47 protein-coding genes, 1 other RNA gene and 1 pseudogene (2 of these 49 cut by a window edge) are annotated in these 57671 nt (G+C 57.4%); 27 read left to right on the top strand and 22 right to left on the bottom strand.

All coding sequences use genetic code 11. The features are described 5' to 3' along the window. From AC0IYH_RS15780 to yjiA, 3 genes are all read left to right on the top strand, one after another. Positions 1–523, top strand: partial view of a carbon starvation CstA family protein gene (locus AC0IYH_RS15780; protein ID WP_471835044.1) — the final stretch only. Its footprint begins 1544 nt before the window's first position; the window shows 523 of its 2067 coding nt (coding positions 1545–2067); the start codon falls outside the window, past its left edge; the stop codon is at positions 521–523. Between the two features lie 15 nt (positions 524–538). Beyond that, a complete protein-coding gene (locus AC0IYH_RS15775; protein WP_003194308.1) occupies positions 539–736 on the top strand; it encodes a YbdD/YjiX family protein in 198 nt (65 codons plus the stop codon). A 134-nt stretch (positions 737–870) separates the two neighbouring features. After that, entirely contained in the window at positions 871–1830 is a 960-nt protein-coding gene (gene yjiA, locus AC0IYH_RS15770) for a GTPase (protein ID WP_471835043.1), read from the top strand. A gap of 205 nt (positions 1831–2035) precedes the next feature. Here yjiA and glyA read toward each other — a convergent pair whose 3' ends face one another. Then, complete coding sequence (gene glyA, locus AC0IYH_RS15765) at positions 2036–3289, bottom strand: serine hydroxymethyltransferase (RefSeq protein ID WP_053137906.1); 1254 nt, start codon at positions 3287–3289, stop codon at positions 2036–2038. Positions 3290–3535: 246 nt separating this feature from the next. Next, positions 3536–7387 (bottom strand): EAL domain-containing protein, encoded by a 3852-nt coding sequence (locus AC0IYH_RS15760; RefSeq protein ID WP_122774114.1) that lies wholly within the window; start codon positions 7385–7387, stop codon positions 3536–3538. A 285-nt stretch (positions 7388–7672) separates the two neighbouring features. On the opposite strand from AC0IYH_RS15760, the gene ettA reads away from it, so the two are divergent. Together ettA and gdhA are read left to right on the top strand one after the other, a co-directional pair. After that, on the top strand, positions 7673–9337 hold the full coding sequence (gene ettA / locus AC0IYH_RS15755; protein ID WP_116629325.1) for an energy-dependent translational throttle protein EttA: 1665 nt from the start codon (positions 7673–7675) through the stop codon (positions 9335–9337). 277 nt (positions 9338–9614) lie between these two features. Continuing rightward, on the top strand, positions 9615–10952 hold the full coding sequence (gene gdhA / locus AC0IYH_RS15750; RefSeq protein ID WP_122774115.1) for an NADP-specific glutamate dehydrogenase: 1338 nt from the start codon (positions 9615–9617) through the stop codon (positions 10950–10952). On the opposite strand, the gene AC0IYH_RS15745 is transcribed toward gdhA, so the two are convergent. The 4 genes from AC0IYH_RS15745 to AC0IYH_RS15730 all read right to left on the bottom strand — a co-directional run bounded on the left by AC0IYH_RS15745 (position 10949) and on the right by AC0IYH_RS15730 (position 14544). Next, positions 10949–11437: a GreA/GreB family elongation factor gene (locus tag AC0IYH_RS15745; protein WP_471835040.1), complete on the bottom strand. Its 489-nt coding sequence runs from the start codon at positions 11435–11437 to the stop codon at positions 10949–10951. The genes gdhA and AC0IYH_RS15745 overlap by 4 nt on opposite strands. 69 nt (positions 11438–11506) lie before the next feature. After that, positions 11507–11863, bottom strand: a complete 357-nt coding sequence (locus tag AC0IYH_RS15740) for a hypothetical protein (RefSeq protein WP_116629322.1) — start codon at positions 11861–11863, stop codon at positions 11507–11509. A gap of 242 nt (positions 11864–12105) precedes the next feature. Further along, positions 12106–13959: an Lnb N-terminal periplasmic domain-containing protein gene (locus tag AC0IYH_RS15735; RefSeq protein ID WP_122774117.1), complete on the bottom strand. Its 1854-nt coding sequence runs from the start codon at positions 13957–13959 to the stop codon at positions 12106–12108. 93 nt (positions 13960–14052) lie between these two features. After that, positions 14053–14544: a DUF3015 domain-containing protein gene (locus AC0IYH_RS15730; protein WP_101273075.1), complete on the bottom strand. Its 492-nt coding sequence runs from the start codon at positions 14542–14544 to the stop codon at positions 14053–14055. A 267-nt stretch (positions 14545–14811) separates the two neighbouring features. On the opposite strand from AC0IYH_RS15730, the gene AC0IYH_RS15725 reads away from it, so the two are divergent. Both AC0IYH_RS15725 and AC0IYH_RS15720 read left to right on the top strand, forming a co-directional pair. Continuing rightward, positions 14812–17250, top strand: coding sequence for an ATP-binding protein (locus AC0IYH_RS15725; protein ID WP_116629320.1), 2439 nt, complete (start codon positions 14812–14814; stop codon positions 17248–17250). Positions 17251–17474: 224 nt separating this feature from the next. Beyond that, positions 17475–17792, top strand: coding sequence for a PA4575 family protein (locus AC0IYH_RS15720; protein ID WP_116629319.1), 318 nt, complete (start codon positions 17475–17477; stop codon positions 17790–17792). Between the two features lie 6 nt (positions 17793–17798). Here the strand turns inward: AC0IYH_RS15720 and AC0IYH_RS15715 are convergent, their stop codons facing one another. Then, on the bottom strand, positions 17799–19622 hold the full coding sequence (locus tag AC0IYH_RS15715) for a hypothetical protein (RefSeq protein ID WP_471835038.1): 1824 nt from the start codon (positions 19620–19622) through the stop codon (positions 17799–17801). A 163-nt stretch (positions 19623–19785) separates the two neighbouring features. Here AC0IYH_RS15715 and AC0IYH_RS15710 point away from each other — a divergent pair, with 163 nt between their 5' ends. Next, positions 19786–20274, top strand: a complete 489-nt coding sequence (locus tag AC0IYH_RS15710; protein WP_005791582.1) for a TIGR00645 family protein — start codon at positions 19786–19788, stop codon at positions 20272–20274. A gap of 15 nt (positions 20275–20289) precedes the next feature. On the opposite strand, the gene AC0IYH_RS15705 is transcribed toward AC0IYH_RS15710, so the two are convergent. From AC0IYH_RS15705 to AC0IYH_RS15695, 3 genes are all read right to left on the bottom strand, one after another. Then, the gene (locus AC0IYH_RS15705) at positions 20290–21723 is read right to left on the bottom strand and encodes a glycosyltransferase family 39 protein (protein WP_116629317.1); all 1434 of its coding nucleotides are present in this window, start codon (positions 21721–21723) and stop codon (positions 20290–20292) included. 373 nt (positions 21724–22096) lie between these two features. Then, positions 22097–22357: a DUF6124 family protein gene (locus tag AC0IYH_RS15700; protein ID WP_471835036.1), complete on the bottom strand. Its 261-nt coding sequence runs from the start codon at positions 22355–22357 to the stop codon at positions 22097–22099. A 335-nt stretch (positions 22358–22692) separates the two neighbouring features. Continuing rightward, positions 22693–23490 carry an NYN domain-containing protein gene (locus AC0IYH_RS15695; RefSeq protein ID WP_471835034.1) on the bottom strand — a complete coding sequence of 266 codons (798 nt, stop codon included), beginning with the start codon at positions 23488–23490 and terminating at the stop codon, positions 22693–22695. A gap of 1104 nt (positions 23491–24594) precedes the next feature. Here AC0IYH_RS15695 and AC0IYH_RS15690 point away from each other — a divergent pair. From AC0IYH_RS15690 to AC0IYH_RS15675, 4 genes are all read left to right on the top strand, one after another. Then, positions 24595–25203, top strand: a complete 609-nt coding sequence (locus tag AC0IYH_RS15690; RefSeq protein WP_471835032.1) for a hypothetical protein — start codon at positions 24595–24597, stop codon at positions 25201–25203. Positions 25204–25273: 70 nt separating this feature from the next. Continuing rightward, positions 25274–26716, top strand: a complete 1443-nt coding sequence (locus AC0IYH_RS15685; RefSeq protein WP_471835031.1) for a hypothetical protein — start codon at positions 25274–25276, stop codon at positions 26714–26716. A 798-nt stretch (positions 26717–27514) separates the two neighbouring features. Then, on the top strand, positions 27515–28513 hold the full coding sequence (locus tag AC0IYH_RS15680; RefSeq protein ID WP_454249638.1) for a DUF4238 domain-containing protein: 999 nt from the start codon (positions 27515–27517) through the stop codon (positions 28511–28513). 441 nt (positions 28514–28954) lie between these two features. Then, positions 28955–29128 (top strand): hypothetical protein, encoded by a 174-nt coding sequence (locus tag AC0IYH_RS15675; protein ID WP_471835118.1) that lies wholly within the window; start codon positions 28955–28957, stop codon positions 29126–29128. Between the two features lie 408 nt (positions 29129–29536). On the opposite strand, the gene AC0IYH_RS15670 is transcribed toward AC0IYH_RS15675, so the two are convergent. From AC0IYH_RS15670 to AC0IYH_RS15660, 3 genes are all read right to left on the bottom strand, one after another. Beyond that, complete coding sequence (locus AC0IYH_RS15670) at positions 29537–30130, bottom strand: hypothetical protein (RefSeq protein ID WP_471835029.1); 594 nt, start codon at positions 30128–30130, stop codon at positions 29537–29539. A 1016-nt stretch (positions 30131–31146) separates the two neighbouring features. Then, complete coding sequence (locus AC0IYH_RS15665) at positions 31147–31644, bottom strand: hypothetical protein (protein WP_471835027.1); 498 nt, start codon at positions 31642–31644, stop codon at positions 31147–31149. A gap of 9 nt (positions 31645–31653) precedes the next feature. Continuing rightward, positions 31654–32109 (bottom strand): hypothetical protein, encoded by a 456-nt coding sequence (locus tag AC0IYH_RS15660; RefSeq protein WP_471835025.1) that lies wholly within the window; start codon positions 32107–32109, stop codon positions 31654–31656. A 458-nt stretch (positions 32110–32567) separates the two neighbouring features. On the opposite strand from AC0IYH_RS15660, the pseudogene AC0IYH_RS15655 reads away from it, so the two are divergent. Next, a pseudogene (locus AC0IYH_RS15655) lies at positions 32568–32825 on the top strand (LasR-specific antiactivator QslA); the annotation flags it as partial. Here AC0IYH_RS15655 and AC0IYH_RS15650 read toward each other — a convergent pair. Then, positions 32793–32957, bottom strand: coding sequence for a hypothetical protein (locus AC0IYH_RS15650; protein ID WP_471835023.1), 165 nt, complete (start codon positions 32955–32957; stop codon positions 32793–32795). The pseudogene AC0IYH_RS15655 and the gene AC0IYH_RS15650 sit on opposite strands and share 33 nt — an antisense overlap. Positions 32958–33879: 922 nt before the next feature. Here AC0IYH_RS15650 and AC0IYH_RS15645 point away from each other — a divergent pair. From AC0IYH_RS15645 to AC0IYH_RS15630, 4 genes are read left to right on the top strand one after another with little or no spacing between them, the layout of a single operon-like run. Continuing rightward, positions 33880–35280, top strand: coding sequence for a YfjI family protein (locus AC0IYH_RS15645; protein ID WP_471835021.1), 1401 nt, complete (start codon positions 33880–33882; stop codon positions 35278–35280). Then, positions 35273–35626 (top strand): hypothetical protein, encoded by a 354-nt coding sequence (locus AC0IYH_RS15640; protein WP_471835020.1) that lies wholly within the window; start codon positions 35273–35275, stop codon positions 35624–35626. The genes AC0IYH_RS15645 and AC0IYH_RS15640 overlap by 8 nt, the downstream gene beginning before the upstream one ends. After that, the gene (locus AC0IYH_RS15635; protein ID WP_471835018.1) at positions 35610–36590 is read left to right on the top strand and encodes an integrase domain-containing protein; all 981 of its coding nucleotides are present in this window, start codon (positions 35610–35612) and stop codon (positions 36588–36590) included. The genes AC0IYH_RS15640 and AC0IYH_RS15635 overlap by 17 nt, the downstream gene beginning before the upstream one ends. Then, positions 36587–36856 carry a hypothetical protein gene (locus AC0IYH_RS15630; RefSeq protein ID WP_471835017.1) on the top strand — a complete coding sequence of 90 codons (270 nt, stop codon included), beginning with the start codon at positions 36587–36589 and terminating at the stop codon, positions 36854–36856. Before AC0IYH_RS15635 ends, AC0IYH_RS15630 begins: the two co-directional genes overlap by 4 nt. 164 nt (positions 36857–37020) lie before the next feature. On the opposite strand, the gene AC0IYH_RS15625 is transcribed toward AC0IYH_RS15630, so the two are convergent. The 5 genes from AC0IYH_RS15625 to AC0IYH_RS15605 form a co-directional block, all read right to left on the bottom strand. Continuing rightward, the gene (locus AC0IYH_RS15625; protein ID WP_122557476.1) at positions 37021–38277 is read right to left on the bottom strand and encodes an integrase domain-containing protein; all 1257 of its coding nucleotides are present in this window, start codon (positions 38275–38277) and stop codon (positions 37021–37023) included. A gap of 185 nt (positions 38278–38462) precedes the next feature. Beyond that, positions 38463–38859: a transfer-messenger RNA gene (ssrA, locus tag AC0IYH_RS15620) on the bottom strand. Positions 38860–38962: 103 nt separating this feature from the next. Next, the gene (locus tag AC0IYH_RS15615) at positions 38963–39241 is read right to left on the bottom strand and encodes a hypothetical protein (RefSeq protein WP_153872617.1); all 279 of its coding nucleotides are present in this window, start codon (positions 39239–39241) and stop codon (positions 38963–38965) included. Positions 39242–39375: 134 nt separating this feature from the next. Continuing rightward, the gene (locus AC0IYH_RS15610) at positions 39376–42186 is read right to left on the bottom strand and encodes an FAD-binding and (Fe-S)-binding domain-containing protein (RefSeq protein WP_471835015.1); all 2811 of its coding nucleotides are present in this window, start codon (positions 42184–42186) and stop codon (positions 39376–39378) included. 70 nt (positions 42187–42256) lie between these two features. After that, positions 42257–43951 (bottom strand): lactate permease LctP family transporter, encoded by a 1695-nt coding sequence (locus AC0IYH_RS15605; protein WP_471835013.1) that lies wholly within the window; start codon positions 43949–43951, stop codon positions 42257–42259. A gap of 252 nt (positions 43952–44203) precedes the next feature. Here AC0IYH_RS15605 and AC0IYH_RS15600 point away from each other — a divergent pair, with 252 nt between their 5' ends. Beyond that, positions 44204–44971, top strand: coding sequence for a GntR family transcriptional regulator (locus tag AC0IYH_RS15600; RefSeq protein ID WP_101273047.1), 768 nt, complete (start codon positions 44204–44206; stop codon positions 44969–44971). Between the two features lie 34 nt (positions 44972–45005). Here the strand turns inward: AC0IYH_RS15600 and smpB are convergent, their stop codons facing one another. Next, complete coding sequence (smpB, locus tag AC0IYH_RS15595; RefSeq protein WP_116629313.1) at positions 45006–45488, bottom strand: SsrA-binding protein SmpB; 483 nt, start codon at positions 45486–45488, stop codon at positions 45006–45008. A gap of 168 nt (positions 45489–45656) precedes the next feature. On the opposite strand from smpB, the gene AC0IYH_RS15590 reads away from it, so the two are divergent. Together AC0IYH_RS15590 and AC0IYH_RS15585 are read left to right on the top strand one after the other, a co-directional pair. Beyond that, positions 45657–46091: a type II toxin-antitoxin system RatA family toxin gene (locus AC0IYH_RS15590; protein ID WP_116629312.1), complete on the top strand. Its 435-nt coding sequence runs from the start codon at positions 45657–45659 to the stop codon at positions 46089–46091. Further along, positions 46084–46386, top strand: coding sequence for an RnfH family protein (locus tag AC0IYH_RS15585; protein WP_471835010.1), 303 nt, complete (start codon positions 46084–46086; stop codon positions 46384–46386). Before AC0IYH_RS15590 ends, AC0IYH_RS15585 begins: the two co-directional genes overlap by 8 nt. An 88-nt stretch (positions 46387–46474) precedes the next feature. On the opposite strand, the gene AC0IYH_RS15580 is transcribed toward AC0IYH_RS15585, so the two are convergent. Beyond that, positions 46475–47002, bottom strand: coding sequence for an outer membrane protein assembly factor BamE (locus AC0IYH_RS15580; RefSeq protein WP_116629310.1), 528 nt, complete (start codon positions 47000–47002; stop codon positions 46475–46477). A 98-nt stretch (positions 47003–47100) separates the two neighbouring features. Here AC0IYH_RS15580 and fur point away from each other — a divergent pair, with 98 nt between their 5' ends. Next, positions 47101–47505: a ferric iron uptake transcriptional regulator gene (fur, locus tag AC0IYH_RS15575; protein WP_003194220.1), complete on the top strand. Its 405-nt coding sequence runs from the start codon at positions 47101–47103 to the stop codon at positions 47503–47505. 85 nt (positions 47506–47590) lie between these two features. Here fur and recN read toward each other — a convergent pair whose 3' ends face one another. After that, the gene (recN, locus tag AC0IYH_RS15570; protein ID WP_116629309.1) at positions 47591–49264 is read right to left on the bottom strand and encodes a DNA repair protein RecN; all 1674 of its coding nucleotides are present in this window, start codon (positions 49262–49264) and stop codon (positions 47591–47593) included. Positions 49265–49517: 253 nt separating this feature from the next. On the opposite strand from recN, the gene grpE reads away from it, so the two are divergent. The 6 genes from grpE to carB all read left to right on the top strand — a co-directional run. Further along, the gene (grpE, locus tag AC0IYH_RS15565; RefSeq protein ID WP_101273041.1) at positions 49518–50078 is read left to right on the top strand and encodes a nucleotide exchange factor GrpE; all 561 of its coding nucleotides are present in this window, start codon (positions 49518–49520) and stop codon (positions 50076–50078) included. Between the two features lie 102 nt (positions 50079–50180). Continuing rightward, entirely contained in the window at positions 50181–52097 is a 1917-nt protein-coding gene (dnaK, locus tag AC0IYH_RS15560) for a molecular chaperone DnaK (RefSeq protein ID WP_116629308.1), read from the top strand. A gap of 318 nt (positions 52098–52415) precedes the next feature. Next, the gene (gene dnaJ / locus AC0IYH_RS15555; RefSeq protein WP_116629307.1) at positions 52416–53540 is read left to right on the top strand and encodes a molecular chaperone DnaJ; all 1125 of its coding nucleotides are present in this window, start codon (positions 52416–52418) and stop codon (positions 53538–53540) included. 9 nt (positions 53541–53549) lie between these two features. Next, entirely contained in the window at positions 53550–54356 is an 807-nt protein-coding gene (gene dapB / locus AC0IYH_RS15550) for a 4-hydroxy-tetrahydrodipicolinate reductase (protein WP_471835008.1), read from the top strand. 259 nt (positions 54357–54615) lie between these two features. Then, positions 54616–55752 (top strand): glutamine-hydrolyzing carbamoyl-phosphate synthase small subunit, encoded by a 1137-nt coding sequence (gene carA / locus AC0IYH_RS15545; RefSeq protein WP_122774187.1) that lies wholly within the window; start codon positions 54616–54618, stop codon positions 55750–55752. Between the two features lie 105 nt (positions 55753–55857). Continuing rightward, positions 55858–57671, top strand: the 5' portion of a protein-coding gene (gene carB, locus AC0IYH_RS15540) for a carbamoyl-phosphate synthase large subunit (protein WP_116629304.1). 1408 nt of this gene lie beyond the right edge of the window; the window shows 1814 of its 3222 coding nt (coding positions 1–1814); its start codon is at positions 55858–55860; its stop codon lies beyond the right edge, outside the window.

The following is a 57671-nucleotide window of genomic DNA, read 5'->3' as shown; positions in this document are numbered from 1 at the left end:
CAACCTGATCGCGACCGCAGGCTGCGTGGCGATGTGGGGTTACTTGTTGTACCAAGGTGTAATCGACCCACTGGGCGGCATCAACACCTTGTGGCCGCTGTTCGGCATCTCCAACCAGATGCTGGCCGGTATCGCGCTGATGCTCGCCACGGTTGTGCTGATCAAAATGAAACGCCAGCGCTACATTTGGGTGACCATGCTGCCGGCGGTCTGGCTGTTGATCTGCACCGTGACCGCAGGCTTCATCAAATTGTTCGACGCGAACCCGGCGATTGGCTTCCTGTCGCTGGCCAAGAAGTACAGCGATGCATTGGCCAACGGGCAGATCCTTGCGCCGGCGAAGAGCATCGACCAGATGCAGCACGTCATCTGGAACGCCTACACCAACGCGACATTGACCGTACTGTTCCTGTTCGTGGTCTTCAGCATCCTGTTCTATGCGCTCAAAGTCGGCGTCGCCGCCTGGGGCAACAAAGAGCGTACGGATAAAGAAGCCCCATTCCAGGCGGTACCGGACGCTTAATCGAGGGTTGCAACCATGTTCAATGACATCAGTCGCCTCGGTAAATACCTCGGTCAGGCCGCGCGCCTGATGGTCGGCATGCCCGACTACGACACCTACGTCGAGCATATGCAAACCAAACACCCGGACAAGCCGGTGATGGACTACAAGGCGTTCTTCCGCGAACGCCAGGAAGCCCGTTACGGCGGCAAGGGTGGGCCCAAGTGCTGTTGATTTAATGTAACTCCCCTGTGGGAGGGGGCTTGCTCCCGATAGCGGTGTATCAGTGACACATCAGTGCCTGACACACTGCTATCGGGGCAAGCCCCCTCCCACATTTGTTTTTGTGTTCCTTCAAGGAGAATATTTTGTCCTCTCCCATTCCGGTAACCGTCCTCAGCGGCTTCCTCGGCGCCGGCAAGACCACCTTGCTGCGCCACCTGCTCAAGGCCGAGCACGGTCTTAAAATCGCGGTGATCGAAAACGAATTCAGCGACGCCGGTATCGACACCCAGCTGTTGGGCGCCGAGCCGGTGCAAGTCATGACTCTCTCCAACGGCTGCGTGTGCTGCACCATCCACACCGACCTGACCAAGGCCCTCTACCTGCTGCTCGAACGCCTGGACAGCGGCGAGATCGCCTTCGACCGCCTGGTGATCGAGTGCACCGGCCTGGCCGACCCGGCGCCCGTGGCTCAGACCTTTTTCATCGATGAAGACCTGCGCGAGCGCTACATCCTCGACGGCATCATCACCCTGGTGGACGCCGCCCACGCCGAGCACCACCTGACCCAGACCATCGCCCAGGCCCAGATCGGCTTTGCCGACCGCCTGCTGGTGAGCAAGCGCGACCTGGTCGACGACGCCACCTTCGACGCCCTCAGCGAGCGCCTCACGCGCATCAACCGGCGCGCGCCGATTCGCGTGGTGGACCACGGCAACATCGACCTGGCCGAACTGCTCGATGTGCGCGGCTTCAACCTCAACGCCGGCATGAGCCTGCGCCCGGTCAGCGCCGCGCCGTCCATCGACCGCATCTCCAGCCTGGTGCTGCGCACCGACCAGCCGCTGGATATCGACCGCCTCAGCGAGTTCATGAACGAACTGCTCGAGGACCATGGCAAGCAACTGCTGCGCTACAAGGGCGTGCTGAACATTACCGGCGAAGACCGGCGCATGGTGTTCCAGGGCGTGCTGAAACTTTACGGCTTCGACTGGGACACCGAATGGGCCGAGGGCGAAGCGCGGGAAAGTGTGATCGTGTTTATTGCCGATGAGTTGCCGGAAGACAAGATTCGCGAAGGCTTTGCCAAGGTCTACCAACCCTGACCTGACCTGACCTGACTGACTTGAAATGCAATCAAATGTGGGAGGGGGCTTGCCCCCGATGAGGGTGTGTCAGTGGCCTATAAGTGCCTGACACACTGCTATCGGGAGCAAGCCCCCCTCCCACATTTTTTAACCGCATTTCAAATTGGAACAGGCATAAAAAAGCCCGGCTCAAGAGCCGGGCTTTTCATTCAAGCACCTGCAATCAAGCGCCGTATACCGGCAGCTTCTTGCAGATGGCCTTGACCTTCTCACGCACCGCATCAATCACGGCTTCGTTGTTCAGGTCTGCCAGGATGTCGCAGATCCAGCCGGCCAGTTCCTTGCACTCTGCTTCTTTAAAGCCACGCGTGGTCACAGCCGGGGTGCCGAAGCGCAGGCCGGAGGTGACGAACGGCGAACGTGGGTCGTTCGGCACGGAGTTTTTGTTCACGGTGATGAAGGCTTTGCCCAGGGCAGCGTCAGCATCTTTACCGGAGATGTCCTGCTTGATCAGCGAGAGCAGGAACAGGTGGTTTTCAGTACCGCCGGACACCACGTCAAAGCCGCGCTCGATGAACACGCTGGCCATGGTCTGGGCGTTCTTGACCACTTGTTGCTGGTAAGTCTTGAACTCAGGCTGCAGCGCTTCCTTGAAGCAGATCGCTTTGGCGGCGATCACGTGCTCCAGCGGGCCACCCTGGGCGCCCGGGAATACGGCGGAGTTCAGCTTCTTCTCGATCTCGGCATTCGCGCGCGCCAGGATCAGGCCGCCACGTGGACCGCGCAGGGTCTTGTGGGTAGTGGTGGTCACTACGTCAGCGAAAGGCACCGGGTTCGGGTAGACGCCAGCGGCGACCAGACCGGCCACGTGAGCCATGTCCACGAACAGGTAGGCGCCCACTTTGTCGGCGATGGCGCGAAAGCGTGGGAAATCCAGGATCTGCGAGTAGGCAGAGAAACCGGCCACGATCATTTTTGGCTTGTGCTCAACCGCCAGGCGCTCGACTTCGTCGTAGTCGATCAGGCCGTTGGCATCGATACCGTATTGAACGGCGTTGTACAGCTTGCCGGAGGACGAAACGCTGGCGCCGTGGGTCAGGTGACCGCCGTGGGCCAGGCTCATGCCCAGGATGGTGTCGCCGCCTTGCAGCAGGGCCAGGTACACGGCGCTGTTGGCTTGGGAGCCGGCGTGCGGCTGAACGTTGGCGTAATCGGCGCCGAACAGCTCTTTTGCACGGTCGATGGCCAGTTGCTCAACCACGTCGACGTATTCGCAGCCGCCGTAGTAACGCTTGCCTGGGTAGCCTTCGGCGTACTTGTTGGTCAGGACCGAGCCTTGAGCCTCCATCACCGCAGGGCTGGTGTAGTTTTCCGAAGCGATCAGCTCGATGTGCTCTTCCTGGCGCACGGCTTCTTGCTCCATGGCGGCGAAGAGATCGGCGTCGTACTTGGCAATAGTCAAATCACGGCTGAACATGGCGGTCCTCAAGGATCGGGGGCAGAAAAGGAGGGCATTCTAACCCAATGGGTTTTAGATGGCATATGAAAGGACATCATGTCGCGGACAAGTGGGATTCACTTGGGGATGAGCGGTGGCTGTGCGGGCCTCATCGGGGGCAAGTCGAATCGTCGCACCGCCCCTCCCACCTTTTAACTTGTGAATCCATTCAAATGTGGGAGGGGGCTTGCCCCCGATGAGGCCAGTGGCCTCAACCCAAAAACCTCAGTCAAACATGAACAACGCATCATTACTGAACTGCGCCTCAAACCGATTCGCCGGCATCGGCCGCCCAAACAGATACCCCTGCACCTCGTCACACCCATGCTCACGCAGGAAGTCCAGCTGCTCATGGGTTTCCACGCCCTCGGCGATCACCGCCAGGTTCAGGCTGTGGGCCATGGCGATAATCGCGCGGGCGATCTGCGCGTCCTGCTCGCCGGACGGCAGGCCGTCGACGAAGGTGCGGTCGATTTTCAGCACGTCGATAGGGAATTGCTTGAGGTAGTTGAGCGACGAATAGCCGGTGCCGAAGTCGTCCACCGCAATGCTCAGGCCCAGGTTTTTCAGGCTGTCGAGGATATGCATGGCTTCGTTGACTTCGCGCATCAGGATACTTTCGGTCAGCTCCAGCTCCAGGCACGCCGGCGGCAGGCCGGTGTCTTCGAGAATGGTGGCGATGCGCGTACCCAACTGGCCGTCGGAGAACTGCCGCGCGGAGATGTTCACCGAGACTTTCGGCACGCGCACCTTGTTCTGGTGCCAGGTCTTGAGCTGACGGCAGGCCTCGCTGATCACCCAGTCGCCGACGTCCACCACCAGGCCCAACTCCTCCAGCACCGGGATAAAGTCCCCCGGTGGCACCAGCCCGCGACGCGGGTGGCGCCAGCGCAGCAGGGCTTCGGCGCCGGTCAGGCGTTTGCCGTCGCCGCTGAACTGCGGCTGGTAATAAAGCACGAATTCGTTCTGGTCCAGGGCGTGGCGCAGGTCGCTTTCCAGCTCCAGGCGTTCCAGGGCGCTGGCGTTCATGTCGGCCTGGTAGAACTGGAAGTTGTTCTTGCCGCGTTCCTTGGCGTGATACATCGCCGTGTCGGCGTTTTTCATCAGCTGGCTCAGCTCGTTGCCGTCCTGAGGGCTTAGGGCGATGCCGATACTGGCGGTCACAAAGAACTCGCGGCCTTCCAATACAAAGGGTTTCACCAGGCTGGCGAGGATCTGCTCGGCCACGTGGATCGCGCGGTTCAGCGCCATTTCGCGGCTGACCCGCGGTTGCAGCAGCAGGGTGAACTCGTCGCCACCCATGCGCGCCACGGTGTCGTCTTCGGCCACGCAACCGAGCAGGCGCGTGGCCATTTCCTTGAGCATGCGGTCGCCGGCGGCGTGGCCCAGGGAGTCGTTGATCGGCTTGAAGCGGTCGAGGTCGAGGAACATCAGCACCACCCACGACTTCTGCCGCTCGGCCGACTGCAACGCGGTGTGCAGGCGGTCCTGGAACAGCGTGCGGTTGGGCAGGTGGGTCAGGGCGTCGTAATAGGCCAGGCGGTGGATGCGCTGTTCGCTGGCCTTGCGCTCGCTGATATCGCTGAAGAAACACACGTAGCTGGCCAGGTCGCCTTCATCGTCGAACACGGCGGTAATGCCGACCCAGGCCGGGTAATGCTCGCCGTTGCGGCGCTTGAGCCACACTTCGCCTTCCCAGGTGCTGTGCTGGTGCAGTTGCTTGAGCACGTAGCGCAGGTGGGCTTCCTGCTGTTCGTCGACGGTGAGCATGTTCGGCAACTGGTCGAGTACATCCGCCACCTCATAACCACTGACGCGGCTGAACGCCTCGTTGGCCTGCACGATATAGCCGGCCGGGTCGGTGATCAAAATCGCCGAGGTAGAGTGCTCGAATACCGTGGCCGCCATGCGCAGGTCTTTCTCGGCGCGGCGCTGCTGGCTGATGTCACGGCCCACACCGAGGATGCCCTCGAACGCGCCGTGTTCGTCCCACACCAGCACCAGGCGCAATTCGATCGGTACCTTGCGGCCGTCGGCGCGCAGGCAGTCGAACAGGTACAGCTGGGTCTGCACTTCATCACGCAGTTTATTCAGCGCCTCGGCGTCGCCCAGCGCGCGGCTGACCTGTTCCACCAGGCTGTAGATACCGGCCAGTTGCTGCGGGTTGGCGATGATCGACTGCCAACCGTTCTTGAGCACCCAGTCGACGTCGTAACCCAGCACGGCGTTGACCGACGGGCTGATGTAGTTGAGGGCCAACTGGCTGTCGGTGGAGCAGATCACGTCGCTGATGCTTTCGGCCAGCATGCGGTAGCGTTGCTCGCTGTCGCGCAGGGATTCGCTGGCTTCGATCTGGTCGGTGATGTCCTTGGCCACGCCGATGATGCGTGTGACTTGCGTGCTCTTGTCCCGCGCCAGGGCCTGCTCGCGGATATCAAAGCGCCGCCACTGGTTATTGCGATGACGGAAGCGCAGCTGGCATTGCAGCTGGGTGGCGTAGCCGACATCGCGCTGTTGCTGGCGCAGGTCGTGGTAATGCTCGGCGTCGTCGGGGTGCAGCAGGATTTCCCAGAAGTACTCGCCCATTTGCTGCAGTTCGGCTTTGTTATAGCCGAGGGTGTGGCCCAAATGGTGGTTGCTGAAAATCATGCGTTGGCTGATCACGTCCTGCACATACAGGTGGTCGGGCACAGTGCGCACCACGTCCGACCAGAAACTCTCACGCTCCACCAGCGACAGCTCGATCAGCTTGCGGCTGGTGATATCACTGATGCTGAGGATCACTGCCTTGAAATCGTCCTGTTGCTCCGGCAGGCGCATCACCAGCCACAGGTACTGCTCGTTGCCGGCCACGTCCTTGAGCTGGATTTCCAGCTCCAGCTGGTTCTGTTGGGTAAGGACAGCGTCGAGGATCTGGTAGCCGATGGACGTCGCGTTGCGCGGGCAGTCGTCGATCAGGCGTTCCCAGGCTTCGTCGCAGGAACCCACGTTCAACAGGCGCACCGCCACCTGGTTGACCTCGGTGATGCGCAGCTCCTTGAGCAGTTGCTGGCGCTCGATAGGGTTGTCGCGCAGCCAGGCTTGCAGTTGCTCGCGGGTCTGCAGTTGCGCCTTGTCGAAGCACGCATTCAGGCCCGACAGATCGAGCACGCACAGGGCCACGCCGGTGCCTTCGAAAATATCCTGGTAACGCCGCCGGCCTTCATGCACCTGGCGCTGGCGGCGGCGCATGTTCAGCAGCACGATCACCGGGATCAGCGAAAACGCCAGGCCCAGCAGGCATTTGCCGATAAACGCCGGCAGCAGTTGCTCCAGCACGGCAGTGCGGTCGAACAGCCCGCGCAATTGCCAGTCGCTTTTGCTCAGGGGCGTGACCAGTACGCTTTTATTCAGTTCGTCCGGGGTGAGCGCGCCGGCCCACTGGGCGGGCATGCCGCTATCACGGCTGATCACGCGGTGGTTCAGGCGATTCTCGATAACCCACAGCGGGCGCTGGCCCTGTCCATCCTGGCGGGTGAGGTTGGTCAGGTAGTTAGGCGCCAGGCGCAATACCCAATACACCCGTGAGCCGCCGCTGGGCTGGTGCAGCAATAGATAGATAAGCGTGCCGTCGGCGTTGTTGCTCAGGTAGTAGGACTGCGAATGGCTGCGCTGCACCAGTTCTTCAAGCCAGGCGCTGTCCTGGCTGTCGCTGGCGCTGTCACTGATCATCGCCCCGCTGGGGGCGAGCAGGGCGATGCTGCGCAACTCCGGCAGCGAGCGCTGCAGGGTGCGCATCAGGGCCTGCTGCTGTTCGCTGTCGCGCGGCGGCTCGACCATCGGCAGCAGGTTGAGGGCGATTTTTGCGCTCAGGGCCATGTTCAGGCTGATCTGTTCAGCCAGGTCGGCGCTGTAGTCGATGGTGTATTGCTGCTGGTTTTTCTGGTTCTGCTGCAGCTGGTCCAGCAGTTGCCAGAACAATAACGCGAGCAGCATGAGGACAAGCGTCGCCAATGCGCCTTTGAAGGTGCCGTGCAGGGGCGCTCCCGGCGCTATGTGAGCGGCGCGCAGGGGAGTTGGCGGCGTGACTTTGGACAAGCTGTGATCCTGCGGTTTGGCTGGACTGGCGCGCGACGTGCACTATAAGCCGGACGCCCGGAGGGCGGCTAGCATGCCTTGACTTGTGGCAAAGTGCCAGCCCCGCCTGGCTGGACTGACCAAGCGCATTCAGGTAGCTTTGCCTGTTACGCGAGGGCGTTCCAGCCCCAGACATTCAGGCTTTTTCCGCACGCAGGCATTGATGATCATCAACGGCCCGCGCCGCGCATGGCCTGGCACGGGTTTCGCCCGCTCAATTCATCAGTCACTGACGCTAGGTTTACCATGGCTCAATACGTATTCACCATGCATCGGCTGGGAAAAGTTGTTCCGCCGAAGCGGGAAATCCTTAAAAACATTTCGCTGTCCTTCTTCCCTGGCGCCAAGATCGGCGTGCTCGGCCTCAACGGTTCGGGTAAGTCCACGCTGCTGAAAATCATGGCTGGCGTCGACACCGAGTTCGAAGGCGAAGCCCGCCCGATGCCCGAACTGAACATCGGCTACCTGCCGCAAGAGCCGATCCTGGACCCGACCAAGACCGTGCGTGAAGTGGTCGAGGAAGCCGTGGCGGTGATCAAGAACGCCCAGGCGCGCCTGGACGAGGTCTACGCCGCCTACGCCGAAGAAGATGCCGACTTCGACAAACTGGCCGCCGAACAGGCCAAGCTCGAAGCCATCCTGCAGGCTGGCGACGGTCACAACCTGGAGCGCCAGCTGGAAGTCGCCGCCGACGCGCTGCGCCTGCCGGCTTGGGACGCCAAGGTCGAATTCCTGTCCGGTGGTGAAAAGCGCCGTGTGGCCCTGTGCCGCCTGCTGCTGTCGGCTCCCGACATGCTGCTGCTCGATGAACCGACCAACCACTTGGACGCCGATTCCGTCGCCTGGCTGGAGCACTTCCTGCACGATTTCCCGGGCACCGTGGTTGCGATCACGCACGACCGCTACTTCCTGGACAACGTCGCCGGCTGGATCCTCGAGCTCGACCGTGGCGCCGGTATCCCTTACGAGGGCAACTACTCCGGTTGGCTGGAAGCCAAGTCCGACCGTCTGGCCGCCGAATCCAAGCAGCAATCGGCCCACGAAAAAGCCATGAAGGAAGAACTGGAGTGGGTGCGCAAAGGCGCCAAGGCCCGCCAGTCCAAATCCAAGGCTCGTCTGCAACGCTTTGAAGAAATGCAGTCGCAGGAATTCCAGAAGCGCAGCGAAACCAACGAGATCTACATCCCGGCCGGCCCGCGTCTGGGTGACAAGGTTATCGAGTTCAAGAACGTTTCCAAAGGTTACGGCGACCGCGTGTTGATCGACAACCTGTCGTTCTCCATGCCAAAAGGCGCGATCGTCGGCGTTATCGGTGGTAACGGTGCGGGTAAGTCCACACTGTTCCGCATGCTGATGGGCAAGGAAACCCCGGATTCGGGCACCATCGAAGTCGGCGAAACCGTGCAACTGGCCTGTGTGGACCAGAGCCGCGAAGACCTCGACGGCAGCAAGACGGTGTTCCAGCAGATTTCCGACGGCTCCGACCAGATCCGCATCGGCAACTATGAAATCCCGTCGCGCACCTATGTCGGCCGTTTCAACTTCAAGGGCGGCGACCAGCAGAAGTTCGTCAAGGACCTGTCCGGTGGTGAGCGCGGTCGCTTGCACCTGGCCCTGACCCTGAAAGAGGGCGGCAATGTGCTGCTGCTCGACGAACCGTCCAACGACCTCGACGTTGAAACCCTGCGTTCCCTGGAAGAAGCCCTGCTGGACTTCCCGGGCGCCGCCATTGTGATCTCTCACGATCGGTGGTTCCTTGACCGTGTGGCCACCCACATCCTGGCGTACGAAGACGACTCGCAAGCGGTGTTCTTCGAAGGCAACTACACCGAGTACGAAGCCGACCGTAAAAAGCGCCTTGGCGATGCTGCTGCCCAACCGCACCGTGTACGCCACAAAAAACTCGCCTGATCCAGGTTGGTTTTAAAAAAGCGGAGCCTTCGGGCTCCGTTTTTTTTGCCTTCAATGTGGGAGGGGGCTTGCCACCGATAGCTATTTATCTGTTGGTGCATCTGCCTGATTTGAAATCCCCTTTTAAGTGCATAAACCCCGGTAAAACTGGATACAGTTATATCCAATGCACCATTTAAATTCACAAAAGCGACATTTTGCGCTTTTCAGGTGCAATCTGAATTGCTAAGGTCCGGCCCAATCTCACTTAAAAACAATCAATTTGCCGAGACTGTTCATGATCGAATCCGTCGAATCCTTCCTTGCCCGCCTCAAGAAACGTGACCCTGACCAGCCGGAATTCCACCAGGCCGTTGAGGAAGTCCTACGCAGCCTGTGGCCGTTTCTCGAAGCTAATCCGCATTACCTGACCTCGGGCATTCTGGAACGCATCTGCGAGCCGGAACGTGCAATCACCTTCCGGGTGTCGTGGGTGGATGATCATGGCAAGGTCCAGGTCAATCGCGGTTTCCGTATCCAGATGAACAGCGCCATTGGCCCGTACAAGGGCGGCCTGCGCTTCCACCCGTCGGTGAACCTGGGCGTATTGAAGTTCCTCGCCTTCGAGCAGACCTTCAAGAACTCCCTGACCTCGCTGCCCATGGGCGGCGGCAAGGGTGGCTCGGACTTCGATCCAAAAGGTAAGAGCGACGCCGAAGTGATGCGCTTCTGCCAGTCGTTCATGAGCGAGTTGTACCGCCATATCGGCGCAGACGTGGACGTGCCGGCCGGCGACATCGGCGTGGGCGCCCGCGAAATCGGCTTTATGTTTGGCCAGTACAAACGCCTGAGCAACCAGTTCACCTCCGTGCTGACCGGCAAGGGCATGACCTACGGCGGCAGCCTGATCCGCCCGGAAGCCACCGGTTTCGGCTGCGTGTACTTCGCCGAAGAAATGCTCAAGCGCAACAGCCAGCGGGTTGAAGGCAAGCGCGTGGCGGTGTCCGGCTCCGGCAACGTGGCGCAATATGCGGCGCGCAAGGTGATGGATTTGGGCGGCAAGGTGATTTCCTTGTCCGACTCCGAAGGCACTCTGTACGCCGAAAGTGGTTTGACCGAAGAACAATGGTCGGCGCTGCTGGAGCTGAAAAACGTCCAGCGCGGGCGCATCAGCGAACTGGCCGAGCGCTTCGGCCTGGAGTTCCGCAAGGGCAAAACGCCTTGGGAACTGGCCTGCGACATCGCTCTGCCGTGCGCCACCCAGAACGAACTCGACGCCGAAGCCGCCCGCACCCTGCTGCGCAATGGCTGCCTCTGCGTGGCCGAAGGCGCCAACATGCCGACCACGCTTGAGGCGGTGGATATCTTTATCGAGGCGGGCATTCTGTTTGCGCCGGGCAAGGCATCGAATGCCGGCGGCGTGGCCGTGAGCGGCCTGGAAATGTCGCAGAACGCCATGCGCCTGCTGTGGACCGCCGGTGAGGTGGACAGCAAGCTGCACAACATCATGCAGTCGATCCACCATGCCTGCGTGCATTACGGCGAAGAAAACGGCCGGGTCAACTATGTGAAGGGCGCAAACATCGCGGGCTTCGTGAAAGTCGCCGACGCGATGCTGGCCCAGGGCATCGTCTAAGCCTCGGGTTCGATACGTAGCACTTCGATCAACTGATCGCCGACGGGGCGCTGCCACAGCACTTCGTCGCCGACCTGGGCGCCGAGCAATGCACGGCCCAACGGTGAACCCCAGTTGATCAGGCCTGAGGCGGCGTCCGCCTGGTCTTCGCCGACCAACTGGATACGCTGCTGCTCGTCGTCTTCGTTGGCGAAAGTGACCCAACTGCCAATCTGCACCTTTTCGGTGGAAGTGGCGGGCGGCACGACCTGCGCGCTTTGCACTCGCTGATTGAAATAGCGCAAATCCCGCTCAAGGTCGGCCTGGCGTTGTTTATCGTCCCTGGCCGATTCGAGGCTGTATGCCTGCTGCAACTGCGCAACCTTGGCCTGTAACTGCGCCAAGCCTTGCGCGGTGAGGCGATTGGGTTGCCCGCTGATTTGGCGCTCTACCGGCTGATCGGCCTGGGCGGCGGCGTTGTCTTCATTTACAAAAGCACGGCTCATAGCATTCTCCCTCTTGGAGTTTGGGCCATGGTCGCCGCGCATTAGTTTCGATGGATGTCTGAAAGCGACCTATTGCGCGCGATAGGCCCGCGCTGCGTCGCGGTCCTTCTCCTGTTGCCAGGCGCGTTCGCGGTCGTCCCAGTGATTGTCCTTGTAGTCGCGCAACTCTTCGTTCTCACGCATGGCCTTGCATTGGCGAAAGCCGTCTTCCCAGCCTTCCGCGTAAGTCCGGTCCTTCAGATAGCGCGGCACATTCTTGCGAAACTCCCCGCTGATGACTCCTGCCGCCTGACGGCCGCTGCTGCAACCGTCGTCAAAACCATCGGCAAAGGCCGGCGGGTAACCTTTGGCGAGTAAATCCTGATGGGTCGATTGGCAACCCGTCAGCCCCACCACCACACACAGCAATACCGCAGACCGCCACATGGCGTACTCCCTGGCCGTTTTCCGGCTGATACGGGGAAGTCTAGACAGGGATTTGTCGGGGAGGTGTGAAAGGCAGGTGAGAAATCTGTGTGGTGTGGGGACTTTGACTAAACACACAACCAAATGTGGGAGGGGGCTTGCCCCCGATTGCGGTGTTTCAGCCAAATATTCATTGGCTGACACTCTGCTATCGGGGGCAAGCCCCCTCCCACATTGGAACTGTGTTTGGTTTTAGGGCCGGGCTAGTAGTGATACCACTTCACCTCAAGCATCACTTCATTCACCGGCGTCGACAGATGGCTGTACTCGCGCTGGGCGCTCAGGCGCAGGCCGAGGTTGCGGGACAGTTCCCATTGCTGGTTCAGGCTGATGCTGCGGCGCACTTCGCCGTTGGTGAAGAAGTCGCCCTTGGCTTCCAGGCTGAGGTTGCCCAGTGGGTTTTTCCACAGCACGCCGGTGTTGAAGCCAGCCGCCGGGGAGATGGCTTCGCTGAAGTCGTTGTTGTGTTCCACGCGCACGGTGCCGAGGGCGAAGCCGAGCATGTCGTCGCGCAGTTGCCAGGTGCCGCCGGCGCCGCCGTTGACGTGGGCGACCAGGGTTTCGTCGTCGTGTTTGCCGGGGACGCGCTCCAGGCCGCCGGTGACTTGCCAGGACCATGGCTGCAGCAAGGCGTTGCGCGGGGTCAGGGAGCGGATGGTGGCCAGGTCCAGTTGCTGCAGTTGCCAGTGGTTGCCTTCGTACTGGCGCAGTTTCATCTGCAGGATTTCGATCTGCGCGCCGAGGGGGAAGCCTTCGGCGTTGTCGTTGAGGTCGTGGTAGGCCATGCGCAGGCCGTATTCGCCGAAGGCTTTATCGCCTCGGGTGCCGATGCCGGCTTGCCAGGTGCGTGATTCGTGGCCGTTTTCCGGCAGGCCGGGCGGGGTGATCTTGAGGTCGGGCGCCGGGTTCTGGTTGATCGCGCGCAGCAGTTCGAAGCTGCGCTGGGAGCGCGCGGTGTCGCGCTCGAGGCCATTGGCGCGGTAGCGGCCAAGGCGGTAGGCGGCGTCGATGATCAGCGCCTGGCGCTCGCGGGGCAGGGCTTTGAACGCGGGCTCCTGCAGCTGCTTCTGGTCGTCGCTGACCTTCAATACCCATTGCTGCTCATCGCCGTCCAGCGGCTTGGCGCGTTCCAGCAGCTCGCGTTCACGGGACGGGCGATAGTCGATTTTCTCTACCAGGCCCGCGTCTTTCACAGCTTTAACCGTGTCGGTGGGGATGGCGGTCAGCGGAAATTGCTCGGTCAGGCGCAGGCCCGGGCGGGCCACTTGCAGCAACTCGAGCAGGCGATAGGAGCAGTTTTCGTCGAAGAAGAAGTAGTCGAACTGGATCTGCTTGAGTTCCCACACGTGCTCGACCATGCGCTTGGTCTCGACTTCGGTGAGGTTCAGGCGGTATTCCCACAGGTCACGGTTTTCGAGGCTACGGTATTCCGAGAGTTTTTCCTGGTAGGGCACCAGGGCGAACAGGCCGGGGTAGCCGCCCATCAGGCCTTTCCAGGCGTAGAGGATGCTGTTGTCGGAGCCTTCGATATAGGCGCCGAAGTTGATCGCATAGCTGAGCAGGGCAGTGTTGTTGCTTTGCACGTCGGCCTGGTCGATACGCAGCAGGGTGTGGCCGAACATTGACGACGGACTGTTGAGGTAGGCCGCCGGGAAAATCATCACCGCGCTATGGGGCGCGACATCCTTGAACCATTGGGTGAATTCCTTGCACTCCAGCGCGGGCAGGTCGGTCAGGTTCAACTGTGCCTTGAGCCAGCGGGTACGTGCGGGGTAAACGCATTGGGCGTGTTTTTCACCCAGGCTGGCCGGTGCGTAGAGCGCATCAACGGTGGCCTTGAGTTCGGCGTCGGGGTGGTGGGCACCATCGGCGGCGAGAAAGAATTTGGTGTCGCTGACATAGCTGCGCCAGCCGCTGAACTTGCCGGCTTCGTAGTGGCCCAGGGATAACCAGAACGGGTCGTTGGCCAATTGCTGCAAACGTTGATCATCAAGATGCGGTGCCGCATACAGCGGGGCGCAAGCGAAGAGTGCCAGCCAGGCAAAGCGTTTGAGCATAGGGGCAACTTAGGTCGGTAAAAAAGTGAGACCCAAAGGGGAGGCGGGTCCGAAAGTTAAAACCCGCGCCTCGAAAGGCGCGGGCGGTAGAGCTTAAGCCTGGGTGCTAGCGTATTTCGCCAGGCGGGCATCACTTTTCAGTACAGCCAGGGTGTTGTTGTGCACGTCGTCAGCGGTCACGTCAGCTTTGCTGAAGATCTGCTGGAAGTGCTCGTGGGTCACGGCCGCGAAGTGCTCGCGATCTTCCGGCGCCACGCCCAGTACCACGGCGTAGGTGGTCAGCGCTTCGCCATTGCCCTTGGCCATGTCTTCGGACAGCTCGTTCATCATGCCATTCATGGCAATCCAGGACTTGCCGCCGTAGGTCAGCGCGCTGTTGGTGCTGCAACCGTTGGTGCCCGAGGTCATGCCGAAGGTGGCGTTGCCCGAGGTGCCGTTGGTGGTGGAAGCCAGGAAGTGCGCTGGAGTACCGCGCTGGCCTTCGAACAACATGTTGCCCCAACCGCAGTTCGGGCCGCCTGGTGCTTCAGCCATTGCATTGAGGGAGACGACGGTGAAGAGAGTACCGAGAAGGATCCGTTTCATAGCTTTGTTCTCTTTGTGTGCAAACCAATGGACAAGGGTTCAGGCGCGTCGTAGCGCCCTAGGGGCCAGTTATTAGTCCAACCCGCGCAGTTTGGAGTTTAGGCACGTTCCAAGGGTTCCGTGTGTTTTTATAAAACAATTGGTGTTGTCGCGATTTTTTTGCCGGACGCATTCCGTGGCTACGCTTTCCCAAAGGCTCACCTTGCCAGAGCGCGCAAGGGGGAGCCAGAATGCCGTCATCTGCCCCGCCTGATGTAAGGAAGCCCGATGCCTGATCCTGTTGCTGCCAGCTTGCGTCTAGCGCCCGAAGCGCTGACTCGCCCTTTCTCCGCTGAACAGTTCAGCTTCTCGACCACCAATGATTTGGAGCCCTTTCGCGGTGTGCTTGGCCAGGAACGTGCAGTAGAAGCGTTGCAGTTTGGTGTGGCCATGCCACGCCCCGGTTACAACGTGTTTGTCATGGGAGAGCCCGGCACCGGCCGCTTTTCGTTCGTCAAACGCTACCTGAAAGCCGAAGGCAAGCGCCTGCAGACCCCGGCGGATTGGGTCTACGTCAACAATTTTGATGAGCCGCGCGAACCCCGCGCCCTGGAATTACCGGGCGGCGCTGCAGCCGCGTTCATCGCCGATATCAATGGCCTGGTCGACAACCTGGTCGCGACCTTCCCGGCGGTGTTCGAACACCCCACCTACCAGCAGCGCAAAAGCGCCATCGACCGCGCCTTCAACCAGCGTTACGACAAGGCCCTGGACGTGATCGAGCGCCTGGCCCTGGAAAAGGACGTGGCGCTGTACCGCGACAGCACCAACATCGCCTTCACCCCGATGCTCGACGGCAAGGCGCTGGATGAAGCCGAGTTTTCGCAGCTGCCGGAAGCCGATCGCGAGCGTTTTCACACGGATATTTCCGAGCTGGAAGAACGCCTCAACGAAGAGCTCGCGAGCCTGCCGCAGTGGAAGCGTGAGTCGAACAACCAGCTTCGCCAGTTCAACGAAGAAACCATCACCCTGGCCCTACAGCCTTTGCTCGCGCCGCTGTCGGAAAAATACGCGGAAAACGCCGCCGTCTGCGGTTACCTGCAAGCCATGCAGGTGTACCTGCTGAAAACCGTGGTGGAGCAATTGGTGGACGACGCCAAGACCGACGCCCAGGCCCGCAAACTGCTTGAGGAGCAATACTGCCCGAGCCTGGTGGTGGGCCACCCGGTCAACGGCGGCGCGCCGGTGGTGTTTGAACCGCACCCGACCTACGACAACCTGTTCGGCCGCATCGAATACAGCACCGACCAGGGCGCGCTCTACACCACCTATCGCCAGCTGCGCCCCGGCGCCTTGCACCGTGCCAATGGCGGCTTCCTGATTCTCGAAGCCGAGAAAATGCTCAGCGAACCCTTTGTGTGGGACGCCCTCAAGCGCTCCCTGCAATCGCGCAAACTGAAGATGGAATCGCCGCTCGGCGAGCTGGGCCGCCTGGCCACCGTGACCCTCAACCCGCAGATGATTCCGTTGCAGGTCAAAGTGATCATCATCGGTTCGCGCCAGCTGTACTACGCGCTACAGGACGCCGATCCGGACTTCCAGGAGATGTTCCGCGTGCTGGTGGACTTCGACGAAGACATCCCGATGGTCGACGAAAGCCTGGAGCAGTTCGCGCAGTTGCTCAAAACCCGTACGTCGGAAGAAGGCATGGCGCCGCTGACCTCGGACGCGGTGGCGCGGCTGGCTACTTACAGCGCACGCCTGGCGGAGCACCAGGGGCGTTTGTCGGCGCGCATCGGCGACCTGTTCCAGTTGGTGAGCGAGGCGGATTTTATCCGCCACCTGGCGGGCGACGAGATGACCGACGCCGGCCACATCGAGCGCGCGCTCAAGGCCAAGGCCACGCGCACCGGGCGTGTGTCGGCGCGGATTCTCGACGACATGCTCGCCGGAGTGATCTTGATCGACACCGCCGGTGCAGCAGTGGGCAAGTGCAACGGGCTGACGGTGCTGGAAGTCGGCGACTCGGCCTTCGGCGTGCCGGCGCGGATTTCCGCCACGGTGTACCCGGGCGGCAGCGGCATTGTCGACATCGAGCGCGAAGTTAACCTGGGCCAGCCGATTCACTCCAAGGGCGTGATGATCCTCACCGGGTACCTGGGCAGCCGTTATGCCCAGGAATTCCCGCTGGCGATCTCGGCCAGCATCGCGCTGGAGCAGTCCTACGGCTACGTGGACGGTGACAGCGCGTCCCTGGGCGAGGCGTGCACCTTGATTTCGGCGTTGTCGAAAACCCCGCTCAAGCAGTGCTTTGCCATTACCGGCTCGATCAACCAGTTTGGTGAAGTGCAGGCGGTGGGCGGGGTCAACGAGAAGATCGAAGGCTTCTTCCGCCTCTGCGAAGCGCGCGGGTTGACGGGCGAGCAGGGCGCGATCATTCCCCAGGCCAACGTCGCCACGCTGATGCTGGACGAGAAGGTGCTGCAGGCCGTGCGCGCCGGGCAGTTCCACATCTATGCGGTGCGCCAGGCGGACGAGGCGTTGAGCCTGCTGGTGGGCGAGGACGCTGGTGAGCCGGACGCCGAGGGGCAGTTCCCGGAAGGTACGGTGAATGCGCGAGTGGTCGAGCGTTTGCGCGCGATTGCCGAGATGATCAGCGAGGAAGACCTCAAGGAAGCGGAAAAAGAGCTGGCGCAGGCAGCGCTGGCCGAAGCCAAGCCTACCTGAGGGCAAAGCTCATGGGGTGAGCGGGCAAGCCCGCTCACCCCAGGGTTGGCGATTCTGCCAATAAATTGGCTGGTTATAGCGACGACTGCCGTTGGTCCCTACAGCCTTGGTTCGCAGGGTTTTTCTTCTATTCTCAGCTCAAGGGATATCCACAGGAGTCGCTGGATAGAGACAGCCTCGCCCTATGAGTGGGGCTGAACACCGAACTAACGAGGGTCGCCGCCATGCCGCGCAACCTTTGCCTTACCCGCCAGTGCTTTGGCCTGGTCACCCGTATCGAATGTTCCATTCGCCCTCTCGCGGGGGATAACGGGATGTGGACGTTGTTGTTTGCCGCCGGCATGTCGGGTGAGCAGCCTTCCACCATCAAGTCCCAGGGCCCGTTTCCAGGCCCCGTCGCAGCAGAAACCATTCTGGGCTCCATCGTCGATAGCTTGACGATGCACGGCTACGAGCAACTGGATGACCCGCAGATCTGGTGCCTGCACATGCAGGCCCATCTGCGTCAGCTCAACGGCCACCATGAGCCGTTGGCGCTGTAGGCGTGGTTATTTGCTTTCGGGCTTGTCCAGCTTGACCTCGAAGCCGTATTGCACGGTGCTCAGGTCGGTGCGCTGGTAGCTTTCCAGCGCGGTTGGCTGGCCGTAGAAGTAGTGCACGTCAAACATCGCCGTACCGTATTCCTCGGCGCGATGGCTGACGCCAAGTATTTCCTTGAGGTAGTTGCCGCTCGCGTCCTTGGCGTAGAAGCGCCAGCTGTCGGCGGGGAATTCCTTCTGGTCGACAATCAACGCGTTGCCTTTAAGCGTCAGGCCCTTGGGCAGCTTGGTCGCGTCAATCTCGGCTTTTTCAATGGTGGCCAGGAACAGCGGAATCGAACCCACCACAAATGCCGGGTTTTCCGGGAACAGGTTGAGGTCGTAGGTGAGCGTGCCGCGCGCCGGGTTGAGTTCAAAGGCTTCGGTGGGCAATTCGATGGGCTCGCCGCGTTCACCTTTGTCGTCGGCGGTGAAGAAAGTCACGGGCGATTCACTGCTGTTGCGCTCGTTGCCGACCAGGTCGTCGTTGAAGGTGAACGGGTGGTCGAACGCGACATGCGCTGCGCTGGCATCTTCGACGGACTGGCTGATGGTGACGCTGTTTTTCAGTTGGTCCTCAGTCATCGTCGCGTCTTTGAGCCAGCCAGCGGCGCTGTCGTCATACACGGTGACCGGCATCGGCAAGGCCTGCACGGTCTTTTCCAGGCTGTTCTTGTCGAAGCGCATTACGGGCAGGTCGAGGTCCTTGCGGGTGACCGTGGCGGTGGAAAAATCCAGCACGTTGATCTGCAGGTTGTCGATCACACCATTGAAATACACCTTGGCGTAATGGCTGCTTTGCTTGTGCTCGAAGGCTTTCTGCTCGTCGCTCAGCTGTTTTTCAAACGCATCCGACCAGGCCTTCTGCTTCTGCATCTCGGCCAGTTGCTTCTCGTAGAACGCCACCTGCGCGCTGCTTTCGTTGATTGAGCCTGAGCGCGTCAGAAATTGCCCGGTGCTGTCCCGCGCCTGTACCAGCAAGGGGTTAGGCGATTCGTCGCCGACTTGCGGGGCCAGCGGCTGGCTGTTGGTCAGCTCGATTTCGGCGTAGTTCTTTTCCAGCAGCAGCAGGTTGACGGTGATGTTGCCTTCGGTGCGCTTGTGGCCCACATCCTTTTTCGACAGTTCGAACGCCAGCACTTTGCCAGGCGCGATCACTTCCACCGCGCCCTTGAGGCTCACGGGCTGGGGCTGGCTTTTGTTTTCGGTCTCGATACCGTCGAAGAACGGGTAGGTCACCGTCAGGTCATCGGGGTTGGTGAGGTTGGAGCTGCTGGGGCTGAGCTGGATGCCGGGGTCGGTCTCTGACCATTCCGGCTGGAACGGCACGACCTTGTTGTTGCTCAAGGTTACGGACTGCCACTCCAGGCCATGGGGGAAGGGGAACTGTTCCGGCACATTGAAGTTGAACGGGAAGACCGGCTGCAGATCCGTCAGGTAGTCGGAGTGCGAAGCCCTGCGCAGCACGAACAGGCCGTTGATGTAGGTGTCCACCAGCGCCTGGGGCGTGGGGTAGTGTTTGAGCAGGGCCAGGCTGTCTTCGCCGTATTCGGCCTCGATGGGCTTGGTGGCCAGCTTGCCCCGCGCACGTTCGAGCAACAGCAGTGAGCCGCCGAGGTCGGCGATGGCGTCGCGCAGTTTGGGGTCCTGGATGCTGTCGAGGGACTGTTCGAACTTGGCGGTTTTCTCTTCGAGGCTGGTCTGTTTCTGCTCATCGCTTGGGGAACAGCCGCCGGCCAGCAGCAATGCCGCGCACAGGCCGATGCTGGCCAAAGGGGAACGCACATCCATCATCTGAGTTTTTCCTGTCCGACGTCATCGAGCCGAGTTGATGGGCTCGACACTAGCAGAAAAATTCTCTTACAGATGCCGCCCAGGTCAGTTTTCTCGCGGTTACAGGTACTTGGTGGCGGCTGGTATACTCGCCGCCATTTCTAGCCACGCTGTGTGAGAACCCATGGAACGCTTTATCGAAAATACGATGTACGCCTCGCGTTGGCTGCTGGCACCGATCTACCTGGGGCTGTCCCTGGGCTTGCTGATCCTAGCGCTGAAATTTTTCCAGGAAATCATTCACGTTATTCCCAACATCTTCACCATGTTGGAAGCCGAAGTGATCCTGCTGCTGCTGTCGCTGATCGACATGGCGCTGGTGGGCGGCTTGCTGGTGATGGTGATGATCTCCGGCTACGAGAACTTCGTTTCCCAGCTGGACATCGATGAAAACAAAGAAAAGCTCAACTGGCTGGGCACCATGGACTCTTCATCACTGAAGATGAAAGTGGCGGCGTCCATCGTGGCGATTTCCTCGATTCACCTGCTGCGCATCTTCATGGATGCCAAGAACGTCGATCCACAGCATCTGATGTGGTACGTGATCATCCACATGACCTTCGTGGTATCGGCGTTTGCCATGGGTTATCTGGACAAACTCACCAAACACTGATGCCCCGCGCCGGCCTTACTGCTCGATGAAGTAGTAGGGCTGGCGGTTGATTGCCATCTCCTTGATCACCGTGACCTTGTTGCTCAAGCCGGTGGTGTGGTCCAGCAGCGCAACGTTGCCGGGCTTGGCGGCGAGGTAATGGTGCAGCTCGGGCTCGCTCTGCAGGATCGGCAGGTAGGCCTGGGTGTAGAACACGCTGGCCCCGGCAATCCTTTCGTTGGGCTGAAACAACACCACGTCCTTGCCTTCGGCTTGCAGTGCCTGGATCTGACTGATCAGCGGCACGAACGATTGGCGCACGTCCGCTTTGGGCGCGAACCAGAACGCGGCGACCAGATAGCAGCTCACTGCCAGAGTGAACACGCCGCCCACCAGAGTTTTGTGGTGTTGATACAGCGCGGGTTTGTGGGCTTTCAGCCAAGACAGCAGCACCCGCGCATACTCGGCAGCGAGCACGGCGGCGGCCGGTGTGAGGGCCATCAGGTACACCGTACGCTTGCTGGAAGCCAGGGTCAGCAAGGTGAATTGCGCCACCAGCCACACGCTGAAAAACAATCGATAGCGGTTTAGCACCAGGCTTTTACGAAAGTGCCACAGGCCCAAATACACCAGGATATTCCACGGCAGGAAGGCCTCCGGCAGCTTGGCGATGTAGTAATAAATGGGTTCGTAATGCCCGGCTTCCACAAACGAACCGCTGAACCTCCCGACGCTGTTGGTCCACAGCACTTCGGCCACGGCCTGCAGGCCGCCACGCTGGAACAGGAAGCCCAGCCATATCATCAGTGGCACCAGTGCCAGCAGGGTGAACAATGCCGGCTTGAGCCAGTCGCCGATGCGCAGGCGCTTGTCCATCAGGCTGGTGCTGGCCAGGTACACAAAGATCACAATGCCCGGCATCGCCAGGCCCAGCACACCCTTACTCAGTGTCGCGATCACCATGCCGACGGTAAACAGCGCCCACGCCCAAGCGCTGGAGCCTTCGCGCTCGGGCCGCACGGCCTGGTAAAACGCCAGCAACGCGGTGGTCACACCCAGGCTGAGCAACGAGTCCTCACCCACGCCGCGCACGTTGCCCCAGTAACTGGCCATGGTCGCCAGGATCAACGCGGCGCAGAACGCCAACGTCTTCGGCCGGCCGAAGGTGCGCAGCATCGCGTAAAACAGCATCACGCTGAACAGCCCGGCAAATGCCGAGGCCAGGCGCACGGCCCAGGTGGTAGCGCCAAACAGGCGAATCGCGCCGGCATCCAGCCAGAGGCTCAGGGGCGGTTTTTCCAGGAAGGGTTCGCGAAACAGCTGCGGCACCACCCAGTTATTGTCCAGGTGCATGGCCATGGCAATCCCGGCCACGCGCGCTTCGGTGGAGCCTTGCAACTCATGGTTACCCAGGGCAAAGAAGAACAACAAAGCAGCAAGCAAGAGCAGCAAAGGAGCGGGGCGCGTCATGGGTTCTGGCTACCGAGGCAGGAGGACCGCTCGGAGGAGCGGCCATGGCATTCGGCTAGTATCTATCGGGGTTTCTGAACGTTTCGTGAACGGATTGGGAAATGTTGAATAGCGGTGCGGGCGTCACTGGCGCACCGCGTTGACCACCCTAATGCCTAATGGCCCGCTGCGCTTTTCCACCTTTGCCCAGCCGTGATCACCACGGCCAATGGCGACCAGTATTATGTAGGGATAGGAGTTTCGGTTCACTGCGAAAGTCGTCCTTGTTCTTAAAGCGGGTAGTCCATTCAGCGGGCGTATTCTGCGCTGTCGATGCAGTCAATCCAAATGCAAAAGGCCGAGCCGCTTGAATGCGCCTCGGCCTGTTTTTTTGTTACGGAAATACTTGTGATTCTTGAGTGGGCACCCACACGTCCAAAAGGCGCCCGACCAACAACTCGCCTAACCCGATCAGTTGCTGTGCAGCCAGCAGCTTGTGGCGGTTGGCACCTTCGAGCTCGAAGGCCAGGTCGGTGGTCATGGCGTTGAGCGAGGCGAGGGTTTCGCTGGTTTGGATCAGTAGCGCTTCGGTGGAAATGTTTGGGGCGAGGGTGAAGAGGTTGAAGGCTGGGGGATTGGGGGTGATTTTTTTCATGATGAAGCTCCCACACTGTTAAAGGAGCTACCGCCCCCTGCTGTCAAACAGGATTAGGTGGCAGCTGTACGCGGGTTGACAGACCGGAAGTGTAGGAACCCGGCGCACCCGAAGATGCCCCACGCACAGCCGCCATGAACGAGCCGGAACACGTAAAGCATGCCGTCTTATCAAGGGGTGTCAAAGGTTACACTTTTCGGCCTGTCAAAGCCGGTCGCTGATGAGCAGCGACAGGGGGAAGTTAGCGGTGTGTTGGGAAGAGCGCCAGTTCATCAATGGCGCGACATCGTGCAGGAAAATTCCGAAGGCCTTATTTACGGTGCTTGGCCCAAGATTCATGTCGGGGAGGTTTCGGTGACATCATCCAATTGATGCCTTACATGCGACCGCTCATCCCACCACTCTGGGCGAATTGTTACGTCGGTTGCGGTAACGTCCCTGATCATTTTCACAATGTCGAAAGACCTAAGGCCATCCACATGCTCACTCAGGCTGTTGGTGGTATTGGCCCACATAGGGTCCAGAACAAAGTCGATTCCTTTCATCCTGGCTAGCTTCGCAGCAGGAACAAAATCCGCGTCGCCTGCTACCAGCACGATGACGTCGACCAACCTGTCCATGGCAAGAGTCGTGACGTCCATGCCTAATTTGGTATCGACGCATTTCTGCTCCACGTTGTAGTGGAAGTCTTCATTGACCAGATCATTCCAGGACCGCTCGCCCTTGAGCAGCGCTTTGAGTGTGTGTGAGTTGAGTCGCCACTCTCCACTTTTTGCCAGCTCTCCCAGCCTCAACGCAGTCTTTCTGCTGCGACGTAACTGGTCATGCAGGGCGCGTCGCAACTGATAGGGCGGATGGGTGTTGAAATTCATATGGCCTGGCGTTTTGTGGCTGGCCGGAATTATCGGAAGGCGCACCTGGTTGGTCGGGGGCGGACAGTCGTAGTAATACACGCGGTAGAGTTCCCGGCTCGCGGACCGGTCGTCCTCGATGTGAAACTTCACCAGTTTTCTGACGGCTTGAGCCAGCTGTTCTGCGCTGACTGGCAGATTTTTTCGGAAGTATTTCCTCACGAAAAACAGAATGCGTTGAAAGAAAAAACCACCATCAATGAGAACCGCCGTTCGCTTCACTCACTTTCCTCAGGCAAAAAAAAGCTCAGGACTGCTGGGCAGGTTCTAACAATTACCTGCGCGCTGTACTGAGCTGTTGGATATTTTTGTTCTGTCGTTGCTTGAGCGTCAAGCCAAGAAATGGGTGGCCATCCCTGAATTGACCGTTTTGCGCCGACCGTTGAAGGCTACTCCCACGTGCTGAGTTGCACCACTTCACCTAAGCCGCCACATCTTGAAGGAAAAGTCTGAAGGTCGAATTTTCCAAGGCCTAGAAACAACAAAACCCGCACTAGGCGGGTTTTGTTGGTGCTTCGAATTGGTGGGCCGGGGTAATCTGAATTGGCCTCCTATACTATTGATTAGTATAATTAACTTTCTTTTTTTGCTTCTATTGGAATACCAATTGGAATACCTCACGAGATAGCCATGCTCTGGCCCGTCGCTTGTAATCAATTTTACACCCTTGCTCTCATCTATGATCAGGGGTGATCTTCCTGCCGCTGTCGGGACACAGGTTACGCTTGATAAAAAGCTGAAGGTGGTGGCTGGCAGAAACCGGCCGAGGCTGTGTAAAAACGTTTTTGAGCGCGCCAGGTGCTCAAAACCGGACTGAAAATCGCGCTTCTACGCGAAATCCACATCTGCAAACGTGCCGATAAATTTCAGATTTAACGTAGACGCGCGCACTTCAATTTTGACGAAGCGTTTTTACACACTCTGGGCCAGAAGCGGACCTCCACCCTCGTAAGGGGAAGGTTGGCAGTTCGAACCTGCGCTGGGACACCATATTTTTCAATGCTTTCGGACCAGGAAGGTCGTTTTCTTCTCATGCGGTGACAGCAGCGTGACAGCAAACTAGATGCTCCTGGTTACTCCTCTCTATACTTCTGCTGAGATTTCTTCCCTATTTTCAGCTCTCAGACCCTGACGACGCTGAAATTGAATCAGTCCTTCTGCGCCGTAGCGGGATAAACAAAGCGCGCGCTTCGCAGCTTGTTGCGGATTGACAGCATTACCCTACAAAACGCCTGATCCTTCCTTCTTGTGATTGCAAAAAGCCTCTATTGGTCTAGAGTTTATAGATCGAGCAAAAAAAGCGATTTTTTGTCTAGGGGGTCAAGGATGCCGAGAATTTCTCTCACCGACGTTGTAGACATCATTTCCAAGTCGGGAACTCCCAAGGCAACAAAAGTCAGTCAAATAAAATATCGCCAATCTTATTCTCCTCAGACTGACTTCTATAAGGCTCTCAGGGAAGGCATTGTTTCAGTTCACCAGAACAGTCATTCGAAAAAAGAACTTTACGAAATTCTGAAAATTCTCACTGATGAAAAAAAGATAAAAAATTATCCGAAAGCCATCCAAGGTTACGAGAAGTGGTGGGGGAAAAAGAATATTGCTTGGAGTGCGCCGTTCAGTTCGAATTATAGCTTTCAAGGTATTGATATTGGAATTAATCCGGAGCTAGGTCTCGTCATTGAAGGCGAGCCGTTTCTAATAAAACTGTATCTCAAAGATGAGCCTCTGCAAAAGCTCCGCATAGATATTGTCCTCGCGTTGATGGTGACCGCACTATCTGGGGGCGCAGTTGCAGACTGTAAAATGGCGGTGCTTGATGTCAGAAATGGAAAGCTATTTTGCAGTTCTAATGACTCGCTTTCGCAAGCGAAACTAATGAAGATGGTTAATGCGGAGCTTGCATACGTGTCTGCGCTTTGGGATCAAATATAGGTCTCAAGATTATTCAGTAGTCGATGAGTTCTCAAAAGCGGTCAGTCTTTTCTCGTGGATTAAGGGATTTATGAAATTATCGAAGCGCTTCAGTCTTTCAAAAACTCAGTTTGAACTCGATTTTGTGGATATTGATACTGATCTTGATACTAGGCTGTTTGTTGACCCTTATTTGTTAGGACTTAGACCGGATCGCTGGTCAATGAAGGCATCTAGTTCTGTGAGATCTTTTTTCTCACATTTTTTAGATCTTGTTCGTGAAGGAAAGGATGAAGATGCTTTTGAGTTGTTTTCACATCTTCATGAACCAAATGAAACTTGCTTAGGGCTTTCTTCGGGTAAGCCTAGAGGTAATGGTATTGGAAGTGAAGATGCAAAAAAATTATTTGAAAGCATCATGGGCAGCAAGGCGATAAAGTCTGGAAAAATTACTGATTTAGAGGACTTCAGGTTATTCATTCCAGGCATTGGGAAAGATAAGGTATCTGACATGACTACCAACCTCATTAGGGGGAGTCTCATTGCCTACACGCAAGCTCAGTGCAAATTACACGGCATTGCTTTGACTGCTGGTGTGTCTGCGGGGCCGATCTGGGATGCCTCTAAGAAAAAATGGACTTTTTCTCATGAGGATACATTACTGGTGGAGGGGAAGAAGATCCTTCTAACACCGAAAGGTATCGTTTCTTATAGCAAGGCTTATGCACCTGAAAACTACTACAATATGCACGTGTTGGAGTATCTTCAGCACGAGCATATAAGGTCTGGCAGTATATGGGTTGAGCACCGTAAAGATGGGACCCCCTATATATCCAAAAAGAGCTTAAAAGAGAATTTCGTTAAGAGGTTCAGCAAAGAGTGGTTGTTTGAATTTACAGAAAGTCATCCGTTGGTTTTTCAGTCGTTCAGAGAGCAGCAAGCGGAACAGGTAAGACCTCTACCATCTGACTCAATTGATACAAAGTTGAATTTAAATGTTGTGGTTGATCACTTGATTTCTAGACTTAACGCTATCAAGCAAGGTGCTGCAACTGCTTCGGAGTACCACAAGACCATAGTTGGTGTGCTGGAGATGTTGTTTTATCCGAGTGCATCTTCTCCAGTTCTTGAGGCCGAGATCAATCAAGGTAGGAAGAGGATCGATATATACTTTGAAAATTGTGCTAAGGAAGGCTTTTTCTACAATATCCATATGATTAATAAAATCCCTTGTCCGTATGTGATCATCGAATGCAAGAATTATACTAAGGATATACAAAATCCTGAGCTCGATCAGATGATCGGAAGATTGACTGTTAATCGCGGCATGCTTGGGATCATAACTTGTAGGGAAATATCTAAAAAGGATCTGTTCATTGAGCGGTGCAGGGACTCATTCAAGAATGGTCACGGCTTGATAATACCGTTAACTGACGCTGATTTGATTGTTGCACTTGAAGGTCTCAAGTTTGAAAAGAAAACTCCTCTTGAAGATATATTGAACGATATAAAAAATCGAATAATAATGTCTTGAATGTAGTAGACCCCGCAACATGCGGCATTTAATCGCTTGACGCGGGATGTTCATGATGTTGATGAGCATCCCGTAGCTGTTTTTGTTCACGCCGGGGAGGGATGTAAAAAAGCACTCACTGCAACAGCTGCAATCGAATGCTTAAAAAAAACGCCATGGAAAAGCACTTATCCCCCTCCCGCCGACGCGCTTCGTGTGCGTTTTTATTGCAAACACAGGTGTAGTGCAAACCATCCTCCAGCCCAGGCGGACCGTGGGGCCTCCTAGGCAATCGTCAATTTCATTTTGTGCAAAGTTTTGAAAGAAAATGACAAACCATTACACAGACAGCGCCCCCTTCAAGGCGGCGTTTCAAGTCACTAAACCCAATGGAAATAGGGGGGCGGCGGAGTTTTCTCAAAGTGAACGGCTTGTTTTCTTGGGGTTCATGCTTATGAAGTGGGAGCTCACGGAACGCGTGCAGGCCTTATGGTGCAAAGCTTCCAGCCTGGTCTGGCTGGTTATTTAATTTTCACTTCTCGACATGCAAGTGCTTGCGGGGGCGTTTGCGTCATTGCATGGACGTGATCGCATATTTGCGTTTTCACTGACCAGTCAATTGCATTCGTGGCGTCAACCCTTTGCATCCCCTTAACGAGAACACGCGGTAGTAATGACTAGCAGAGAGCGGCCTGACACCGACGCTAAGTTGGCCAGTCAGCAGGCGAGCTGTCATCCCCAGGTAGGTACAACGAATGGCTTGACGGGAGCTTCGTAGGCTGAGAGCTTGCGAGCCAACACCCTATGGAACGGACGCCCATGTCGCGCAAAGACCTCGAAGCCAAGAAGCGTCACCATTACGTTTGGGCGAAATATTTGACCCGCTGGGGAAGCGGCACGAATAAAGTTTTCTACACCACGAAGACTGGCAAGATTGCCCACGACAGCGTGCGAGCCATAGCTGCTGACGACTATTTCTACAAGACCACTGCGCTTACCAACATGCACGTGGAAGTGATTAAAGGCTTCTCCAGAAAAAGCCCTGACCGTCTTCATCAGCAGCATGTGTCATACCTCAATGACTTCCTGAGGATGCAGCACGCTGAGGCTATCTATCGTGAGTCTGGTGTGCAGAATCAAGAAGCCGAGCTGCATCTTCATGCCATGAAGTGCAACCTGCTGGAGAATCTTCACGCATCCCACGAAAAAGGGGCACTCACTGTGTTGTCCGCGCTTGCTGATGAGCAACTTGATGTACTGCAAGATGACCAGCACATGATTGAGTTCATGATGTTCTTTGGACACCAGATCTCCCGCACGAAGCCTTTCCGAGATGGCGTGATCAAGGCTCAACCCCGACGCAACGCTCTAGAGATTGAAGTGGCCGACGCGATGGCGCACGCCTGGTGGTTTCTAAGCTACATGTTTGGGATGAGTATCGGATTCAACCTGTACGCGAGTCGCCAGAATGATAGGCATGCGTTATTGGTAAACGACACCAATGTGCCTTTCATTACGTCAGACCATCCTGTCGTCAACGTGCACCCGTGTGTTTCAGAGACAGAGTTCGTCGCACCTGAACATGCTGATTTTTACTATCCGATCTCTCCGCGAATCGCCTACATAATTTGCGATTCCGAACGATTCACATCGGGCAAGAATTGGGTTGATGAAGACACCGTGGTGGAGCTCAATGCCAAGGTTGCAGCTCAATCGATGGTGCATATTATCGGTGATACCGAGAAGGCCATTCGTCCCTTCCAAACGCACATCGGGAGACGGTACCGGAGAACTTTTGAGGGTCGTGTTACGGTCTGACCGACCGCACGCTTTTCCCTGATCAGGGGAAGGGCTGCGTAATTCGCATAGGATGGTTTCCCTTGATGCCTCATAAAATATCGGCGTTGTAGCGTTCGCTGTTGGTCGCTGTGATGCCGCCAGCCTAGTTAATGAGATCAATCGTTGTCCATGGCCCACAGCGACCTCGGAAGAATCGGATGCCCGTTTCGGCAAGTGTCTTCTCGACATCATAGCGGCGCTGGTAGCCGGTAATACGTTGGAAATCTGCAAATACCAAGACGTTGTCCACGTGGGAACTCATAGCGTATACCTCGTATGTGAAGCGCCCCAGGCAGCCTGGCGCTGCGACTGGGGCGAAGTTATCTGGAAGGATGAGTCACAGGGCATCTGTGGAGCACCACTTGCCAGGATTTTCCTGCCAAGCAATGATTGCTGACTCACGCCATCCAACCCGACCTGGTGAGATACGGACTAGCTGCACGATACCTGCGAGAAATTGATGAAATCAGAGACCTACACGGGCTTCCTGAAGACGAACTGCGTCACCCAAATTTCGCCTCTGGTGTTCGTTGGCCGCTTCTAAACGCGTGCGAACCGGCTGAGGGAGTTACTGACGCTTCGCCCACAACTTGAACCTAAATACGTGTTCTCGATACCGAATTTGAGTCAAATGACCGCTGTGGAAGCTAAGCGGATTGACCGCTTCTGGCCGATAGCTGCCTGTTGCTGGTAGGCGACTGCCGCTAACGAGCCGTTGCGTTCAACCGTCAGCGTGGTTTAGGGCAAAAATAGGGCATTGTTGAGGCCGCTTCTGGCCGCTTGGCGCAGGATGCAAACGGTGAGAACGTAGTATTTTCTGGCCTTGTGCGGCCTACAGGTTCTGGGGTATGGGTTCGAATCCCTATCCCTGCCCTGACAAGGGCGATGCTGCGGTCAAAATCAAATTTGCAGGCACCGGTATGCATGCTTCTAATGAGTATTGCTGCTTCCGACCTGTATGAAAATTGCATTGGAATAGAGAATCGCTGAGCGGATTTTTGCTCAGCATCCTCCATTGGCTGCAGGTTGTTTTAAGGGGACTGAGAAGACTTTGTTTAATTTTGTTAACGCTAACTCTTTAATTTCTTTAATTAGCTTATGCTCTGCAAGATTTTTTTTATAAAAGTCCAATTTTTTTTCATAGTTCCAGAAAAACAGTCGAGATGGTTTTCGTGTTTTAGGCGGTATCTTGTTTATTTCTGCAATTCCGTCAAAGAGTAGTCCAGTGCTGCCAGGGTAAAGGTTAGTTTGCCAGTAGCTCTTATCGCGTAATTTTTGTCCTGGCTCAAGAAAGGAATCAGAAAAAATGTGATATAAAATGGGCTGGTTTAGGCCCTTTGACAGTGGTTCGCCACGGCCAAATGGATCACCAAAATACATTGCCTGGGCGCCTTTCCATTTAAATCTAAGAGCAATTTCTTTGCTGCGCGCAAGGGCCGGCTTCGTACTAATTGCGCTGAAACTGGCTTGCTTGTCAGGATCGAAGCTAATGAATATCCCAGAAGTAAGAATTCCTATCGCACCCTCTAAGGATGTTAAATGATAGAGGACTGAGTAGTCTTTCAAATCAGGTTGCGGGATAGGTAGTGCAATCAAGATGTTTTCTCCTTTTGTGTAAGTTGACTTTTTAACTTTTAATCATTTGTTAAATATGGCTTGTAAGTGAATCAAACTATTTTTTCGTAAAAATGGATCGTAGTGAGACTTGGTCGTGTGGCAATTGTAAAAATCGACAAACGATTTCGGAACGCACAGTGTAGAACAAGAACGGCACGTTAACCGAGAATTGGTTGATAATGAGATGCAAGGCTAATTCAGTATCAACAATTCAACTGGCACTTTTCCCCTTCAGTCTTGCCAGCCCTTGCTTAATATATCCAGCATTCTATCCAATCGTCCACAAGGCTCCCCGAATGTTGTCTCCTGCTCCTGTCGAACCCTGCTGTTCGGCGTGAAGCGTTAGCTCCATCAAGGCAGCCTCAAGGGCTAGCTGATTCTGATACAGCCTTTCCAGCAAGTCCGACAATGAATATTCTTCTGACATGGCATCGAATTCCTTTGAGAACAGATACAAACGTAGTTCCGATAGTACTCTTGTCGGAAGTGATTTCAACTTGCTTGAAATTGCCACAACGCCCAAAGGCTATAGCATATAAAGACGTGAGGACTGGTTTTTGGGGGGGCTACGTCCAATCCATCATCGTAACGCTTAAATAAGAAGGGTTCCGCGCTGAGAATGGCGCAAAAATGGGGCAAACCGTACGCCAATCCATGCCATCCTATGCCCGTTATTCATTTATGCAGAGTGCTATCGGCTGCCAAAAAAGCCAACAATCACGGGCCTATTCCCCAGAAACACCCACGTACCCCAACACAATCGGGGTGTGCTTGGGTAGGGTCGAAGGTGCCTATGTTTAATGAGATAGGTTCCGCTTGGATGTCGAGGTCGCTATCGCGGTAATTACGTTCCCATGAATGCAGACTGAGTCGTGATCGCAGACCCATTGCGAGAGTTCCTTCAGCGCTGCTCTGATGGCTAACTTGTTCAAACGCAATAACTCTGCATGTCAGTTGTTCTGTCACCGAAGTGATGGGTCTAAATTTTAAATGTCTTAATTTCGAATAGGATGGGTTGCAGCCAGGTCAAAGTATTTTTTCGTTTTTGTGGTGAATGCTGGTGCTATAGTGTTGGCCTCAATGTCCGAGTTGATTTCGGTGGCTAGTTTTTTGGCATAGGCAAAAAAAGCTGCTGATTCGCCATGTTCGATCAGATTGTTATTTATTCCGCTTCTTATGTTGTGAATGAGGCTGTCTTTGATTGCAAGGTTTTCTCTCAGTTCTGCAATTTCAGATTTGTGTATATGTTCTAGCTCGCTAATCTTAGTTTTAGCTGCTTCCACGTCTGCTTTGGCTTTGTAAAGCTTGCTGGTGGGGTCGCTCTCGGAAATTTTGTCCTTTAGGTTTCCCGAAATTGCAGTCAGTGCTATTAGAAAGGGAACACCAAATGCGTAAGTCCATTCGTGCTTCGATGCTAGTTCTTTTAAAACCCAGAAGAAAAAAGCGTACACGATGGTTGATGCGAAAATGAATAATGTGCTACGTATGCTCATCTCGCATCCTCAATTGCGGATAATTGCTATCTTCTTTCTTTCTAGAAAGTTCACAAAATCAATCGCGCAGGGCGCCATGATGTTGATCAGTGGTTCAACTAGTCGATTGTCAATAGCTTGATCATCGCTAATGAACTCTGAGGAAAATATTATTTTTATTTTTTTTCCCTTGTAATTAGATAGGGTGGCTTTTGTTAGTGGGCGCTCGCCGTTATAGTCGTTCAGGGCGTCAAATATGGTGGCTCGTGTAGTTTCTTTTTTTAAGTTGTATACAAAAACAAGCGTAAGTTTGTTAAGTGTGAAAAGAGGGTTCGTAACCTGGGTTCCGAGAAACTTCATATTGGCAAAGTCGAAGCCAAAATCAAAATATGAAATTTCTTCAATGGTTTTTTCCTCTATCTCATGGAGGTTGCTGACCTCTTCGTTTTTTTGAAGTAGTTTGTACAGGTTGCTATCTGTGTTCATAAACTTCTCTATGTGGTGATGTACATAACAGCTTGCAATATCCCAAGATGTATAGTTATTGATGGGGAATTGCTTGGCTCGCACCGACGAGTTTTTGACGATGGATATCTGGTAGCGCTCGTCTCTGAGGGGGCAGCTTACAGATCCAGCATGCGCGTCTCAGTTCCATTCTAGGTCCATCATCGAGTGCGTGGGTGCTGGAAAGGTTTTCCAGTCAGTTGGGTGGATGGCTTGAAGGTGAATCATACCCGCAACGGTGTAAAAGGCCACCACCTGTCGGGCTGAGAGGAAGGTTATGGCGCAGGTGCTAGGAAACCATCGGCGGTCTCTACGACAGGATGCTTGCAGGTGCTCCGTTGATGCCTGATGCGCTGGAGGCATTCAAGCGATATCTAAGCGTGAGGAAAGCGAGGGCCTGAAGTAAAGAGTATGTCTCTGTCCCCTCCGCTGAGGGGGCTCCGGCGATCCAAACCCCGTGGGGCGATGAGTTCGCTTCGGTAATCAAGGAGGGTGTTCGTTGCGCAGAGACTTGGCTTGAGGGCTCATCATTGCCGTTATGGTGGGCGCTGTCTCAGAACCGAAAACGTCATCGTCCAGGTGATCCACAAGAGGCATTTGAAGCAGGTTTTTTGTTGCGGTTGCAGCAGACGCTGATCATGCGACGTGAGGCCGTCACTTCCCAATCAACCCGCTTTGATGCCAGAGCCTGTAATTGACGTTCGAGATTTGCTTTTCGCGCCAAACCCTCCGATCAAGCGATCTTTGATCGCGCCGATCGGAGGGTTCACTCGCTTTTTCTCGAAGCCGCCGCGTTCCACCATCTCATTTTCAAATTTGATTAATGCCACGCTTGCTTTCACCTGTCAGTAATTCCCCGCGATTTCTATTGAGCGAGCCATTCAGTGTATGTGCGGATCTTTTCGTTGGGCATGGATGTAGAAGTGGCGACAGCGGCGACGCTGGCGACAACTCACGTAGAATGTGGCCTGGAGCATGGCGACAAAAGTGGCGACAGTCGCCACTTTCTAAGCACATTGGCCGTGACGCTTGACCGCCTTTTCGAGTGGGTATAAAAATTGGCGCACGGATCGCTGTCGTTGACAGCACCTGCCCAGGTAGCCAGAACCTTTAAGGCTACGCCACTCGCGTGGTGGTTCTTCCCCAAGTGCGATTAGCGTCCGGCGGCTCGCACGGTCACTCTCCAAGAGTGATGGATGCCTACTCGACCAATCTGCCTACTGCGGCAGACGATGGACCTACCTCGCGGCATTGCAGCAACCTCACCTCTTCGCACACTTCGCTGCGCCAGACCGCGTCCGTCTCTTTCTCTTAGAAAGAGACGGACGCTCGTACCACTGCTGCAAGCCACGTCGTACAAGGCATTGCCACAACTCTCCTCGTGACAATCGACCTGACAAATCCGATTCGTCGCCATCCGCAACGACACAGACACCGGTGCCGCAGCCTATGGAAAGACTGCACCTGACTGACAGTCAGGCATGCCCCAAGTGTCGATGTTGTTGCCTTCTCCCGCTCAGGATCTCCAGGTGCCGAACTCGTCAGCCGGCACAGCCTCCACCCGCCCGCATCTTCGGATGCGTCTAAGGAGGTCAGATTCATGGGGTCATGCCCTTGCTCCCGGTCGTAAGGAGCCGTTCGTTCCACGTCAGTGAACACCTCACAGGCTGCAGGGGCCTTGATCCCTGATAACACTCAAAATCCGTGGCGGGACTACGTGAGGGCAACCAGCAATGAACGAGGAGAGGGCCCATGCAGCCGTTAGATCCGAAGCTTGAACTACCGCAACCACCTCGACCGCTGATTGACTCGAATCCCGTGGCCCAGCCTTATCCGGTGCAGGCACTGGGTGGGATTCTTGGGCCTGCGGTAGAGCGCATGGCCGAGGTCATCGGCGTGCCCCAGGCATTGGCTGCACAATCGGTGTTGGCTGCCTCGGCGCTGGCTACCCAAGGTCATGCGGCCCTACAGCTCGACGGGAGAAACTATCCCCTGTCGCTGTACCTGATCACGGTGGCAGCTCCGGGGGATCGTAAAACGGCGGCAGACCGATCTGCATTGCTGCCAGCACGCCAATGGGAGCGCGAGCAGTGGCAGCGCTACCGCGAACAGCTTGCCAGGTACCGCGCCGCACAGCGCCAGATGCAGCGTATCAACCCTGCCGATCCCGACTCCGCGAACGGTGTACCGCTTGAAGCGGAGCCCTCTGCACCCAGGTTGATTACCACGGACCCAACTATTGAAGCGCTGATCAAAGGGCTCTGCCATGACCTGCCGAGCATGGGGTTATTCTGCGATGAAGGGGGACAATTCCTCGGTAGCAGCACCATGAGTCGGGATAACCGTTTGAAAGCGGTCACGACCTTGTCGTCACTCTGGGACGGCAGTCCGATAGATCGCGCGCGGTCCATGGTGGGTGAAAGCTTGCGAGCTTACGATCGACGCTTAAGCCTGCACCTGATGCTGCAACCGTATCTAGCCATGCAGTTACTCAGTGACCCGTTGCTGCAGGGGCAAGGCATTCTCGGTCGCTGCCTCATGACCTGGCCCACCAGTCTGGCCGGACAACGCAGCTACCAGGCTGTCGACTTATCAAAAGCCCCCGCCCTAAAGCGATATCACCACCGTCTTTCGGCCCTGTTTCATCAGCCTTGGTCACTTTCCGCTGACGGTGCCTTGCGGCTGTCACCGCTGAGCCTCAGTCCATTGGCCCGTCGTCGCTGGATTGATCTGCATGATGCTATCGAGGCCCAGCTGGGTGAGTTTGGCGAACTAGCAAGCGTGCGACCTAGCGGATCGAAGGCTGCCGACAACCTTCTGCGTGTCGCCAGCATCCTTGCCGTGGTGGAGGAGAACAGCGTCGTGGAGGTCGACCACATCCAACGGGCCTCCGCTTTAGTCGGCTACTACCTCACCGAGATCCAGCGCCTGACTGAGCAGGAGCCAGTGTGTCGAGTAAAAGAGGAGGCAGACCGGCTGCTGCGATGGCTACAGGTCAAAGATTGGAAGCGTTTCAGTATTCGTGAATTGAATCGCAACGGTCCCCGCTTTGCCCGCAAGAGCAGTCGTCATGCCGCTAAGCTGCTGGTCGAGTTGATTGATCATCAGTGGTTGATCACTGATGGCCACACCTTCGAGGTGCGCCATGTTTAATCTTGATGAAGCGCTGCGCAACCATCTGGCTCAGCGTCAAAAGGAGCCCAAAGCGCGATTTGTCGCCGCTACTGTCGCCACTTTGTCGCCACGCTCAAAACCAGGCAGGACAAGGGTTGTCGCCGCTGTCGCCAGTGTCGCCACCACCCATAAAGCTATCGCCTCTACGACAGCCATTATTCAATGGTTGAAAGATGAGGGTGCGCATCTTTACGTCACCGACAACACGCTGTGTTTTCGCCCGACTGATTGGGCTCAGTTCGCGATTGTAAGTGCGCACTGGCGAGCCCTTTTGCATGATCTCGCGGCAGTCGATCAGGAACAGAAAAATGGCTCGGGTCGGTAAGCGAGCGGGGCGCAATTTCGGCTTCGGTCGCCAGCTTAGCTATGCTGGACCGCAAGCACTGAAAGACCTGTTTGGCGACGGCCATTTTGCTACCGTCAAAGCCCATAGTGATCGCTGGCAGGCGTTCGTGCATTGGTGTCGATCCGATGAAGGACCGAGGGTCAACGACGCGCGCCAGATAGACCGCGAGATCCTCATGCGGTACGCCGTCCACGTGCGGGAGCAGGTTGATCAGGGCAACGTCGGCATTGCCACCGCGCAGAACCGACTGTCCAGCGTGAACCGAACGATGGCCGCGCTGCGCGGTGATCAGTACGTCAAAATCCCGAGTCCGAGTAAGGCGCTTGGCTTGCAGCGCTCAAGCGTGCGTAGTGAGGCTCCGCAAGGCCAAGACCGTGCGCAGGTCGAGTTGATCGCGCGGGCTCTGTCAGATCGTCAGCAATCGAGGGTGAGTGCGATTGTGCTCCTCGCCCGTGAGACTGGTATGCGCCTGCGCGAAGCGATCCTGGCCGATCTGCCCCGACTGCAACGTGAGGTTCGGCAACTGGGCAAGATCAATATCCAGGACGGTACCAAAGGCGGTCGATCAGGCGCGTTAGCACCGCGTTGGATCGCGGTTACTGATCAAATTCGTGGCGCCTTGGATAGGGCTTGGGAGGCTTCACCCAGTGGCAGTCGGAACCTGTTGGCCCCCAACGAGAGCTACAAAGAGTTTATGCAGTCAGTTGTGCGGCCGGCACGCGACCTCCTGCATGAACAAGGTTTGAAAGGCTTCCATGACCTGCGGGCAGCTTACGCCTGTGAGCGTTATGAGCAACTGACCGGCTTTCCTGCACCCGTTAATGGTGGCCGTGTTTATCAAGGTGGTCGAGCACTCGATCGGCGAGTCCGTAAGCAGATCAGCCACGAGTTGGGACATAACCGCATCGATGTGGTGAGTGCCTACATCGGAGGCCGGCGATGACGGCCGAGTTCGACATAGGGTTGTTCCTGCAGCCGGTTCTAAAAGGTGCACATGCCACGCAGCAGCGGCACATCAGGCAAGCAGAAAGGATGCACGGGGTGATTCGTGAACGCTGGGGGTGCGCGACTCCCTGGTCCTGGAGAGAAAAGCACGTGAGATGGTTTCTGGAGCACTATTTGCGGTGCTCAGCTCCAGCTACCATCTATTACTACGAGTTAACAGCAGGGTTGATCCGCCGTAGAAAAGCAAAAACCGTGGTTGCCTGATAGACCTTTAAGCGTGAGCCCCTGAGTATGGGAATGCGGAGCCTTCCCATACTCAGGGGCTTGGCTGAAAAAGCGCAGGCATACCAGAGATCTGGCAACTGTCGTCTCCTTTCACCCTACTACACGACACGAATCGTAGCCGGTGCCGCGTACCTTTTGGATGTTCAGCGAATCGGTACGACGTTGCGATCTCTGGTTTGATTGATAGCCGATGCCGACAGGCTGCCGGTGGCCGCGTTCTGGATATGTTCACTCCACCAAGCCATCATCGGACGCCGGCGTTCGATGTAGTCAGTCCTGTTGTAGGCGCTACGAACTTCGTCCTTGTCGACATGCGCCAGCGCGACCTCGATCAGTTCCGGATCCCAGCCATGCTCATTCAGGATGGTGCTCGCCATCGAGCGCAAGCCGTGGCTGACTAGACGGTCCTGAAAGCCCATGCGCTTCAACGCCATGTTGGCGGTCTGGCTATTGGCATGGGTGCGGGGGTTTCTATCTGAGGGGAACACGTACTCTCTGTTACCACTGAGTTGCTTGAGCGTTTCCAGTAACGAAAGTGCCTGATCGGTGAGGGGGATTGTGTGCGGGCGCCGCTTTTTCATGCGCTCTGGCGGAATGGTCCAAATGCGTTTGTCGAAGTCGATATCTGCCCATCGTGTGGTGGCTGCTTCGGCGGGGCGGGTCATCGTGTGCAACTGCCATTCGATCAGGCAGCGGGTCGTGCGCTTGATGCTGGCATTCGCGATTTCCATCATGAGCTCGGGAAGCTCCTCAGGTGGTAGCGCAGCCATGTTCTCTTTCTTGGGTTTCTTGAACACCGCCCGAATTCCATTGAGGGGGTTCGCAAATATCAGCCCGGAGTTGACCCCGTAGGTCATGATCTCGTTGAGTCGTTGACTCAATCGTTTCACGGTTTCGAGGCTCCCTTTGGCCTCGATGGGGCGAAGGATCTTGATAACCATCGGAGCGGTGATTTGAGAGAGCGGCGTTGTTTTCATGCTTGGGAAAACATGGAGTGTCAGCGATCTCCAAATGTCTTCGGCGTAGGCTTTGGTTACGGAGTCTTTCTTCAGCTCGAACCAGGCGGTGGCCACCTTCTCGAAAGTGTGTTCAGTCTCAGCAAGTTTGGCTTGCCTTACTTCATCACGCTGGGTTTTGGGATCAGTGCCCAACGCGAGCAGCTCACGCGCCTCTGCGGCTTTCTTCCGGGCGTTGGCTAGCGAAAGGTCGGGGTATGGACCAAGCGCCATATTGATACGGCTTCTGGTCAGGGGCTCGCGGTAATTGAAATTCCACATCATTGAGCCGCTCGCGCGGACTCGAAGCTGTAAGCCATCGCCGTCGCTGAGGACGAAATCTTTACCAGTTGCCTTGACTGCCTTGAGCTGGCGATCGGAGAGGCGGGTTGCGTTAGTAGGCATGGGGCTACCTCCAGCACCGTTTTGGTATCCTGAAAATAGCATTTGGCAGTCCGGGATACCACCTGGGATACCAAAGCGGCTGGAACTCAGAAACTCTCCAAAGCTCCCATAAGCGCTGAAACCCCTGTATTTACTGGATTTCAGGCACAAAAAAAGACGTCCGTGGACGTCTTTAGATGATGAAGTGGTGGAGCCGGGGGGATTTGAACCCCCGTCCGCCAGTACTCCGCTGTCGGTACTACATGCGTAGCCGTATCTATTAAGTTAACCCTCAGCGACCCGAAGGGCAGGGTGCTTTGGGCGAGTTGTGTAAGTTTTAGCCGCTTCGTCCACAACGTACTGCACGGCGATTCTGTTCTATATGACAATCACTTTGGGTTTACAGACATCCCCTGGTGATTGCTGGACCCGAAGGTACCAGAAGCTCAGGGCTAAGGCTGCTTACGCAGCGAGAGCGAATTCCTGGCCGTAGTTTTCGTCATTGGCAACTATAAGAAGTTGCAACAGTGGATTTACGAGTTCTGTTACCAACTCGGCATGCACCTAAAGTTTCGCGACCGGCGTCGAATCCTAAACGGCCCCGTGCTTGTAACTCGTTGTTTCTTAGTGAGTGACAAGCCTGTGCAGTGTACGCCAAACGGTCACGGAAGGCCAACCCGAAGGTTGGCCCTGCGCGACTGAGGGCCTATTGGCCGCCTTTTTCGCTGTTTTGCAGGTCTTGCAGGGCCTTGGAGGTGATCTCGATACACTTCTTGTCATCACCGGCGGCGTGCGCGGCCTTGGCTTGGGACACTGCGGTGTCTATTTCGCCGCTTTTGCCACTGGTGTCGGTGGCGAGCAGGGCTTTGCCGTTGTTGATCTTGTCCAGGTTGATTTTGCACAGGTCTGGCTCGCCAGCGGCAAAAGCAGGGGAGGCCAGCATCGCAGCGGTAATGAACAAGCCAGCAAGAGCGGAACGCTTCATAGGGTATCTCCTTGCGCAAAAGGGCTCGACGCTGCTGGCGTAAAGGCTGCCAGCGACATCACTGTTGAGCCTCGTTCGTCGAGGCCTATGCAGATGACTACGCCGGTGCGCAGGGGTTCGTTTTTTTTGCTGGCTTAGTGCGCGCGGGCCTGGGTGACGCGGTCCACGAGGTACACCAGGCCGTGGTAATCAATGCCACCATGCTGGCTCAGGCCGATCTCGCAGGTGCGGCTGGTGGAGATGCCTTCGCTGCAATATTGCACCGCGTCCTTTAGCGTGCGCAGGGAGTGGGCGTTGAGTTCCGGGGTGGTGAAGCCTTTGTCGCCGGCAAACCCACAGCAGTGGATGCCTTCGGGGATTACCACGGTGTTGGAGCAACGTCGGGCCAGGTCGATCAGCGCCTGGCTTTCTCCCAGGTGTTGGGTGCTGCAGGTGACGTGCACCGCGATCGGCGCATCCTGGGGCGTAAAGTCCAGGCGGTCCATCAGGTGCGTGCGAATAAAGCGCACTGGGTCGTAGAGGTCCAGGCGTGTTTCGCCCAGGTCCTGCACCAAGCGCAGGGTGCAGGGGCTGGTGTCGCAATAGATCGGGTCGAGCCCGCCACGGCTGGCGTGGAGCAGTGCGCCGATGAGTTCCTGGCGTTTGTGTTCGGCCTGTTCGGCATAGCCTTTGGAGGCGAAAGGCTGGCCGCAGCACAGGCTGTCCTGGTTGTCGGGGAACACCACTTGGTAGCCGGCTTTTTCCAGCAGGTTGCGGGTTTTGTCGTACAACGACATCTGCTCTTTATCACCCGCCGCCGGGCCCATGGCGCGTGAGACACAGGCCGCCAGGTAGACCACGCGCGGCCGCTCATCGGTTACGGCGGGGCTGAAGCGAATGGCTTTTTCCGGCTGTGGCATGGCGTTGCTCCACTGCGGGATCTGCCCCTTGGACAGTCGCGTCACCGTGGCAGATAGTTTTGCCAGGCGCGGGGCGCCCAAGAGCATGCGCGCGCCATTGGCGACATGCAGGGTAAAGCGCGCGCCTTGCATGGCGGTGGCGAAATGGGTGGCAAGCCATTCGGCGGTTTTCGTACGGTCGGCTTCGCGGCTTCGCAGTTTTTTCACCAGGTCGCCGGTATTGATTCCCACGGGGCAGCGTTGGGCGCAAAGGCCGGTGGCGGCGCAGGTTTCAATACCTTGGTAGTGGTAGGCGGTTTCCAATTCGGTGGTGTCGACGCCGGCGCGTTTTTTCGCCTGGATGTCACGCCAGATCACGATGCGTTGGCGCGGGCTCAGGGTCAGTCCCTTGGAAGGGCACACCGGCTCGCAGAAACCGCACTCGATGCACTTATCCACAAGCTCGTCGGCGGCGGGCAAGGGCTTTAGGTGCTTGAGGTGGATTTGCGGATCTTCGCTGAGCACCACATCCGGGTTGAGAATGCCGTTGGGGTCCAGCAGGCGCTTGAGTTGCCACATCAGCTGGTAGGCATCGCTGCCCCATTCCAGCTCGACAAATGGCGCCATATTGCGGCCGGTGCCGTGTTCGGCTTTCAGCGAGCCACCGAACTCCACCGCCACCAGTTGCGCCACGTCATCCATGAACGCTTGATAGCGTGTGACTTCTTCCGCGCTGTTGAAGCCTTGGGTGAATACGAAGTGCAGATTGCCTTCCAGGGCGTGTCCGAAAAGGATGGCTTCGTCGTAGTGATGTTTGTCGAACAGTTCGATCAAACGGTTCACGCCGATAGCCAGTTGCTCGACCGGGAAGGTGACGTCTTCGATGATCACTGTGGTGCCGGTTTTACGCACGGCGCCGACGGCGGGGAAGGTGTCTTTGCGGATCGCCCACAGGCGAGCGTTTTCCAGTGGGTCTTCGGTGAAGTCGACCTGTTTCTCTACGGGGAAACTGGCCAGGGAAGCCATGATCAACGCCAACTGCTCATGCAGCAATGTTGGAGATGCCGCACGGGATTCAATCAGCAGCGCGCAGGCATTTTCCGACAGGTGCTGTACGAAAGCGGGCATTCCAGGTTTTTCCTGCACCGAGCGCATGCTGCGTCGGTCCAGCAGTTCAACCGCGGAGACAGGTTGGGTTTTCAGCACGGTCACTGCGTTGCAACAGGTTTCCACATCCGGGAACACAATCAGCGCCGACGCCTTGTTTGGGTGGTCGACCACCGTGTCGTAGGTCACCGCGCTGATGAAGCCCAGCGTGCCTTCAGAACCCACCAGCAGGTGGCTGAGGATGTCCAAGGGCTCATCGAAATCCACCAGGGCATTGAGTGACAGGCCGGTGGTATTTTTCAGACGGTATTTGTGGCGGATTTTGGCAGCCAGTTCAGTATTTGCCCGCGTCTCGCGGCCGAGTGTCGCCAGACGCTCAAGCAGTTCGCCATGCTGTTCACGAAACGTTGTGACGCTGCTTGCGTCTTCGGTATCCAGGCGGCTGCCATCGGCCAGCACCAAGCGGATGCCCGCCAGGGTGTGATAGGTGTTCTGCGCCGTACCGCAGCACATGCCGCTGGCATTGTTGGCGACGATGCCGCCGATCTTGCAAGCGTTGATCGACGCCGGGTCCGGCCCGATCTTGCGCCCGTACGGTGCCAGCCAGGCATTGGCCTGGGCGCCGATGACGCCCGGTTGCAGACGAATCTGCGTACCTTGCCCGCGAATCTCACGGCCATTCCAGTTGTCGCCCAGCACGATAAGCACCGAATCGCTGATGGCTTGCCCGGACAGGCTGGTGCCGGCCGCGCGGAAGGTCACCGGCACCTGGTCGCGCTGGGCCAGTTGCAGCAACGCGACCACTTCGTCTTCTGACTCGACGCGGATCACCAGTTGTGGGATCAGCCTGTAAAAGCTGGCGTCGGTGCCGAAGGCGAGGGTGGAAAGTGGATCGTCGAAACGCCGATCTTTCGGGATCAGCTGTAAGACGTCAGCAAGGAAAGCAGCAGGCAGGCTCATCGGTCCTCCAGAAATAGCAGACGCCGGAACCGTAGTCCGGCGTCGATTCTTACTCTATTGCGTGCAGGTCTCAGTGCACCAGCATACCGGTGAACCAGTAGGCCTGGGCCAGCGTGATCAGCCCGACGATGGTGGCGAAGAAGAGGCTGTGCTTGAGGGTGAAGCGGAACAGGTCGGATTCCTTGCCTACCAGGCCGGTGGCTGCGCAGGCCACGGCGATCGATTGCGGCGAGATCATCTTGCCGGTCACGCCGCCGCTGGTGTTCGCCGCGACCAACAAGGTGTCGTTGACGCCGATTTGGTGTGCGGTGGTGGCTTGCAGTGAGCTGAACAGGGCGTTGGACGAGGTGTCGGAGCCAGTCAGGAAAACCCCCAGCCAGCCGAGGAATGGCGAGAAGAAGGGAAAGGCGGCGCCGGTGCCGGCCAATACCAGGGCCATGGTTGAAGACATGCCGGAGTAGTTGGTGACAAAAGCGAACGCCAGCACCATGCCGATGGACAGGATCGGCCAGCGCAGTTCGTAGAAGGTCTCTTTTAAAGTGGTAAGACCAGTTTTGATATCGATCTTCAGAACCAGCATCGAGAACAGTGCGGAGAAGAAAATCGCCGTGCCGGTCGCCGAAATCGGGTCCAGCTTGAACACGGCCGGAATCGCGGTGGGGTTGGTGACGATCGGTGCCACTTTGACCACCAGTTGATCCAAGTGCGGGATCGCGAAGTTGAACACCCAGCTGTACATCGAACCGCCGGCGGCAAACATCGCCTTGAATGGTTTGAGGGTCCAGATGGTGACCAGCACGGTGAGGATCAGGAACGGTGACCACGCCTTGAAAATCTGCCCCAGGCTGTAAGGCGATGCGACCGTGCTGCGTGGCAGGCCAAAGCCGCCGGCGCTGGCGGTGACTGCTACGCCGGAGGTGGCGCCGGCAATCTGTGCGCCTGCGGTGCGCTTGGGTTGCCATACCTTCAGGAACAGTGTCAGGGAAATCAGGCTGGCCAGCGCCGACGTGATGTCCGGCAACTCCGGGCCGATGAAGTTGGACGTGAAGTATTGGGTGATGGCAAAGCTCAAGCCTGCGACCAGCGCGGCCGGCCAGGTTTCGCGCACGCCGCGCAGGCCATCCATCATGAATACCAGCCAGAACGGTACGAACAGTGACAGCAAAGGCAACTGGCGGCCGGTCATGGCGCCGATCTTGAACGCGTCAATGCCGGTGACCTGGCCTGCGACGATGATCGGGATGCCCAGTGCGCCGAAGGCCACGGGCGCGGTGTTGGCAATCAGGCACAGGCCGGCGGCGTAGAGCGGGTTGAAGCCCAGGCCAACCAGCAGCGCGGCGGTGATGGCCACGGGTGCGCCGAAGCCGGCGGCACCTTCCAGGAAGGCACCGAAGCAGAAGCCGATCAGCAGCACTTGCAGGCGTTGGTCGTCGGTAATCGACAACACCGAGCTGCGGATGATTTCGAACTGGCCGCTCTTGACCGTCAGTTTGTAGAGGAATACCGCTGCGACGATGATCCAGGCGATGGGCCACAGGCCGTAGGCAAAGCCATAACCTGCTGCGGCCAGCGCCATGTCCACCGGCATCTGGAAGGCGAAGATTGCGACCAGGATCGACAGTGCCAAAGTGATGCTGCCCGCCACGTGGCCTTTGAGGCGAAACACGGCCAGGGCCAGGAAGAAGAATACGATCGGAATAACGGCGGCCAGTGCGGACAGGCCGAGGCTGCCGAGCGGGCTGTAGAGCTGTTGCCAGGTTTGCATAGTGGGGTGGCCCCTGATTGTTGTTGTTTGGTTGGCTTGGATAATTGGTAATACCAATTTACAATCGCTGCTGGCTAGGTTAAAAGGCTTGGGGGCGGTGTGTCAATTTGCCGCCTGCGAAACTTTGGTCGTAGGTCGGCGAGGGGGCGGATCTGAGCGGGTAAATCGAGGATGTTCTGATAGGTGCTGCAAGCGCGGCGATAGGCCAGAATAGAGGGCCCGGCGAGTGGTCGGGATGGTGGAGAGTGAGTTATGGGGTTTGATCAGGTGCGTCAGCGCCGTTTGTCTGACGATATTGTCGAGCAACTGGAGGGCATGATCCTCGAGGGCACGCTGAAGTCGGGCGAGCGTTTGCCTGCCGAGCGCGCATTGGCTGAGCAGTTTGGTGTGTCGCGTCCATCGTTGCGCGAAGCGATCCAGAAGCTGGCGGCAAAAGGATTGTTGGTGAGCCGTCAGGGTGGTGGCAATTATGTTGCGGACTCCCTGGGTTCAACCTTCAGCGATCCACTGCTGCATCTTTTGGAAAACAACCCCGAAGCACAGCGTGATCTGCTCGAGTTTCGTCAGACGCTTGAAGCATCTTGTGCTTATTACGCGGCCTTGCGTGCCACCGAGGTTGACCGCGAGCGGCTGACCGCCGCATTCGAGGCGCTACAGGATTGCTACACCCGCGCCGATGACGTGAGCCGGGCGGAGGAGGGCGCGGCCGATGCAAGATTTCACTTGGCGATTGCCGAGGCTAGCCACAACGCGGTGTTGTTGCACACCATTCGCGGGCTGTTCGATTTGCTTAAGCGTAACGTGGTGACCAACATCGGCGGCATGTACCAGCAGCGCACGGAAACCCGCGATATGCTGATCAGCCAGCACCGGGATCTGTACCTGGCGATTATCGAGGGGCGTGCCGAGCAGGCACGGGATGTTTCAACACGTCACCTGCTGTATGTGCAGGAAGTGTTGGAGGAGGTGCGTCAGGAGGTTCAAAGGGTGGCGCGTGCGGAGCGGCGCAAGGGGATGTAGCCGAGGGTTTTCCCAGGCTACACCGCTGCAAGGATTACTCTTCCTTGCCCTTGTTGCGCACGGCGCGGTGCAGTTCGCGGTTGGAATCGCGCTCGCGCTCGGTATCGCGCTTGTCGTATTCCTTCTTGCCCTTGCCCAAGGCGATCTCGCACTTGACCAGGTGCTTGCTCCAGTACCAGGACAGGCAGATGCAGGCATAGCCCTTCTGCTGCACAGCTTGGGCGAGTTTTTCGAGTTCGCGGGCATTGAGCAACAGCTTGCGCGTGCGTACCGGGTCGGCAATCACGTGGGTGCTCGCGGTGGTCAGCGGGGTGATATGACTGCCGAGCAGCCACGCCTCGCCATCCTTGAGCAGCACATAGCTGTCGACCAGTTGCAGCTTGCTGGCGCGCAGACTTTTTACTTCCCAGCCGGCCAGGACCAGACCAGCCTCGAAACGATGTTCGATGAAGTAATCGTGTCGCGCCTTTTTATTTTGCGCGATGGTCCCTGTGGGGTGTTTCTTTTGTTTAGCCATAGGGGCGGCATTATAGGGAGTTGCGAGCGTGTCGGCTACGGTCAACCTGCGTGCTTGAGCGTGTTGGACGAATCCCGGACAATGCGGGCAGTTCTTTGGTTTTTTTCTTTCGCGGATCGGGCTGTTCTTTCGCGATGTTTGCCGCTCAGTAGTGGAAATAACGCACACATGACGACGCATATTCAACGTTCGGCGTTGCTGCCTTATCCGGCGCAGGCGCTTTATGACCTGGTCAACGACGTGGCGCGTTACCCGGAATTCTTGCCGTGGTGTTCGGCGGCCGAGGTGCTGGAAAGCAGTGACGAGCACATGGTCGCCCGTGTCGGGGTCGCCAAGGGCGGGCTTAGCCAGCATTTTGTTACGCGCAATGTGCTGGTGCCTGGGAAGTCCATCGAAATGAATCTGCAGGAAGGGCCATTTACCCAGTTGCATGGCGTTTGGGTATTCAAGGCGTTGACCGACAAGGCGTGCAAGATCAGCCTGGATCTTTCGTTTGATTATGCCGGGCCGATTGTTCGCGCGACGCTGGGGCCTTTGTTCAACCAGGCGGCGAATACCCTGGTGGATGCGTTCTGCCAGCGGGCCAAGCAACTGCATGGTTGATATAGAGGTGGTGTATGCCGCCGAGGACCGTCAGGTTTTGTTGGCTGTGACGGTGGCGGCGGGCACCAGCTTGCGGGCGGCGGTGCAGGCTTGTGGGATCGCGGCGCAATTTCCGGAGCTGGATTTGGCTGATTGCCCGTTGGGGATATTCGGTAAGGTGGTCGCCGATGCTGATGTGCGAGCAGTGCAGGCGGGTGATCGTATTGAGATCTACCGGCCTCTGCTGGCAGATCCTAAGGAAGTGCGCCGATTGCGTGCCGCCAAGGCTGCGTTGGTCAAGCAACAGAATTCATAGGCCATCAGGGCCCATTTGTTAGGCGTCTGTGCAAACAGCAGGCAATAAAAAACCCGGCATGCCGGGTTTTTTAGTGAGCGCCGCAAGCTTACTGCGGGCTGGTGTCCAGAGGCTGTGGCGTCGGGACTGGCACGGTTTCTACGCCGTCGACGTCTTTCTGGATCTTGTCGAGCAACGAGCCCGGCTTGGCCGGTACTTCGGACTTCGGCTGCTCGCTGTCCTGCGCAGGCGCAGTCACGTTGGTGCCGGTGTCCTTGCCGAGCAGGGCTTCATCACGGCTTACGCCGGGCATGAAGTCGCCGGACAGGCTGACAAGCTGATCATTGCCATTAAAAATGACGCTGACGCGTTCCTGCTGGCGTTCACCGCCACCAGGCTGCAGGCTGTAGAGATAATCCCAGCGATCGGCGTGGAAAGTGTCGGTCAGCAGGGGATTGCCCATGATAAACCGTACTTGCCGTCGGGTCATTCCCGGGCGTAACTGGTCTATCATGTCCTGCGTGACGACATTGCCCTGCTGGATGTCGATTTTGTAAACCCCGGGGAATGAACAACCGGCGAGTGCGAGCAGTCCCACAAAGGTGAAACTGGTTAGCAAGAGCTTGGTGTTTTGCATCGGTGGGCGACTTCCACTATCTTGGCTGGGACAACGTAAACGCCGATCATACCCGTATTAAGAGAAGCTGCGAAGCAGCATCCGCGAGAAAGCTAACCATGGTTGAAAATAGCGAACTACGCAAAGCCGGTCTTAAAGTGACTCTGCCACGAGTCAAGATTCTACAAATGCTCGATTCTGCTGAGCAGCGCCACATGAGTGCCGAGGATGTTTACAAGGCGCTGATGGAGTCTAACGAGGACGTTGGCCTGGCCACGGTTTACCGTGTGCTGACCCAGTTTGAAGCCGCAGGGCTGGTGGTTCGTCATAATTTCGACGGCGGTCATGCAGTGTTCGAATTGGCTGACGGTGGTCATCACGACCACATGGTTGACCTGGATACCAATGAGGTAATCGAGTTCACCAGTCCTGAAATCGAAGCGCTGCAGCACAAGATTGCTGAGGAGCATGGGTTCGATTTGGTTGACCACAATCTTGTGTTGTACATCCGTAAGAAAAAGTAAAAATCGACGCAGATTCGCTCTGCGAAACGATAGAAGGCGACCCTAGGGTCGCCTTCGTGCTTTCTATAAGACAGAAATTGTCGGATTAGGCCTTGGCGGCTACGACCATTTTCTTCGCGTGGGCGAGGGATTCCTTGGTCAGATCGATGCCGCCGAGCATGCGCGCCACTTCTTCCACGCGTTCCGACTTGTTCAGCTTGGACACGGCCGTGTGCGTTGCGTCACTGCCTCGCACCTTGTGCACGAACAGGTGCTGATGCCCTTGTGCTGCCACTTGCGGCAAGTGAGTCACTGTCAGCACTTGGCCTCTGTCGCCCAAGCGGCGCAGCAGCTGGCCCACAATTTCTGCGGTCGGCCCGCCAATGCCCACGTCCACTTCATCGAACACGAGCGTCGGTACCCGCGAGGTTTGGGCGGTGATGACCTGAATCGCCAGGCTGATACGTGACAGTTCGCCGCCGGAGGCCACTTTTGCCAATGCCTTGAGCGGCTGCCCGGGGTTGGCGCTGACCAGCAGTTCTACCTGTTCCAGGCCATGGGGTTGCAGTTCATTGCTGGCGTTGGCGCGCAGTTCAATGGTGAAGCGCCCGCCCGGCATGCCCAGGCGCTGAATCTCCAGCTCCACGGCGCTCGCCAGGCCGGTGGCCGCTTGCTGGCGCAGGTCGCTCAGTTCGCGGGCCTTCTCTTGATAATGGCGGGCGAAAGAGGCGAGTTCATCGCCCAGTCGCTCGATGGATTCGTCGTTGGCATTCAGCGTTTCGATTTCATCCAGCAACTTTTGCTGCATGGTTGCCACTTCGGTGGGCTGGATTCGGTGTTTGCGCGCCAGGGTATAGATAGTGTCCAGGCGTTCTTCTATTTCCTGCAGGCGCGAGGGATCGGCGTCGAAGTGATCCAGGAAGCGATTCAGTTCGCCAACGGCTTCTTCTACCTGGATCTGCGCGCTGGTCAGCAGCGTGGTGGCTTCACTCAGCGAGCCTGAAGCGTTATTGACGCTGGACAACCGGTTGAGGCTGGCCGTCAGTGCGTTAAGCACATTGCCCGAGTCGCTCTCGCTGCATTGCTCCACCACCTGGCGGCAAATAGCGAGCAGCGTTTCGGCGTTAGTGAGGTTCTTGTGTTCCTGCTCAAGCTGCTCCAGTTCGGTCTCGCCAAGGGCCAGGCTTTCCAGTTCTTCAAGCTGATAGCTGAGCAATTGGTGGCGAGCGCGTTGCTCGTCGCCGGAGTTGGAAAGCCGTTCCAGCTCCTGGCGGGTCTGGCGCCAGCGCTGAGCGGCAAGCTGTACCTGGCGCGCAAGGTCGGTGGCGCCTGCGTATTCATCGAGCAGGCGACGGTGGGTGTCGGTTTTCAGTAAGGATTGGTGTTCGTGCTGGCTGTGGATATCGATCAGCAGTTCGCCCAGGGCCTTGAGGTCGCCAAGGGGGCAGGGCGTGCCATTGATATAGCCGCGAGAGCGCCCTTCGGCAGTGATTACTCGGCGCAAGATGCACGGCCCTTCATTATTCAGGTCGCGCTCGGCCAGCCAGGCTTCGGCTTCGGGAATGTCGGCCAGGTCGAAGGTGGCAAGAATGTCGGCCTTGTCCGCACCTGGGCGTACCACGCCACTGTCGGCGCGATCGCCCAGGGTCAGGCCCAGGGCGTCGAGCATGATCGACTTGCCGGCGCCGGTTTCGCCTGTGATTACGCTCATCCCGCGATCCAGTTCGAGATCCAGGTGTTCAACGATGGCGTAGTTATGTACGGACAGGTGCACGAGCATGAAGGTCGCTCCCAGGCTTTAGGTCTGGTTATTTATACAGTGTTTTGTTCTGGGCTGACAATCCTGATGCTTAGGTCGATTTGCTTGAATGGCTGCATTTCTTAGCGCAACAAGGAATGGCCGCGCAGGAATTGATCCAAGTCAGGGAGAGACTTTTGGTAACGCCTACGCCCTTGAACCCTGAAATTGTGGCCCCATATACCGGAACAGAAGCGCGAGTTGAGTTCGCGCATGATTTTGAAAGGAGAAATCTATGGCTGACGAACAGACGCAGGATACGCAAACTCCAGACGCCAACTCGGCTGCCGGTGATGAGCTGGCGACTCGTGTACAAGTGCTCGAAGAGCAATTGGCTGCTGCGCAGGACCAGTCTTTGCGTGTTGCCGCCGATCTGCAGAACGTCCGCCGCCGCGCCGAGCAGGATGTAGAGAAGGCTCACAAATTCGGGCTGGAAAAATTTGCCGGTGACTTGCTGCCGATCATCGACAGCCTGGAACGTGGCCTTGAATTGTCCAACCCGGACGACGAAAACATCCGCCCGATGCGCGAAGGGATCGAACTGACCCTGAAAATGTTCCAGGACACCCTGAAGCGTTATCAGCTGGAAGCCATCGATCCACAAGGCGGCGAACCGTTCAACGCTGAGCATCACCAAGCCATGGCCATGCAGGAAAGCCATGACCTGGAGCCTAACAGTGTGTTGAAAGTTTTCCAGAAGGGTTATCAGCTGAACGGCCGTTTGCTGCGTCCGGCGATGGTAGTGGTGAGCAAGGCTCCTGCACCGGTTTCACCGTCGATTGATGAGCAGGCTTGAAATTCATCGCCAAGCCCCCATCTATAAGTCAAGCGTTTAAGTGCTACCGCAGTTAGCCACCACTGCTGCGGCAACCAAATTCAAGTTTCGGGAGAGTAAATCATGGGCAAAATTATCGGTATTGACCTGGGGACCACCAACTCCTGCGTCTCCGTGCTGGAAAACGGCGTTGCTAAAGTTATCGAAAACGCCGAAGGCGCGCGCACCACGCCGTCGATCATTGCTTACGCCAACGACGGTGAAATCCTCGTCGGTCAGTCGGCCAAGCGTCAGGCTGTGACCAACCCGCACAACACCCTGTACGCGGTGAAGCGTCTTATCGGTCGCAAGTTCGACGAAGAAGTCGTACAGAAAGACATCAAGATGGTGCCTTACAAAATCGCCAAGGCTGACAACGGTGACGCCTGGGTTGAAGTAAACGGCCAGAAAATGTCGCCGCCGCAAATCTCGGCGGAAATCTTGAAAAAGATGAAGAAAACCGCTGAGGACTACCTCGGTGAAACAGTGACTGAGGCGGTGATTACCGTTCCGGCCTACTTCAACGACAGCCAGCGCCAGGCGACCAAAGACGCCGGCCGCATCGCGGGCCTGGACGTAAAACGTATCATCAACGAACCAACCGCAGCAGCTCTGGCTTACGGTATGGACAAGGCCAAGGGCGATCACACTGTGATCGTTTATGACCTGGGTGGCGGTACTTTCGACGTCTCCGTGATCGAGATCGCTGAAGTCGACGGCGAGCACCAGTTCGAAGTGTTGGCCACCAACGGTGACACTTTCCTGGGTGGTGAAGACTTTGACATTCGTCTGATCGACTACCTCGTCGACGAATTCAAGAAAGAAAGCGGCATGAACCTCAAGGGTGACCCGCTGGCGATGCAGCGCCTGAAAGAAGCCGCTGAAAAAGCCAAGATCGAGCTGTCTTCCGCTCAGTCGACCGACGTGAACCTGCCGTACATCACTGCAGACGCCACCGGTCCTAAGCACTTGAACGTGAAGATCTCGCGCGCCAAGCTGGAAGCGCTGGTTGAAGACCTGGTTCAACGCACCATCGAACCTTGCCGCATCGCGCTGAAAGACTCCGGTATCGACGTTGGCTCGATCAACGACGTGATCCTGGTAGGTGGTCAGACCCGTATGCCACTGGTTCAGAAATTGGTTACCGAATTCTTCGGTAAAGAAGCACGTAAAGACGTGAACCCGGACGAAGCCGTTGCCATGGGTGCTGCCATCCAGGGTGCGGTACTGGCCGGCGACGTGAAAGACGTGCTGCTGCTGGACGTCAGCCCGCTGACTCTGGGTATCGAAACCATGGGCGGCGTGATGACTGCGCTGATCGAGAAAAACACCACGATTCCTACCAAGAAATCGCAGGTGTTCTCGACTGCCGATGACAACCAGGGCGCGGTGACCATTCACGTGCTGCAAGGTGAGCGTAAGCAAGCCGCTCAGAACAAGTCCCTGGGCAAGTTCGACCTGGCTGAGATTCCACCAGCACCGCGTGGCGTGCCACAAATCGAAGTGACCTTCGACATCGACGCCAACGGCATCCTGCACGTCGGCGCGAAAGACAAGGCGACCGGTAAAGAGCAGAAGATCACCATCAAGGCCAACTCCGGCCTGTCTGATGAAGAAATTCAACAGATGATTCGTGATGCTGAAACCAATGCCGAAGCCGACAAGAAGTTCGAAGAGTTGGCAGGTGCCCGTAACCAGGGCGACGCGCTGGTTCACTCGACGCGCAAAATGATCGCTGATGCTGGCGACAAAGTGACTGCTGAAGAGAAGGCCGCAATCGAAGCTGCCGTGGTTGCCCTGGAAGCTGCCGTTAAAGGCGACGACAAGGCTGCCATCGAAGCCAAGGTTGAGGAGCTGTCGAAAGTCTCCGCGCCAGTTGCTCAGAAAATGTACGCCGAGCAAGGTCAGCCAGCTGACGGTGCTGCGCAACAGGCAGAGCCTGAAGCCAAGCACGACGACGTTGTCGATGCCGAGTTCGAAGAAGTCAAAGACCAGAAGTAAGTTGGTCGCCCGGTTGACCGCTATCAAGCGGTGACTGGTAGGATGTCGCCGCGCGGGAGCTTGCTCCCGCGTTGGCGTGTCTGGGGTATGCGAATTTTTACAGCATGCGACAAGCGTCGGATGTTGGCGGTGTGATCGGAGATGCTCCTGCTTTCCGAGCAGTAAATACCGCGTTTTTGGCCGGATGCCTGGCTAAAAAGCAGTAACGACCAGGATCGTTGAATTGACGTGAGTTGGGTCCGGGCCTGTATTGGGGCTCAACGAGTTTGGCAAGGCTCAGGAGGGTCTGGCTGAACGTCCTTAAGAGTGCAAAGACTTATGGCAAAGCGTGACTATTACGAAGTGTTGGGTGTGGAGCGTGGCTCCAGCGAGGCGGACCTGAAAAAGGCTTACCGTCGCCTGGCGATGAAGCACCACCCGGACCGTAATCCGGATAGCAAAGAATCCGAGGATATGTTCAAAGAGGCCAATGAGGCCTATGAATGCCTGTCTGATCCCAACAAGCGTGCGGCCTACGACCAGTATGGCCATGCCGGTGTCGACCCGAGCATGGGTGGCGGCGGTGCAGGTTTTGGCGGTCAGAACTTCTCCGATATTTTCGGCGACGTGTTCAGCGACTTCTTTGGCGGTGGCCGTGGTGGTCAGCGTGGCGGTGCCCAGCGTGGCAGCGACCTGCGCTACACCCTGGAGCTGAACCTGGAAGAAGCCGTACGCGGCACCAGCGTCAATATCCGTGTACCGACGCTGGTCAATTGCAAGCCGTGCGACGGTTCGGGTGCCAAGAAGGGCTCCTCGCCGATCACCTGCCCAACCTGCGGCGGTATCGGCCAGGTCCGTATGCAGCAGGGCTTCTTCTCGGTGCAGCAGACCTGCCCGCGTTGCCATGGCCAGGGCAAGATCATTTCCGATCCGTGCGACTCCTGCCACGGCGAAGGCCGCGTAGAAGAGTACAAGACCTTGTCGGTGAAAGTGCCGGCGGGCGTGGATACCGGTGATCGTATTCGTCTGTCGGGCGAAGGCGAGGCGGGCACTCAGGGCGGCCCTACGGGCGACCTGTATGTGGTGATCAATGTGCGCGAGCACTCGATCTTCCAGCGCGATGGCAAGCACCTGTTCTGCGAAGTGCCGATCAGCTTTGTCGATGCGGCTCTGGGCGGCGAGCTGGAGATTCCGACCCTCGACGGTCGGGTCAAGCTCAAGATCCCTGAGGGCACGCAGACCGGTAAGCAGTTCCGCATTCGTGGCAAAGGTGTTGCGCCGGTGCGCGGTGGCGGTGCAGGCGACTTGATGTGCCGTGTCGCGGTGGAAACCCCGGTGAACCTGGGCCGCCGTCAGCGTGAATTGCTTGAAGAGTTCCGCAGCTCGCTGGAAGGCGACAACTCCCATTCGCCGAAAACCGCTGGCTTTTTCGACGGTGTGAAGCGTTTCTTCGGCGACCTGTAAGGAATGAGTATGCGACGTATAGCCGTAATGGGCGCTGCCGGGCGCATGGGCAAGACCCTGGTCGAGGCGGTGCAGCAGCGCTCGCCGGCCTCCGGGCTGACCGCGGCGATCGTTCGCCCGGGTAGCACGTTGATCGGTGCGGACGCCGGTGAGTTGGCCTCGTTGGGCCGTATCGGTGTGTCGTTGTCGAGCAGCCTGGACCAGGTGGCGGACGAGTTCGATGTGCTGATCGACTTCACTCTGCCTGAGGTGATGCTGAAAAACCTGGCCTTCTGCCGCAAGGCTGGCAAGTCCATGGTAATCGGTACTACGGGTTTGACTGCTGAGCAGAAGCAGTTGCTGGTAGAGGCGGGCAAGGACATCCCTATCGTCTTCGCCGCCAACTTCAGCGTCGGCGTGAATCTGTCGCTCAAGCTGCTGGATCTGGCGGCGCGTGTGCTGGGGGATGAGGCGGATATCGAAATCATCGAGACCCATCACCGCCACAAGATCGATGCCCCGTCAGGTACTGCGTTGCGCATGGGTGAGGCTATTGCCGATGCACTTGGGCGTGATCTGTCGAAAGTTGCCGTGTACGGACGTGAAGGCCATACCGGTGCGCGTGCGCGTGACACCATTGGCTTTGCCACCGTGCGCGGCGGTGACGTGGTGGGTGACCACACGGTGCTGTTCGCCACTGAGGGTGAGCGCCTGGAAATCACGCACAAAGCTTCCAGCCGCATGACGTTTGCCAAGGGTGCGGTCCGTGCTGCGCTGTGGTTGGACGGTCGTGAGGCTGGCCTGTACGACATGCGTGATGTGCTGGATCTGCACTAATCAGTAGCTAAAACGGGGCCTCAGGATTATCCTGAGGCCCCGTTTTTACCCGCTAAGCGACGCCCTGTCGCATTCTCCTGCCTTTAAGGCTCATTAGCGGTGGACCAAAAAAGCCTTTTTCTGTAAGCTACAGCTTTAGTGTGTCCACTAAAAGCGCGCAGAATAATTCAGTGAAGAAGCGGGGTGACGTGTCCATACGTCACTCCGCTTTTTTACAACCTGCGATCGCCCTTTCAGGCTTTATTTACGGGAGGTCTTCTTGACTAAGCCAGCCATACTCGCCCTTGCTGATGGCAGCATTTTTCGCGGCGAAGCCATTGGAGCCGACGGTCAAACCGTTGGAGAGGTAGTGTTTAACACTGCCATGACCGGCTATCAGGAAATCCTTACCGATCCTTCCTACGCCCAACAGATCGTTACCCTGACCTATCCGCACATCGGCAACACCGGTACTACACCGGAAGATGTCGAGTCTGATCGTGTCTGGTCGGCCGGTCTGGTGATTCGTGACCTGCCACTGGTTGCGAGCAACTGGCGTAACACGATGTCGCTGTCCGATTACCTGAAAGCCAACAACGTTGTGGCAATCGCCGGTATCGATACGCGCCGCCTCACGCGCATCCTGCGTGAAAAAGGCTCGCAGAACGGCTGCATCATGGTCGGTGACAATATTTCCGAAGAAGCGGCGATTGCCGCAGCGCAAGGCTTCCCTGGCCTGAAGGGCATGGACCTGGCCAAAGTCGTCAGCGTCAAAGAGAAGTACGAATGGCGCTCCACTGTCTGGGACTTGAAGACCGACAGCCACGCGACCATCGAAGCCAGCGAGTTGCCTTACCACGTGGTCGCTTATGACTACGGCGTTAAGTACAACATCCTGCGCATGCTGGTAGAGCGCGGCTGCCGCGTGACCGTGGTTCCGGCGCAAACCCCGGCCAGCGACGTACTGGCCCTGCAACCGGACGGCGTGTTCCTGTCCAACGGCCCGGGTGACCCGGAGCCGTGCGACTACGCCATCCAGGCCATCAAGGAAGTGCTGGAGACCGAGATTCCGGTATTCGGTATCTGCCTGGGCCACCAGCTGCTGGCCCTGGCCTCTGGCGCCAAGACCCTGAAAATGGGCCACGGCCACCACGGTGCCAACCACCCTGTGCAAGACCTGGACACTGGCGTTGTGATGATCACCAGCCAGAACCACGGTTTTGCGGTGGACGAAGCGACCTTGCCGGCTAACGTGCGCGCGATTCACAAGTCGCTGTTCGACGGTTCCCTGCAAGGCATCGAGCGCACCGACAAGAGCGCGTTCAGCTTCCAGGGCCACCCTGAAGCGAGCCCGGGCCCGAACGACGTAGCGCCGCTGTTCGACCGTTTCATCAATGAGATGGCCAAGCGACGCTGACTGGGCGGCTTGCGGGCGGCCCCGAAACTCGGTGGCCCCCGCAGGCTCTTCAAAGATTGTTCAAGACGGCTTGCCGACTGACCTGCGGATTTGAGTGACAAACCCATGCCAAAACGTACAGACATAAAAAGCATCCTGATTCTCGGCGCTGGCCCGATCGTGATCGGCCAGGCCTGCGAATTCGACTACTCCGGCGCCCAGGCCTGTAAAGCCCTGCGCGAAGAGGGCTACCGCGTCATCCTGGTGAACTCCAACCCGGCCACCATCATGACCGACCCGGACATGGCCGACGCCACCTACATCGAGCCGATCAAGTGGCAGACCGTTGCCAAGATCATCGAGAAAGAGCGTCCGGACGCGCTGCTGCCGACCATGGGTGGCCAGACCGCTCTGAACTGCGCCCTGGACCTGGAGCGCGAAGGCGTCCTGGAAAAGTTCGGCGTAGAGATGATCGGCGCCAACGCCGACACCATCGACAAGGCTGAAGATCGTTCGCGTTTCGACAAGGCCATGAAGTCCATCGGCCTGGACTGCCCGCGTTCCGGTATCGCCCACAGCATGGAAGAGGCCAACGCGGTTCTCGAGAAGCTGGGCTTCCCGTGCATCATCCGTCCGTCCTTCACCATGGGCGGCACCGGTGGCGGCATCGCTTACAACCGTGAAGAGTTCGAAGAAATTTGCGCCCGTGGTCTGGACCTGTCGCCGACCAAGGAGCTGCTGATCGACGAATCCCTGATTGGCTGGAAAGAGTACGAGATGGAGGTTGTCCGCGACAAAAAGGACAACTGCATCATCGTCTGCTCCATCGAAAACTTCGACCCGATGGGCGTGCACACCGGTGACTCGATCACCGTTGCTCCGGCACAGACCCTGACGGACAAGGAATACCAGATCATGCGTAACGCCTCGTTGGCGGTACTGCGTGAGATCGGCGTTGAAACCGGCGGCTCCAACGTTCAGTTCGGTATCTGCCCGGACACCGGCCGCATGGTTGTGATCGAGATGAACCCGCGTGTATCGCGCTCCTCGGCGCTGGCATCGAAAGCGACCGGTTTCCCGATTGCGCGCATCGCTGCCAAGCTGGCGATCGGCTACACCCTGGACGAGCTGCAAAACGAAATCACCGGCGGCGCTACACCGGCGTCCTTCGAGCCGTCGATCGACTACGTTGTCACCAAGCTGCCACGTTTCGCTTTCGAGAAGTTCCCGAAAGCTGATGCACGCCTGACCACTCAAATGAAGTCGGTCGGTGAAGTCATGGCCATCGGCCGGACTTTCCAGGAATCCCTGCAGAAAGCCCTGCGCGGTCTGGAAGTCGGCGTTTGCGGCCTGGACGAGAAACTCGACCTGAGCAACCCGGAAAGCATGAGCGTGCTCAAGCGCGAGCTGACCGTGCCGGGCGCCGAGCGTATCTGGTACGTGGCCGACGCCTTCCGTGCCGGCCTGACCGTCGAAGACATCTTCGGCATGAACATGATCGACCCGTGGTTCCTGGTGCAAATCGAAGATCTGATCAAGGAAGAAGAGAAGGTCAAGACCCTGGGTCTGTCCTCTATCGACCGCGACTTGATGTTCCGTCTCAAGCGCAAGGGTTTCTCCGATCAGCGTCTGGCCAAGCTGCTGGGTGTGACCGAGAAGAACCTGCGCACGCATCGCCACAAGCTGGATATCTTCCCGGTCTACAAGCGCGTTGATACCTGCGCGGCCGAGTTCGCCACCGATACCGCCTACCTGTACTCCACCTACGAGGAAGAGTGCGAAGCCGCGCCGTCGGGCCGCGACAAGATCATCATCCTGGGCGGCGGTCCGAACCGTATCGGCCAGGGCATCGAGTTCGACTACTGCTGCGTACACGCCGCCCTCGCCCTGCGCGAAGACGGATACGAGACCATCATGGTCAACTGCAACCCGGAAACTGT

Source organism: Pseudomonas sp. AC463, from assembly GCF_979253585.1.
This window is presented reverse-complemented; position numbering and strand designations above follow the sequence as displayed.

What these genes read in the sequence shown, in the direction of transcription:
- AC0IYH_RS15635 (WP_471835018.1), top strand. Translation starts at nt 35,610, where the DNA reads ATGGCTCGGGTCGGTAAGCGAGCGGGGCGCAATTTCGGCTTCGGTCGC.
- AC0IYH_RS15685 (WP_471835031.1), top strand. Translation starts at nt 25,274, where the DNA reads ATGAAATTATCGAAGCGCTTCAGTCTTTCAAAAACTCAGTTTGAACTC.
- AC0IYH_RS15745 (WP_471835040.1), bottom strand. Translation starts at nt 11,437, where the DNA reads ATGAGCCGTGCTTTTGTAAATGAAGACAACGCCGCCGCCCAGGCCGAT.
- fur (WP_003194220.1), top strand. Translation starts at nt 47,101, where the DNA reads ATGGTTGAAAATAGCGAACTACGCAAAGCCGGTCTTAAAGTGACTCTG.
- AC0IYH_RS15665 (WP_471835027.1), bottom strand. Translation starts at nt 31,644, where the DNA reads ATGAGCATACGTAGCACATTATTCATTTTCGCATCAACCATCGTGTAC.
- AC0IYH_RS15585 (WP_471835010.1), top strand. Translation starts at nt 46,084, where the DNA reads ATGGTTGATATAGAGGTGGTGTATGCCGCCGAGGACCGTCAGGTTTTG.
- AC0IYH_RS15735 (WP_122774117.1), bottom strand. Translation starts at nt 13,959, where the DNA reads ATGCTCAAACGCTTTGCCTGGCTGGCACTCTTCGCTTGCGCCCCGCTG.
- AC0IYH_RS15590 (WP_116629312.1), top strand. Translation starts at nt 45,657, where the DNA reads ATGACGACGCATATTCAACGTTCGGCGTTGCTGCCTTATCCGGCGCAG.
- ettA (WP_116629325.1), top strand. Translation starts at nt 7,673, where the DNA reads ATGGCTCAATACGTATTCACCATGCATCGGCTGGGAAAAGTTGTTCCG.
- AC0IYH_RS15700 (WP_471835036.1), bottom strand. Translation starts at nt 22,357, where the DNA reads ATGAAAAAAATCACCCCCAATCCCCCAGCCTTCAACCTCTTCACCCTC.
- gdhA (WP_122774115.1), top strand. Translation starts at nt 9,615, where the DNA reads ATGATCGAATCCGTCGAATCCTTCCTTGCCCGCCTCAAGAAACGTGAC.
- AC0IYH_RS15690 (WP_471835032.1), top strand. Translation starts at nt 24,595, where the DNA reads ATGCCGAGAATTTCTCTCACCGACGTTGTAGACATCATTTCCAAGTCG.
- AC0IYH_RS15715 (WP_471835038.1), bottom strand. Translation starts at nt 19,622, where the DNA reads ATGATGGATGTGCGTTCCCCTTTGGCCAGCATCGGCCTGTGCGCGGCA.
- AC0IYH_RS15740 (WP_116629322.1), bottom strand. Translation starts at nt 11,863, where the DNA reads ATGTGGCGGTCTGCGGTATTGCTGTGTGTGGTGGTGGGGCTGACGGGT.
- AC0IYH_RS15705 (WP_116629317.1), bottom strand. Translation starts at nt 21,723, where the DNA reads ATGACGCGCCCCGCTCCTTTGCTGCTCTTGCTTGCTGCTTTGTTGTTC.
- glyA (WP_053137906.1), bottom strand. Translation starts at nt 3,289, where the DNA reads ATGTTCAGCCGTGATTTGACTATTGCCAAGTACGACGCCGATCTCTTC.
- AC0IYH_RS15645 (WP_471835021.1), top strand. Translation starts at nt 33,880, where the DNA reads ATGCAGCCGTTAGATCCGAAGCTTGAACTACCGCAACCACCTCGACCG.
- dnaK (WP_116629308.1), top strand. Translation starts at nt 50,181, where the DNA reads ATGGGCAAAATTATCGGTATTGACCTGGGGACCACCAACTCCTGCGTC.
- AC0IYH_RS15605 (WP_471835013.1), bottom strand. Translation starts at nt 43,951, where the DNA reads ATGCAAACCTGGCAACAGCTCTACAGCCCGCTCGGCAGCCTCGGCCTG.
- AC0IYH_RS15775 (WP_003194308.1), top strand. Translation starts at nt 539, where the DNA reads ATGTTCAATGACATCAGTCGCCTCGGTAAATACCTCGGTCAGGCCGCG.
- AC0IYH_RS15730 (WP_101273075.1), bottom strand. Translation starts at nt 14,544, where the DNA reads ATGAAACGGATCCTTCTCGGTACTCTCTTCACCGTCGTCTCCCTCAAT.
- AC0IYH_RS15630 (WP_471835017.1), top strand. Translation starts at nt 36,587, where the DNA reads ATGACGGCCGAGTTCGACATAGGGTTGTTCCTGCAGCCGGTTCTAAAA.
- dnaJ (WP_116629307.1), top strand. Translation starts at nt 52,416, where the DNA reads ATGGCAAAGCGTGACTATTACGAAGTGTTGGGTGTGGAGCGTGGCTCC.
- dapB (WP_471835008.1), top strand. Translation starts at nt 53,550, where the DNA reads ATGCGACGTATAGCCGTAATGGGCGCTGCCGGGCGCATGGGCAAGACC.
- smpB (WP_116629313.1), bottom strand. Translation starts at nt 45,488, where the DNA reads ATGGCTAAACAAAAGAAACACCCCACAGGGACCATCGCGCAAAATAAA.
- AC0IYH_RS15660 (WP_471835025.1), bottom strand. Translation starts at nt 32,109, where the DNA reads ATGAACACAGATAGCAACCTGTACAAACTACTTCAAAAAAACGAAGAG.
- AC0IYH_RS15600 (WP_101273047.1), top strand. Translation starts at nt 44,204, where the DNA reads ATGGGGTTTGATCAGGTGCGTCAGCGCCGTTTGTCTGACGATATTGTC.
- AC0IYH_RS15640 (WP_471835020.1), top strand. Translation starts at nt 35,273, where the DNA reads ATGTTTAATCTTGATGAAGCGCTGCGCAACCATCTGGCTCAGCGTCAA.
- recN (WP_116629309.1), bottom strand. Translation starts at nt 49,264, where the DNA reads ATGCTCGTGCACCTGTCCGTACATAACTACGCCATCGTTGAACACCTG.
- AC0IYH_RS15710 (WP_005791582.1), top strand. Translation starts at nt 19,786, where the DNA reads ATGGAACGCTTTATCGAAAATACGATGTACGCCTCGCGTTGGCTGCTG.
- grpE (WP_101273041.1), top strand. Translation starts at nt 49,518, where the DNA reads ATGGCTGACGAACAGACGCAGGATACGCAAACTCCAGACGCCAACTCG.
- AC0IYH_RS15680 (WP_454249638.1), top strand. Translation starts at nt 27,515, where the DNA reads ATGTCGCGCAAAGACCTCGAAGCCAAGAAGCGTCACCATTACGTTTGG.
- AC0IYH_RS15725 (WP_116629320.1), top strand. Translation starts at nt 14,812, where the DNA reads ATGCCTGATCCTGTTGCTGCCAGCTTGCGTCTAGCGCCCGAAGCGCTG.
- AC0IYH_RS15580 (WP_116629310.1), bottom strand. Translation starts at nt 47,002, where the DNA reads ATGCAAAACACCAAGCTCTTGCTAACCAGTTTCACCTTTGTGGGACTG.
- AC0IYH_RS15615 (WP_153872617.1), bottom strand. Translation starts at nt 39,241, where the DNA reads ATGAAGCGTTCCGCTCTTGCTGGCTTGTTCATTACCGCTGCGATGCTG.
- AC0IYH_RS15720 (WP_116629319.1), top strand. Translation starts at nt 17,475, where the DNA reads ATGCCGCGCAACCTTTGCCTTACCCGCCAGTGCTTTGGCCTGGTCACC.
- AC0IYH_RS15610 (WP_471835015.1), bottom strand. Translation starts at nt 42,186, where the DNA reads ATGAGCCTGCCTGCTGCTTTCCTTGCTGACGTCTTACAGCTGATCCCG.
- AC0IYH_RS15625 (WP_122557476.1), bottom strand. Translation starts at nt 38,277, where the DNA reads ATGCCTACTAACGCAACCCGCCTCTCCGATCGCCAGCTCAAGGCAGTC.